The organism is Herbaspirillum sp. BH-1 (assembly GCF_002870055.1).
Taxonomy (GTDB): Bacteria; Pseudomonadota; Gammaproteobacteria; order Burkholderiales; family Burkholderiaceae_D; genus Herbaspirillum; species Herbaspirillum frisingense.
Genome location: NZ_PKOI01000021.1, coordinates 1 through 57,671, shown reverse-complemented (window position 1 = coordinate 57,671; position 57,671 = coordinate 1). Strand labels below are relative to the sequence as shown.

General features: G+C 64.8%; 46 protein-coding genes (1 of these 46 running past the window's edge). 29 read left to right on the top strand and 17 right to left on the bottom strand.

Annotated elements, in window-relative coordinates; all coding sequences use genetic code 11:
• The 3 genes in view from HBH1_RS21245 to HBH1_RS21235 are tightly spaced (at most 55 nt apart) and all read left to right on the top strand, a layout consistent with a single transcriptional unit that may run on beyond the window.
• Positions 1–945, top strand: the 3' portion of a protein-coding gene (locus HBH1_RS21245) for a biopolymer transporter ExbB (RefSeq protein WP_102664260.1). Its footprint begins 726 nt before the window's first position; only the last 945 of its 1,671 coding nucleotides appear in the window; its start codon lies off the left edge, out of view; it ends in the stop codon at positions 943–945.
• Positions 946–984: 39 nt separating this feature from the next.
• Positions 985–2,688, top strand: coding sequence for a peptidase domain-containing ABC transporter (locus HBH1_RS21240; protein WP_006465392.1), 1,704 nt, complete (start codon positions 985–987; stop codon positions 2,686–2,688).
• A 55-nt stretch (positions 2,689–2,743) separates the two neighbouring features.
• Positions 2,744–10,756 carry a calcium-binding protein gene (locus tag HBH1_RS21235; RefSeq protein ID WP_158243316.1) on the top strand — a complete coding sequence of 2,671 codons (8,013 nt, stop codon included), beginning with the start codon at positions 2,744–2,746 and terminating at the stop codon, positions 10,754–10,756.
• Between the two features lie 40 nt (positions 10,757–10,796).
• On the opposite strand, the gene HBH1_RS21230 is transcribed toward HBH1_RS21235, so the two are convergent.
• Complete coding sequence (locus HBH1_RS21230; protein ID WP_102664259.1) at positions 10,797–12,293, bottom strand: aminotransferase-like domain-containing protein; 1,497 nt, start codon at positions 12,291–12,293, stop codon at positions 10,797–10,799.
• A 199-nt stretch (positions 12,294–12,492) separates the two neighbouring features.
• Here HBH1_RS21230 and HBH1_RS21225 point away from each other — a divergent pair, with 199 nt between their 5' ends.
• The 6 genes from HBH1_RS21225 (at position 12,493) to HBH1_RS21200 (ending at position 17,492) form a co-directional block, all read left to right on the top strand.
• A complete protein-coding gene (locus HBH1_RS21225; RefSeq protein ID WP_102664258.1) occupies positions 12,493–13,587 on the top strand; it encodes a threonine dehydratase in 1,095 nt (364 codons plus the stop codon).
• Entirely contained in the window at positions 13,584–14,183 is a 600-nt protein-coding gene (locus tag HBH1_RS21220; RefSeq protein WP_006465300.1) for a LysE family translocator, read from the top strand. Before HBH1_RS21225 ends, HBH1_RS21220 begins: the two co-directional genes overlap by 4 nt.
• Positions 14,184–14,293: 110 nt before the next feature.
• A complete protein-coding gene (locus HBH1_RS21215; RefSeq protein WP_039876989.1) occupies positions 14,294–15,214 on the top strand; it encodes a DMT family transporter in 921 nt (306 codons plus the stop codon).
• A gap of 161 nt (positions 15,215–15,375) precedes the next feature.
• Positions 15,376–15,834: a RidA family protein gene (locus HBH1_RS21210; RefSeq protein WP_077238480.1), complete on the top strand. Its 459-nt coding sequence runs from the start codon at positions 15,376–15,378 to the stop codon at positions 15,832–15,834.
• A 112-nt stretch (positions 15,835–15,946) separates the two neighbouring features.
• On the top strand, positions 15,947–17,143 hold the full coding sequence (locus HBH1_RS21205) for an aminotransferase-like domain-containing protein (protein ID WP_077238481.1): 1,197 nt from the start codon (positions 15,947–15,949) through the stop codon (positions 17,141–17,143).
• Positions 17,144–17,162: 19 nt separating this feature from the next.
• Positions 17,163–17,492, top strand: a complete 330-nt coding sequence (locus tag HBH1_RS21200) for a DHCW motif cupin fold protein (RefSeq protein ID WP_102664257.1) — start codon at positions 17,163–17,165, stop codon at positions 17,490–17,492.
• Between the two features lie 73 nt (positions 17,493–17,565).
• Here HBH1_RS21200 and HBH1_RS21195 read toward each other — a convergent pair whose 3' ends face one another.
• Positions 17,566–18,678 (bottom strand): MBL fold metallo-hydrolase, encoded by a 1,113-nt coding sequence (locus HBH1_RS21195; RefSeq protein WP_233207668.1) that lies wholly within the window; start codon positions 18,676–18,678, stop codon positions 17,566–17,568.
• A 101-nt stretch (positions 18,679–18,779) separates the two neighbouring features.
• Entirely contained in the window at positions 18,780–19,163 is a 384-nt protein-coding gene (locus tag HBH1_RS21190) for a tautomerase family protein (RefSeq protein WP_102664256.1), read from the bottom strand.
• A 198-nt stretch (positions 19,164–19,361) separates the two neighbouring features.
• Here HBH1_RS21190 and HBH1_RS21185 point away from each other — a divergent pair, with 198 nt between their 5' ends.
• The gene (locus HBH1_RS21185; protein ID WP_102664255.1) at positions 19,362–20,207 is read left to right on the top strand and encodes a LysR family transcriptional regulator; all 846 of its coding nucleotides are present in this window, start codon (positions 19,362–19,364) and stop codon (positions 20,205–20,207) included.
• Between the two features lie 18 nt (positions 20,208–20,225).
• On the opposite strand, the gene HBH1_RS21180 is transcribed toward HBH1_RS21185, so the two are convergent.
• Complete coding sequence (locus HBH1_RS21180) at positions 20,226–20,678, bottom strand: carboxymuconolactone decarboxylase family protein (RefSeq protein WP_077238485.1); 453 nt, start codon at positions 20,676–20,678, stop codon at positions 20,226–20,228.
• Between the two features lie 99 nt (positions 20,679–20,777).
• The gene (locus HBH1_RS21175; protein ID WP_102664254.1) at positions 20,778–22,250 is read right to left on the bottom strand and encodes a MocR-like pyridoxine biosynthesis transcription factor PdxR; all 1,473 of its coding nucleotides are present in this window, start codon (positions 22,248–22,250) and stop codon (positions 20,778–20,780) included.
• A gap of 96 nt (positions 22,251–22,346) precedes the next feature.
• Between HBH1_RS21175 and HBH1_RS21170 the strand changes: the two genes are divergently transcribed.
• The 9 genes from HBH1_RS21170 (at position 22,347) to HBH1_RS25150 (ending at position 31,519) form a co-directional block, all read left to right on the top strand.
• Entirely contained in the window at positions 22,347–22,832 is a 486-nt protein-coding gene (locus HBH1_RS21170) for a GNAT family N-acetyltransferase (RefSeq protein ID WP_102664253.1), read from the top strand.
• Positions 22,829–23,446, top strand: a complete 618-nt coding sequence (locus HBH1_RS21165; protein WP_102664252.1) for an FMN-dependent NADH-azoreductase — start codon at positions 22,829–22,831, stop codon at positions 23,444–23,446. The genes HBH1_RS21170 and HBH1_RS21165 overlap by 4 nt, the downstream gene beginning before the upstream one ends.
• Before the next feature lie 157 nt (positions 23,447–23,603).
• Positions 23,604–24,062, top strand: coding sequence for an Hsp20 family protein (locus HBH1_RS21160; protein WP_006465288.1), 459 nt, complete (start codon positions 23,604–23,606; stop codon positions 24,060–24,062).
• A gap of 284 nt (positions 24,063–24,346) precedes the next feature.
• Positions 24,347–24,715 (top strand): Hpt domain-containing protein, encoded by a 369-nt coding sequence (locus tag HBH1_RS21155; RefSeq protein WP_102664251.1) that lies wholly within the window; start codon positions 24,347–24,349, stop codon positions 24,713–24,715.
• A 192-nt stretch (positions 24,716–24,907) separates the two neighbouring features.
• On the top strand, positions 24,908–26,332 hold the full coding sequence (locus tag HBH1_RS21150) for an efflux transporter outer membrane subunit (RefSeq protein WP_233207667.1): 1,425 nt from the start codon (positions 24,908–24,910) through the stop codon (positions 26,330–26,332).
• A 2-nt stretch (positions 26,333–26,334) separates the two neighbouring features.
• Positions 26,335–27,414 carry an HlyD family secretion protein gene (locus HBH1_RS21145; RefSeq protein ID WP_102664249.1) on the top strand — a complete coding sequence of 360 codons (1,080 nt, stop codon included), beginning with the start codon at positions 26,335–26,337 and terminating at the stop codon, positions 27,412–27,414.
• The gene (gene rbbA, locus HBH1_RS21140) at positions 27,378–30,161 is read left to right on the top strand and encodes a ribosome-associated ATPase/putative transporter RbbA (RefSeq protein ID WP_304441890.1); all 2,784 of its coding nucleotides are present in this window, start codon (positions 27,378–27,380) and stop codon (positions 30,159–30,161) included. Before HBH1_RS21145 ends, rbbA begins: the two co-directional genes overlap by 37 nt.
• Position 30,162: 1 nt before the next feature.
• Positions 30,163–31,290 (top strand): ABC transporter permease, encoded by a 1,128-nt coding sequence (locus tag HBH1_RS21135; RefSeq protein WP_102664247.1) that lies wholly within the window; start codon positions 30,163–30,165, stop codon positions 31,288–31,290.
• Positions 31,291–31,354: 64 nt separating this feature from the next.
• On the top strand, positions 31,355–31,519 hold the full coding sequence (locus HBH1_RS25150; RefSeq protein WP_158243315.1) for a hypothetical protein: 165 nt from the start codon (positions 31,355–31,357) through the stop codon (positions 31,517–31,519).
• 60 nt (positions 31,520–31,579) lie between these two features.
• On the opposite strand, the gene parC is transcribed toward HBH1_RS25150, so the two are convergent.
• The 7 genes from parC to HBH1_RS21100 form a co-directional block, all read right to left on the bottom strand.
• Positions 31,580–33,895: a DNA topoisomerase IV subunit A gene (gene parC / locus HBH1_RS21130; protein WP_102664246.1), complete on the bottom strand. Its 2,316-nt coding sequence runs from the start codon at positions 33,893–33,895 to the stop codon at positions 31,580–31,582.
• A gap of 34 nt (positions 33,896–33,929) precedes the next feature.
• Positions 33,930–34,835 carry a lytic transglycosylase domain-containing protein gene (locus HBH1_RS21125; protein WP_102664245.1) on the bottom strand — a complete coding sequence of 302 codons (906 nt, stop codon included), beginning with the start codon at positions 34,833–34,835 and terminating at the stop codon, positions 33,930–33,932.
• A gap of 1 nt (position 34,836) precedes the next feature.
• The gene (locus HBH1_RS21120; protein WP_102664244.1) at positions 34,837–36,825 is read right to left on the bottom strand and encodes a DNA topoisomerase IV subunit B; all 1,989 of its coding nucleotides are present in this window, start codon (positions 36,823–36,825) and stop codon (positions 34,837–34,839) included.
• Between the two features lie 270 nt (positions 36,826–37,095).
• Positions 37,096–38,448 (bottom strand): amidase, encoded by a 1,353-nt coding sequence (locus HBH1_RS21115; protein WP_102664243.1) that lies wholly within the window; start codon positions 38,446–38,448, stop codon positions 37,096–37,098.
• Between the two features lie 107 nt (positions 38,449–38,555).
• Positions 38,556–39,233: a DUF2848 domain-containing protein gene (locus tag HBH1_RS21110; RefSeq protein ID WP_102664242.1), complete on the bottom strand. Its 678-nt coding sequence runs from the start codon at positions 39,231–39,233 to the stop codon at positions 38,556–38,558.
• Positions 39,234–39,367: 134 nt separating this feature from the next.
• Positions 39,368–40,681, bottom strand: a complete 1,314-nt coding sequence (locus tag HBH1_RS21105; protein ID WP_039876979.1) for an MFS transporter — start codon at positions 40,679–40,681, stop codon at positions 39,368–39,370.
• A 567-nt stretch (positions 40,682–41,248) separates the two neighbouring features.
• Positions 41,249–42,184, bottom strand: coding sequence for a LysR family transcriptional regulator (locus tag HBH1_RS21100; RefSeq protein ID WP_102664241.1), 936 nt, complete (start codon positions 42,182–42,184; stop codon positions 41,249–41,251).
• Between the two features lie 368 nt (positions 42,185–42,552).
• Here HBH1_RS21100 and HBH1_RS21095 point away from each other — a divergent pair, with 368 nt between their 5' ends.
• The 10 genes from HBH1_RS21095 to HBH1_RS21050 all read left to right on the top strand — a co-directional run bounded on the left by HBH1_RS21095 (position 42,553) and on the right by HBH1_RS21050 (position 53,013).
• Entirely contained in the window at positions 42,553–43,518 is a 966-nt protein-coding gene (locus HBH1_RS21095) for a MurR/RpiR family transcriptional regulator (RefSeq protein ID WP_039875452.1), read from the top strand.
• A complete protein-coding gene (locus HBH1_RS21090) occupies positions 43,515–44,501 on the top strand; it encodes an isoaspartyl peptidase/L-asparaginase family protein (protein ID WP_102664240.1) in 987 nt (328 codons plus the stop codon). Before HBH1_RS21095 ends, HBH1_RS21090 begins: the two co-directional genes overlap by 4 nt.
• 25 nt (positions 44,502–44,526) lie before the next feature.
• Complete coding sequence (locus HBH1_RS21085; protein WP_039875450.1) at positions 44,527–46,380, top strand: dipeptide ABC transporter ATP-binding protein; 1,854 nt, start codon at positions 44,527–44,529, stop codon at positions 46,378–46,380.
• Positions 46,381–46,470: 90 nt separating this feature from the next.
• A complete protein-coding gene (gene gsiB, locus HBH1_RS21080; RefSeq protein ID WP_102664239.1) occupies positions 46,471–48,042 on the top strand; it encodes a glutathione ABC transporter substrate-binding protein GsiB in 1,572 nt (523 codons plus the stop codon).
• Positions 48,043–48,171: 129 nt separating this feature from the next.
• Positions 48,172–49,092: a glutathione ABC transporter permease GsiC gene (gene gsiC, locus HBH1_RS21075; RefSeq protein ID WP_006463594.1), complete on the top strand. Its 921-nt coding sequence runs from the start codon at positions 48,172–48,174 to the stop codon at positions 49,090–49,092.
• Between the two features lie 8 nt (positions 49,093–49,100).
• Complete coding sequence (gsiD, locus tag HBH1_RS21070; protein ID WP_166757879.1) at positions 49,101–50,045, top strand: glutathione ABC transporter permease GsiD; 945 nt, start codon at positions 49,101–49,103, stop codon at positions 50,043–50,045.
• 35 nt (positions 50,046–50,080) lie between these two features.
• Entirely contained in the window at positions 50,081–51,109 is a 1,029-nt protein-coding gene (locus HBH1_RS21065) for a DmpA family aminopeptidase (RefSeq protein ID WP_102664275.1), read from the top strand.
• A 24-nt stretch (positions 51,110–51,133) separates the two neighbouring features.
• A complete protein-coding gene (locus HBH1_RS21060; protein WP_102664238.1) occupies positions 51,134–51,979 on the top strand; it encodes a M55 family metallopeptidase in 846 nt (281 codons plus the stop codon).
• An 84-nt stretch (positions 51,980–52,063) separates the two neighbouring features.
• The gene (locus tag HBH1_RS21055) at positions 52,064–52,537 is read left to right on the top strand and encodes a type II RES/Xre toxin-antitoxin system antitoxin (protein ID WP_006463590.1); all 474 of its coding nucleotides are present in this window, start codon (positions 52,064–52,066) and stop codon (positions 52,535–52,537) included.
• A complete protein-coding gene (locus tag HBH1_RS21050) occupies positions 52,534–53,013 on the top strand; it encodes an RES family NAD+ phosphorylase (RefSeq protein ID WP_039875447.1) in 480 nt (159 codons plus the stop codon). The genes HBH1_RS21055 and HBH1_RS21050 overlap by 4 nt, the downstream gene beginning before the upstream one ends.
• Before the next feature lie 26 nt (positions 53,014–53,039).
• On the opposite strand, the gene HBH1_RS21045 is transcribed toward HBH1_RS21050, so the two are convergent.
• The 5 genes from HBH1_RS21045 to HBH1_RS21025 all read right to left on the bottom strand — a co-directional run.
• The gene (locus HBH1_RS21045; protein WP_006463588.1) at positions 53,040–53,933 is read right to left on the bottom strand and encodes a ketopantoate reductase family protein; all 894 of its coding nucleotides are present in this window, start codon (positions 53,931–53,933) and stop codon (positions 53,040–53,042) included.
• A gap of 84 nt (positions 53,934–54,017) precedes the next feature.
• Complete coding sequence (locus HBH1_RS21040) at positions 54,018–54,818, bottom strand: GntR family transcriptional regulator (protein ID WP_102664237.1); 801 nt, start codon at positions 54,816–54,818, stop codon at positions 54,018–54,020.
• Between the two features lie 13 nt (positions 54,819–54,831).
• Positions 54,832–56,451 carry a gamma-glutamyltransferase family protein gene (locus HBH1_RS21035; RefSeq protein ID WP_102664236.1) on the bottom strand — a complete coding sequence of 540 codons (1,620 nt, stop codon included), beginning with the start codon at positions 56,449–56,451 and terminating at the stop codon, positions 54,832–54,834.
• 33 nt (positions 56,452–56,484) lie between these two features.
• The gene (locus HBH1_RS21030; RefSeq protein WP_102664274.1) at positions 56,485–57,432 is read right to left on the bottom strand and encodes an ABC transporter ATP-binding protein; all 948 of its coding nucleotides are present in this window, start codon (positions 57,430–57,432) and stop codon (positions 56,485–56,487) included.
• Between the two features lie 16 nt (positions 57,433–57,448).
• Positions 57,449–57,671: oligopeptide/dipeptide ABC transporter ATP-binding protein (locus tag HBH1_RS21025; protein ID WP_369878638.1), on the bottom strand; the 223-nt coding region annotated here is incomplete at its 5' end.

Genomic DNA, 57,671 nt, shown 5'->3' with positions numbered 1-57,671 from the left:
GTGCACGACGCCACCGGTCCGGCGGCCACCCAACGCCAGGGCGTGTCCGAATCCTTCCTGGCCGAATTCCTGCAGGATCTGATGGTCCTGCAGCGCGAATCCATCATGGCCGCCCGCAACAGCTCGGAAGCCTCGCTGCAGGCCGGCATCAAGCTCGAAGGCCTGAACGACCGCCTGAACAACATCGTCCAGCTCTTCAACGACAGCATGGAAGAATCGCGCAGCCTGCGCCAGCTGGTGGCCTTCGGCCCGCGCATGCACGAAACCGCGCAGCAGACCCTGGAAGAGATCCGCACCGTCGGCCAGTTGATCAATACCAAGATCACCTCGGCCCGCGACCTCTCCGACAGCCTGTCCTCGCTGGAAGAACGCCTCTCGGTCAACGGCGACATCGCCAACCGCACCTTCGAAGTGCTGCCGCAGATCGTCACCACCATCCAGGCCGGCCAGCTGGCGCTGTCCACCGCGCTGAGCTCGCTGCAGACGCAGCAGGGCGAAATCTCCAACATGAACGAAAAGAACGCGCAGAACATCGCGCAACTGCCGGCACTGCTGAACCAGATTTCCGTGCGCCTGGCCGACGAGATGGGCGCCATCCAGTACCAGGGCGAACTGCAGGCCACCGTCGCAGCGCGCCTGAACGAACTGGGCAACACCATCGGCGAGAACTCCAGCAACATGGCCCGCGACGCGCTGTCGGCACGCCAGCTGCAGATCGACCTGGCCAAGCACATGGCGACCCAGAACGATCGCGTCAAGAACCTGGGCGCCATCCCGCAATCGCTGACCTCCATCACCGAAGCCCTGATGCGCCAGAACATCAACTGGCAGACCGTCATCGACGAAATGCGCAGCGGTCGCCAGACCATGGTCAAGGACCTGCGCCTGGAGTTGCGCGAAGCCATCCGCGAAATCACCACCGCCAACCGTGGCGGCCAGGCCTGATCGCGGCATAACCGGGCATAAGAGAGTCACCACCGCATCATGAACGCCAGCGAACAGGTCCACATCGATCAACCGCAGGTCCTGCAGGACCTGCGGCAGGACCCCAGCTACCTGTCGCTGTTGCGCGCCTATGGCAGTCGCTTCGTCGAGATCATCGTGGCCGGGGTGCTGGTGAACCTGCTGGGCCTGCTCATGCCGTTGTATTCGCGGCTGATCTACGACAAGGTACTGGGCAACCACATCCCCGAGACGCTCTGGGCGCTGACCCTGGGCATGCTGCTGTTCATGGCGCTGGAAATGGTATTGCGCGTCATCCGCGTGTACTACACCGAACAACTGGCCGGGCGCCTGGATACCGAGTTCGACGAGGTCTCGGCACGTCGCCTCCTGACCGCCAAGGTGCAGGCCCCGGTCGGAGTGGTGCTGGCACGTTACCGCGATCTTTCGGCCGCGCGTGACCTGCTGTCCTCCAACTACATGCTGTTGCTGGTGGACCTGCCTTTCCTGCTGCTCTACCTGGTGGTGCTGGGCCTGATCGGCGGCCACATGGTGTGGGTGCTGCTGGTGGGCGGGGCCGTGCTGGTGGCGCTGCAGCTCTTGCTGAAGGTGCCGGCCAACGACTATGCCAATGCCGCCATGAAGGCCGGTGCCGGCAAGGTCGACAAGCTCGCCAGCATCGTCTACGGCATGGAAACCCTGAAGACCACGCCGCTGCAGGACCGTCTGTTGCGCAGCTTCCTGATCGACGCCGCCGCCAATGCGGTGGCCCAGGCCAAGAGCCGTTACTGGATGAACACCAGCTACGCCATCTCCAGCGTTGGCTATACCTTCATCGCGGTGGCCACCCTGGTGGTGGGTGTCTATCTGGTGGAAGACAACCTCCTGACCGTGGGTGCCTTGATTGCGTGTTCACTCCTGATCAGCCGCGCCACCACGGTGCTGTCGTCGCTGGCGGCACTGCTAGGACGCATCGAGATGTTCCGCCGCGCCCGCGCCGAGTTCGACCAGCTGTTCGAGGCGCAACCCGAGACCGTCAGCGCCGACGTGCTGCGCCAGGAAATGCGCGGCCTGATCCAGGTCGGCAACCTGCTGCTGCACCTGGACAGGAAGGAAACCCCGACCCTCAAGCATGTCTCCCTGACCGTGCAGCCGGGCGAGAAGGTCGGCATCGTCGGCCGCTCCGGTTCCGGCAAGTCCACGCTCTTGCGTGCGCTGGCCGGGCTGCATCATCCCGACGAGGGCCATGTGCTCATCGATGGCGTAGCCGTGACGGCCTATGCCCCTGAGGTACGCATGCGCTGCATCGGCTTCAAGCCGCAGGAACCCTTCCTCTTCGATGGCACGGTGGCAGCCAATATCTTCGTCGGCGACCGCGTGCCGGGGCAGGTGTACGAGGCAGCGTTGGCGGTGTCCTCGCTGGACGACCTGATCGCCCGTGGCGAACTGCGGCTGGACCAGGTCATCAAGGCGCCCGGTAATCTTTCCGGTGGCCAGCGCCAGATGGTGGCCCTGGCCCGGGTGGTCGCCAGCACGCCGCGCATCCTGCTGCTGGACGAGCCCACCACCGGCGTGGACCAGCAGACCGAGGCCCGCATCATCGAGCGCCTGGTGGCCTATGCCGGCCCGCGCACGCTGGTGGTGGCCACCCATAGCCCCGCGCTGTTGCAGCACATGGACCGCATCGTCGTCATCGACGGCGGCCGCATCGTGGCCGACGGGCCGCGGGCCCAGATTTTGCAGTAACGTCGTGCAGCCCACGGCGAACCTGATTCGAACCGATCTTCGATAGCGAGGAAACATGGCAACCGCAAGCTCATCACAAGCGAACTCCGCGGACAAGGTCACCGGCCCGGTACGGGTGGTGATGCCCGACCAGGCCGGCAGCTTCCAGGTCAGCGCTACCCGCGCCGCCGTTCAGCACGTCCAGGTGGTGGACGTGGACATGGTGCTGCACATGGCCGACGGCACCAAGGTGGTGCTGGCCGGGGGCGCCATCGAGGCGATGGATGACAAGTCCAAGGTCAAGTTTGCCGATACCAGCGCCGATACCGGCAAGCTGCTCGATTCGGTGGGCAAGATCGCGCTCAAGCCCAATGACCAGTCGCGCATCCTCAATTCCGATCCCGTGGCGGTCCCGCCCAATGTGACGCCAGCCCAGCAGGTGACGGTAGACCGCAACGCGGCCAGCATCGGCAACGATGGCGGCAGCCAGTTTTCCCAGATCATCAGCGAGAATTCGGCCTCGCTCACCACCAGCAGCAACGGCACCAGCAAGGCCGGTGGTTCGGCCGGTGCAGTGGTGGGGGGCGACACCACCCACACCACGGTGGGTGCCACCGCTGCGGCGTCGCAGAACCTGACGGCCAATACGCCGCCGGTGTTCTCGCCGCCGGCCAGTCCCAGTTCCAACGATGCGCCGGTCAAGCCTTCCGAACCGCAGGTGCCGCCCGAGCGGCCCGGTTCGATTCCTTCGCCGCCGATCCAGGTCGACCCCTCGCAGCCGGCCATGGCCATCAAGCTGGTCAACCTGGCCACCATTACCCAGACCGGCGACGTCCTCTACGGCAGTGGCGGCATTGCGCAGTCGGCGACCGATGCTGGCCTGCCGCTGCAGTTCAGCACCCAGGTGATCAACGCCGGTAACGATGTGCGCACCATCTATGCCGCCGGCAACAATGCCGGCACCTTCATCAAGGTGTTCGACGTCACCATCACCGGCAATGGCAACGTGGTGTCGGTGATCGTCTCGGGCGTGCCGGCCAACATGTCCATCGTCAACGCCACCGACCTCGGTGGCGGTCGCTACGAGATGACGGTGGCGGCCGGCCAGACCGATTTCCCGATGCAGTTGCAGTACAACACGGTCGAGGCCAATGCTTCCTCGCCGGTGCACCAGGCCTTTGATCTCACCTTCACCACCACGGTCTCGACCTCGCGCGGCCCGCAGACCCTGGTCGATGTGCGCCACGTCGCGGTCAAGGACGCCACCACCTATGGTGATTTGAGCTACCTCGATCCGGCCACCGGCGACCCGGTGCTGGTGTTGCCGGCCCAGGGCGCGCCGCACGAGGTACATGCCGGCAACGGTGGCGTCACCATCTACGGCAGCAATGCCAATGACCTGCTCTATGGCGGCAGCGGCAACGACATCATCTACGGCGGCAGTGGCAATACCTTCTTCCAGGGCGGTGCCGGCGCTGACCAGCTGGTGGGCGGCGTCAACAGCACCGGTACCAACGTCAACACGGCCAGCTACGCCGGCTCCAGCGCCGGCGTGACGGTCAATCTGGTGACCGGCCTGGGCAGTGGCGGCGATGCCCAGGGCGACCAGCTTTCCAACATCCAGAACCTGCGCGGCAGTGCCTTCGACGATACCTTCGTCGCCAATGCCGTGGTCAACCGCCTGGATGGCGGCAGTGGCGGTTCCGATACGGTGTCCTACGTGTCCTCGAACGCGGCCGTGACGGTCAACCTGATCACCGGCACCGGCGCGGGCGGTTATGCGCAGGGCGACACCTATACCCATATCCAGAACGCCATCGGCAGCGACTACAACGATCTCTTCGTGGCCAGCAGCGATGCCAACCGCTTCGACGGCGGCCTGGGCTCGAACACCGTCTCCTACGCCAATTCCAATGCCGGCGTGAACGTCAACCTGCAAAGCGGCTTGGGGAGCGGCGGCGCAGCGGCGGGCGACAGCTACGTACGCATCCAGAACGTCATCGGCAGCGCCTATGACGATACCTTCGTGGGCAACGTGGACGTCAATACCTTCGATGGCGGCACCGGCGGCAATGACACGGTCAGCTATGCCGGCTCTACCACCGGCGTGTCGATCAACTTCGTCTCCGGTCGCGGCACCGGCGGTTATGCCGAGGGCGACAGCTACAACCACATCCAGAATGCCATCGGCTCGGCCTTCGACGACGTCTTCATCGTCGGCGTGGATACGCGCCGCATCGACGGCGGCAGCGGTGGTTCCGATACCCTGAACTTCGGGGCTTCCACCGGCGCGGTCAGCATCAACATGATCACCCAGACCGGCAGCGGCGGGTATGCGCAGAACATCAGCTTCGCCAACATCCAGAACATCGTCGGCAGCTCGTATTCCGACACCTTCATCGCCAGCGTCGGGGCCAACAATTTCAATGGTGGTCTGGGCGGCTCGGACACGGTGAGCTACGAGTTTTCCACCAGCGCCGTGACGGTCGACCTGACCCACACCGATGGCACCGGCACCTCCGGCGGCTACGCCCAGGGCGACGTGCTGGCGCACATCCAGAACCTGATCGGCAGCGCCTACGACGACATCTTCATCGCCAGTGCCGACGTCAACAATTTCGACGGCCGGGGCGGCTCCAACACGGTCAGCTACGTCTACTCGACCGGCGGCGTCACGGTGGACCTGACCAATACCATCGGCACCGGTACCGGCGGCTACTATGCGGCGGGTGACTCCTTCACCAATATCCAGAACCTGATCGGCAGCGTCTACGACGATACCTTTATCGCCAGTGCGGCGGCCAACAGCTTCGACGGTGGCGGCTCCAACCACAACCGCGTCAGCTATGCCGCCTCCAGCGCCGCCGTAACGGTGGACCTGAACTACACCGACGGCACCGGCACCTCCGGTGGCTATGCCCAGGGCGACAAGCTGGTCAACATCCAGGACCTCACGGGCGGTGCCGGCAATGACCTCTTCGTGGCCAACCTGGCAGCCAACAACTTCGACGGTGGCGCCGGCTCCAACACGGTCAGCTACGCGCGTTCCAACGGCGCCGTGACGGTCGACCTGGTGCAGGGCAGCGGCAGTGGCGGCTATGCCGACAACGACACCTACCTCAACATCCAGAACGTCATCGGCAGCGACTACAACGACCTGTTCATCGCCAACCTGGCGGCCAATGCCTTCGTCGGCGGTGCCGGCAACAATACGGTCAGCTATGCCAAGGCCAGCGATGGCAATGGCGTCACCGTCGACCTGTTCCATGGCACGGGCAGTACCGGCTTTGCCGCAGGTGACACCTACAGCGGCATCCAGAACGTCATCGGCAGCGCCTATGACGATACCTTCATCGCCGACAACAACGTCAACGTCTTCAATGGCGGGCTGGGTTCCAACACGGTCAGCTACGCCTTCTCGACCGGCGCGGTGACGGTCAACCTGGTCACCGGCGCCGGCAGCGGCGGCTTTGCCGCCGGCGACAGCTATACCGCCATCCAGAACGTGGTGGGTTCCGCCCAGGACGACGTGATCATCGCCAGCGCCGAGGCCAACAGCATCGACGGTGGCAGCAGCACGGCCACCTCCCACAATCGGGTCAGCTATGCCAGCTCGGACGCCGCCGTCACGGTGGACCTGAGCTATACCAACGGTACCGGTACCTCGGGCGGTTACGCGGCCGGCGACAAGCTCTCCAACATCCAGGACCTGACCGGCAGCATCTACGACGATACCTTCGTGGCCAGCCTGGCGGCCAACAACTTCGACGGCGGCGGTGGCTCACTGCACAACCGCGTCAGCTATGCGCATTCCACCAGCAGCGAAACCATCAACCTGTTTACCGGGGCCGGCAGTGGCACCTATGCCCAGAGCGATACCTATACCAACATCCAGGACGTCACCGGTGGCTCGGGCGACGACCTGATCATCGCCAGCGCCGCCGCCAACAACATCGACGGTGGCGCCAGCACGGCCACTTCGCACAACCGCGTCAGCTACCAGAATTCCACCGTGTCCGAAACGGTGGACCTGTTCAACGGCGTGGGCAGCGGTGGTACCGGCAGCCTGGCCAACGGCGACACCTATACCAACATTCAGGACGTCACCGGCGGCAGCGCCGACGACACCTTCATCGCCAGCGCCGCCGCCAACCGTTTCGATGGCGGAGGAGGCAGCCATAACCGCGTGAGCTATGCCAATTCCAGCGTGGACGAGACCGTCAACCTGGTCACCGGCCTGGGCAGCGGCGGCACCGGCAGCCTTGCCAATGGCGATACCTACACCAATATCCAGGACGTCACCGGTGGCAGCGGCAACGACACCTTCTACGGCAATGCTGCGGCCAACCGTTTCGATGGCGGCGGCGGCTTGCACAACCGGGTCAACTACAGCAGTTCCACGGTGTCGGAGACGGTCAACCTGTTCAACGGTACCGGCACGGGCGGTACCGGCAGCCTGGCCAACGGCGATACCTACACCAACATCCAGGACGTCACCGGTGGCACCGCCGACGATGTCTTCATCGCCAGTGCAGCCGCCAACTTCTTCGATGGCGGCACCGGCTCGCTGCATAACCGGGTGAGCTATACCAATTCCACCGTCGACGAGACCATCAACCTGGTCACCGGCCAGGGCACGGGCGGCACCGGCAGCCTGGCCAATGGCGATACCTACATCAACATCCAGGACATCACTGGCGGTGGCGGTAACGACACCTTCTACGGCAATACCGCCGCCAACCGCTTCGATGGCGGCGGTGGTAGCCACAACCGGGTCAACTACAGCACCTCGACGGTGTCCGAGACCATCGACCTGTTTGGAGGCACCGGGACCGGCGGTACCGGCAGCCTGTCCAATGGTGATACCTATACCAACATCCAGGACGCCACCGGCGGCACCGCCGACGATGTCTTCATCGCCAGCGCGGCGGCCAACTTCCTCGACGGCGGCACGGGTTCGCTGCACAACCGGGTCAGCTACACCAATTCCACCGTCGACGAAACGGTGAACCTGTTCAATGGCACGGGTAGCGGCGGCACCGGCAGCCTGGCCAATGGCGACACCTATGCCAACATCCAGGACGTCACCGGCGGCAGCGGTAACGACACCTTCGTCGCCAGCGCGGCGGCCAATCGTTTCGATGGTGGTGCCGGTACCCACAACCGGGTGAGCTACACCAACTCCACCGTCGATGAAACGGTCAACCTGATCAGCGGACTGGGGAGTGGCGGGACCGGCAGCCTGGCCAATGGCGACACCTACACCAACATCCAGGACGCCACCGGCGGCAGCGGCAACGACACCTTCTACGGCAACACCGCCGCCAACAGCTTCGATGGTGGTGGCGGCAGCCACAACCGGGTCAACTACAGCAGTTCCACGGTGTCGGAGACGGTCAACCTGTTCAACGGTACCGGCAGTGGTGGCACCGGCAGCCTGGCCAACGGCGATACCTACACCAACATCCAGGACGTCACCGGCGGCACCGCCGACGATGTCTTCATCGCCAGTGCGGCCGCCAACTTCTTCGATGGCGGCACCGGCTCGCTGCACAACCGCGTGAGCTATGCCAATTCCGCGGTCGACGAAACCATCAATCTGGTCAGCGGCCAGGGCAGCGGTGGCACCAACAGCCTGGCCAACGGCGACACCTACATCAACATCCAGGACATCACCGGCGGTGGCGGCAACGACACCTTCTACGGCAATACTGCCGCCAACAATTTCGATGGCGGTGGCGGTACACATAACCGGGTCAACTACAGTACCTCGACGGTGGCCGAAACCATCAACCTGTTCAACGGAACCGGCACGGGCGGCACGGGCAGCCTGGCCAATGGCGACACCTACACCAACATCCAGGATGCCACCGGCGGGTCCGCCGATGACGTGTTCGTGGCCAGCGCGGCCGCCAACTTCTTCGATGGCGGTACGGGTTCGCTGCACAATCGGGTGAGCTACGCCAACTCCACCGTCAACGAAACCATCAACCTGCTCAGCGGCAGCGGCTCGGGCGGCACCGGCAGCCTGGCCAATGGCGATACCTATGCCAACATCCAGGACGCCACCGGCGGCAGTGGCAACGACACCATCGTGGCCAACGCGGCGGCCAACTTCCTGGATGGCGGAGCCGGGTCGAACACGGTCAGCTATGCCGGTTCCACCAGCAGCAACAGCGCCACCGGCGTGACGGTCAACCTCACCAGTGGCGTCGGACTTGGCAACTACGCCCAGGGCGACACCTATGCCAACATCCAGAACGTCATCGGCAGCGACTGGGCCGATACCCTGACCGGCTTTTCCACGGTCGGCGTGATGTCGGTACTGACTGGTGGCAAGGGTGCCGACAGCATCACTGCCGACCTCGGCAATCGCGCCTATACCTATGCGTCCTATGCCGGGTCGTCCAGCGGCGTGACCATCGACCTGAAGAACGGGACCGGTACCGGCGGCGACGCCCAGGGCGATACCCTGTTCAACATCGACAACGTCATCGGCAGCAACAACGACGATACCTTCCTTGCCAGCGCTGCAGTCAATATCCTCAATGGCGGTACCGGCGGCTCGGACACCGTCAACTATTCGCTCTCCACCAGCAGCGACGGCATCAACGGCGTGTCGGTGGACCTGTCCACCCCCACTGGTACCGGCAGCGGCAATTATGCCGCCGGGGATCTCTACACCAGCATCGAGAACGTGGTGGGCTCCGCCTTCAAGGACGTGCTCAAGGGATTTTCCACGGCCGGTACGCGCTCGGTGCTGGAAGGCGGCGCGGGTGCCGACAGCATCACCGCCGTGATCGGCAACCGTGGCTCCACCTTTGCTTCCTACGCCGGTTCCACCCTCGGCGTGACCATCGATCTGCAGAACGGTAGCGGCATCGGCGGTGATGCCCAGGGTGACACCCTGTTCAACATCGACAATGTGATCGGCAGCGGTTTCAACGACCTGTTCAAGGCCAGTACCCAGGCCAACAACTTCGATGGCGGTGCGGGTATCGATACGGTGAGCTATGAATTCGATACCGGTGGCGTGACGGTGGACCTGACCAATACGCTGGCCGCCAGCGGCGTCTATGCGCTCGGCGACAAGTTCACCAATATCGAAAACCTGATCGGCGGTTCCGGCAACGACACCTTCTATGCCAGTGCCGCCACCAACGCCTTCGACGGTGGCGCCGGCAACAATACGGTCAACTATGCCCGCTCGGGCGGGGCGGGCGTGGCCGTGGACCTGTTCCACGGCACTGGTACCAACGGCTATGCCGCCAACGACACCTACGTCAACATCCAGAACGTCACCGGCAGCGCCGGCGACGATATCTTCTATGCCAGCGGTGTGGCCAATGTCTTCAATGGTGGCGCGGGCGGCAGCGATACCGTCAGCTACCTGTATTCCACCAGTGGGCCGATCAAGGCCGACTTGTCCGCCGGCGGCAGCTTGGGCGATGCCAACGGCGACAGCTATATCGGCATTTCCAACCTGGAAGGTAGTTTAACCGTCGCTAGCGAGCTCATCGGCAACGCCGGTGCCAATACCCTGACCGCGCGTGGCAACGCTACCACCAACGTGCTCAAGGGCGGTGGCGCCAGTTCCGGTACCGATATCTTCAACGTGGTCGAGGGCGGGCACAATTCGGTGACGGTGGGCAGCGGCAACAACCTGATCAATGTCAGCGCCGGCCTGGGCAGTACCGGTGGGGCGCAGAGCGACATGGTCAACAAGAACACCGGCACCTCCAACATCGATTCCATCAATGGCGTGGCCGGGGTGACGACGCTGCATTTTGCCGACCTGGGCAATACCCTCAACCTGAGCAACTTCTCCAGCAAGGTCACCGGTATCACCACCCTCGATGTCAGCGCCGGCAATGGCACCAACATCATCATCACGGCCCAGGACGTGATCAACATGGGCATGGTCAGCGGTGCCACCTCACACCTGTTGACAGTGAAGATGAGCGGCAGCGAAAGCTTGCAGATCATGGCCAATGGGTCGGACCATTACGTCTACTTCCCCGGCACCACCGACTATGCCTTCTACAACGCCACCAACCAGGAGATCGCCCGCATCCACCTGACCACCTGACCTACCGGTGGTCAGGGCGGCCAGGGCTGGGCGAGGGAGCTCAGCGCGCCATCGCCTTTTCCAGGAAGCGCCAGATGCCGGGGTCGGACATGCTGGCCACGTTGATGCGCATGCGCGTGGAGGGCAGCTGCGAAGGCGAGAACAGGCTACCCGGTGCCAGCAGGAAGCCCTGTTCCATCGCCTCCTCGGTCATGACATTGGTGTCGCGCCCGGTATCGACCCACAGGAACATCCCGCAGGGCGGCGGATCACCGATCTCCATGCCCATGCGTTCCAGCTGGCGCATCACCTTGTCGCGCGCGCCATTGAGCCGCGCCCGCAGCCGTTCGGCATGCTTGCGGTAATGCCCCTCCGAGAGCACCTTGTAGGCCACGCGTTCGCCGATCTCGCCGGTGGTGAGGGTCGAGAGCAGCTTGCGGTCGGCCAGGCTGCGTGCCAGTTCGGCCGAGGTGGCGATAAAGCCCACCCGCAGGTTGGCCGACAAGGTCTTGGAAAAACCGCCCAGGTAGATCACCCGCTGCAGCTGGTCCAGCGCGGCGATGCGGGTCGCCGGCTGTACCGCCGAACCGGGATGCATGTCGCAGTAGATGTCATCCTCGACGATGATGAAATCGTGTTCCTCGGCGATGCGCAGGACCTGGAAGGCCTTGGCCGCCGACAGCGAGGTCGAGGTCGGGTTGTGCAGCACCGAATTGATCACGTACAGCTTGGGCTTGTGGATCGCCGCCAGCTCGCGCAGGCGCGCGATGTCGGGGCCGTCGCCCAGCCGCGGGATGCCCACGATCTTGGCGCCCAGCGCAGCAAAGGAGCCGAACATCAGGAACCAGGCCGGATCATCGACGAAGATCACATCGCCCGGGCGCAGGAAATGCCGCGCCACCGTGTCCAGGCCCTGGGTCACGCCCGTGGTCATCACGATCTGGTCGGGGGCGGCGGCGATTTCCAGCTCCGCCAGCTTCAGCTGCAACTGCTGGCGCAGCGGCAGGAAACCCAGCGGCGTGCCATAGCCCAGCAGCAGGGAAGGGTTGTCGCGGCTGACGGCACGCAGGGCGTTGGCGATCAGTTCGCCATCCAGCCAGTCCGGTGGCAGCAGGCCGCCCCCGGGCATCTTGTGCGGCGGCATCTGGCGGAACATGTTGCGTACCAGCCAGACCACATCCAGCCCGCGCCCGGCCTCGGCCACGGCTTCGGCCTGGGCAGCGGTGTTGCCATAGCCGCCACCCAGGGGTGAGCGTTCCTTGACGTAGAAGCCGGAGCCCCGGCGCGATTCCAGATAGCCCTGGGCCACCAGGCGGTCATAGGCCTCCACCACAGTAAAGCGCGAAATCTCGTTGCCATCGGCAAACTGCCGGATCGAGGGCATGCGCACGCCGCTGCGCAAGAGCTTGTCATCGATGCGGGCGCGGATGCCGCGCACAATCTGGTCCACCAGCGATTCGCCACTCTCGCGCAACAGCAGCGGCCAGCCGGGGAGGGCGCTGTCGCTCTGAGGCATATCGGGTCTGACGCTGCGCAATTGCTTGACTGTATTGGTCATTTTGCCGTGACAATGTTTGGGATTATTTGGAAAAGTGTACAGGTACTGTATCGGTATTGTCGGCTAGGATGGCTTCCAATACAAGAGCAAGCGTATCGCCGGGACAAGCAAGCCAATCCGGGCCACTTCGGTCCACCGGATCCACCCTAGCTACCCTGGCCTTGTCGCCAGCAACCTGCATTCCGATAGGAGAACCGTCATGACCCAAGCCACTTCCGCCGCCCACCGTCTGTTGCCCAGCCTGATGGAGATCGAACAGGCCGCCGGTATCGTCTATGCCGGCATGGCACCCACCGCGCAACTGTGCTGGCCGCTGCTGAACCAGGCACTGGGTGCCGAAGTTTGGGTCAAGCACGAGAACCATGCCCCCACGGGCGCTTTCAAGGTGCGCGGTGGCATGGTCTATCTGCATCACCTGGCCCGGCAACAACCGCAACTGTCCGGCGTGATCTCGGCCACCCGGGGCAATCACGGCCAGTCGGTGGGGCTGTCGGCGTGCCGCTTCGGCATTCCTGCCACCATCGTCGTGCCCGAAGGCAACAGCCGCGAAAAGAATGCCGCCATGCGCGCCCTGGGCGTGGATCTGATCGAACATGGTCGCGAATTCCAGGACAGCCGCGAACACGCCCAGCAACTGGCGCAACAGCAGCAATTGCACATGATCCCGTCCTTCCACCGCGACCTGGTGGCCGGCGTCTCGACCTACTGGATGGAACTGTTCGCCGCCCAGCCCGAACTGGACCTGGTGCTGGTCCCTATCGGCCAGGGCTCCGGCATGTGCGGCGCGGTGGCAGCGCGCAATGCACTGGGCCTGAAGACCCGCATCATCGGTGTGGTGTCCGCCCACGCGCTGGCCTACAAGCTGTCCTTCGAGGCCGGCCGCAAGATCGAGGCGCCGGTCAGTACCTGTATCGCCGATGGCGTCGCCTGTCGCGTCCCCGATCAGGCCTCGCTGGAGGTGATGCTGTCCGAAGTGGACGAGGTCGTGGCCGTCACCGACGATGAAGTCATGGACGCCATGAAGCTGGCCTTCATTGCCACCCACAATGTGGCCGAAGGAGCGGGTGCCTGCGCCCTGGCAGCGGCCTTGCAGCTGCGCGCGCGGCTGCGCGGCAAGAAGATCGGCATCACGCTCTCCGGCGGCAACGTCGATCATGACGTCTTCGCCCGCGTGCTGGCCCGCGACAGTGCCGTGGCCGATGCCCTGCTGGCCCCGGCGCGGGTGGTGTCGCTGGTGCAGGGGCATGCGCAAGCCCGGCACGAAGGCCAACTGGCGCAGCGGAGGTCGGCATGATCGAGGCTTTGCTACCACTGATGTCGTTCGCCTTTGTTTCCTCGATCACGCCGGGGCCCAACAACATCATGCTGACCTCCTCGGGGATCTGGTTCGGCTTTCGTCGCTCGGTGCCGCACATGCTGGGTATCACCTTCGGCTTCGGCGTCCTGCTGGCGGTATGCGCCTTCGGTATAGGCGAACTGGTGGTGGCGCTGCCGCAGGTGGTGCTGCTGCTCAAGGCGGCTGGCTGCGCCTATCTGTTGTACCTGGCCTGGCAATTGCGCCGCATGGGCGTGGCCGGCACGGGGGAGCGGGCGCTGCAGCCGATGTCCTTCGGCGCGGCAGCGATGTTCCAGTTCGCCAATCCCAAGGCCTGGGTGATGGCCATCACCGGTGCCTCGGCCTTCATGCCGTTGCTGCATAAGCATGCCGGATGGCTGGCAATCCTGATCTACTGCCTGGTGTTCTGCGCCATCAACCTGCCTTGCGTATCGGTCTGGGCCGGTGCCGGAGCGGTATTGCGGCGCTATCTGGAACGCCCGCTGTGGCGCATCGGCTTTGCCGCGACCATGGTGGTGCTGACCCTGTATTCGGCGCTGGCGATCTGGCTGTAATGCGGCGCCAGGCCGGGGCTGCCAGGGTTGTCAGGGCCGTCGGGGACGGCAGGGCGCGGGTAAATCTTTTATATCAATAAGACAACAGCGTACGCAGACAGGGGCATTTCATGCAGACAGGCAGCAAATCCGTTCTGGGTAGTCCATCGACCGGGGTACCGGCACGTCACGAAAGTCGTGGCATGTGGCTGGGCCTGATCGGGGTGGCGATCTTCAGTCTCACGCTGCCCTTTACCCGCATCGCCGTGGCCGAACTCAATCCGGCCTTCGTCGCCTTCGGTCGGGCGGTGGTGGCCGGCGTATGCGCGCTGGTGTTGCTGGTCTGGATCAAGGCACCGCGCCCCACGGCCAGCCAACTGCGCGCCCTGGTGATCACGGCACTGGGCGTGGTGGTGGGTTTCCCGCTGTTTTCCTCGATCGCCATGCGCTATGTGCCGGCTGCGCACGGCGCCGTGGTGGTCGGCCTGCTGCCGCTGGCGACTGCGCTGTTCGGGGCGCTGCGTTTCGGCGAGCGGCCTTCGGCCGGCTTCTGGCTGGCGGCACTGGTGGGCTCGGGCATCGTGATCGGGTTTGCCTTGCACGAAGGCGGTGGCAGTTTCCACCTGGCCGACTTTGCCCTCTTTGCGGCCGTGATCGCGGCGGCCATGGGCTATGCCGAGGGTGGCCGGCTGGCACAGACCATGGGCGGCCAGAACGTGATCGCCTGGGCGCTGGTGGTGGCCTTGCCGGTGATGCTACCGGTGTCGCTGTGGCTGGGCTGGCAATATGGCGTCACCGCCTCGGCGCCGGCCTGGCTGGCGTTTGCCTACGTGTCGCTGTTCTCGATGTTCATCGGCTTTTTCTTCTGGTACAAGGGCCTGGCCCTGGGCGGCATTGCCCGTGTCGGTCAGGTGCAATTGTTGCAACCTTTCATGAGCCTGCTGGGGGCCGCGGTGATCGCCAATGAAGCCCTGGATGCGAGCAACATGCTCTTCGCGCTGGCGGTGATCGTGGTGGTGGCCATCGGCAGGCGCATGGCCGTGCGCCGCTGAAGGGTGTGGCAGGCGCGGCTGTGGCCGTGTTGCGAGCCGAAATAGTTCAGACTGTACCGGGCTAAAACCTCGGAATTTTGAGATAATCGTCGACTTATTTTTCTTAACGCGCAGCGCCTGCGGCCTCAGCCGCGCGGGCGCTGTCCAACAGGGAGTACCGCATGTCCGTCTATGAAAAGCTGAAAGCATTGAACATCGAACTGCCCGCCGTGGCCGCCCCGGCAGCAGCCTATGTGATGTATGCACAAACCGGCAATACCGTCTTCCTCTCCGGCCACCTGGCCAAGAAGGATGGCAAGGTATGGGTCGGCCAGCTGGGACGCGACATCGGTACCGACGACGCCAAGCTGGCCGCGCGCGGCGTGGCCATCGACCTGATCGCCACCCTGCAGGCGGCCTGTGGCGGCGACCTGACCCGCGTCAAGCGCATCGTCAAGCTGATGAGCCTGGTCAACTCCACCGGCGAATTCACCGAACACCACCTGGTGACCAACGGCGCTTCGGAACTGATCGGCGAAGTCTTCGGCGAGACCGGCAAGCATGCCCGTTCCGCCTTTGGCGTGGCGCAATTGCCCATGGGCGCTTGCGTCGAGATCGAGATGATCGCCGAGATCGCCTGATCGATCGAATCTGTCGAATTGCCGACCAGCACGGCCGCAGCATCCGCAGAGGCGCGCGGCCTGATTCATCCCGAATCACCCTGAACCACACAGACACAGAACACGGTACCGTATGAAACTCGAAAATCCAGCAGCACTGCAATGGCAGTTTTCCCAGCGCGCCGAAGCCATGAAGAGCTCGGCCATCCGCGAAATCCTGAAGGTGACCATGCGTCCCGACATCACCTCCTTCGCCGGCGGCCTGCCCTCGCCGCTGACCTTCCCGGTGGAGCACATGAAGGCTGCCTTCGACCGCGTGCTCACGCAACAGGGCAAGACCGCCCTGCAATACGGCCCCACCGACGGCTACCTGCCGCTGCGTGAATGGATCGCCGCTTCGCTGTCTTCCGACGGCGCCCAGATCACGCCTGACCAGGTGCTGATGGTGTCCGGTTCGCAGCAAGGCCTGGACCTGCTGGGCAAGGTGCTCATCGACGAAGGCAGCAAGGTACTGGTCGAGACCCCCAGCTACCTGGGCGCACTGCAAGCCTTCGCGCTGTATGGCGCCCGGTTCGAATCGGTCCCCAGTGACGAATTCGGCCTGCAGCCCGAGACCATCGAAGCCATCGCCGGTGGCGCGCGCATGCTGTATTCGCTGCCCAACTTCCAGAACCCGACCGGGCGCACCCTGCCCACCGAGCGTCGCATCAAGCTGGTGGAAACCTGTGCCCGCCTGGGTCTGCCGCTGATCGAGGATGATCCGTACGGCGCCCTGAGCTATCGCAACGCGCCGCTGCCCAAGATGCTGTCGATGAACCCGGCCGGCGTGATCTACATGGGTTCCTTCTCCAAGGTCTTGACTCCCGGCATCCGCCTGGGCTACGTGGTCGCGCCGCGTCCGCTGATCCTGAAGATGGAACAGGCCAAGCAGGCCACCGACCTGCACACTGCGCAACTGACGCAGATGGTGGTGTACGAGGCCATCAAGGACGGCTTCCTGGACCAGCACGTACCGACCATCCGCCAGCTCTACGGCGACCAGTGCCAGGCCATGCTGGACGCGCTGCAGCAGTACTTCCCGGCCAGCTGCTCCTGGAGCAAGCCGGAAGGCGGCATGTTCATCTGGGTCACGCTGCCCGAGCACCTCGACGCCGGCGCGCTGTTGAACGAAGCGGTGGAACAGGAGAAGGTCGCCTTCGTTCCGGGCGCGCCGTTCTATGCCAACGTGCCGCAGAAGAACACCCTGCGCCTGTCCTTCGTGACCGTGCCACCGGAACAGATCCGCGCCGGCGTGGAGCGCCTGGGCAAGCTGATCGCTTCCAAGCTGTAAGCAGGCAGGGCGGGCGCGCATGAAGATCTCCGACCTGCCCTTCGGCACCACCGACTGGAGCCAGATCGCGGCCACCGAGCATCCCGGCGTCACCGGCACGGCCTGGTGGCGCACCTGCCGCTTCGGCGACCTGCGGGTGCGCATGGTCGAGTACACCGCCGGCTACCTGGCCGATCACTGGTGTGTGAAGGGGCATATCCTGCTCTGTCTGGAGGGTGAACTGCACACCGAGCTGGAAGACGGACGCAGCTTCGTACTCAAGCCTCGCATGAGTTACCAGGTCGCCGATGATGCGGAACCGCATCGCTCGTCCACCTCGGTCGGGGCGAAGTTGTTCATCCTGGACTAGCCGTTCCCAGCGTATCGTTGTGCATCCAGATGCCCGCCCTCGAAACAGGGCGGGCATTTTTCATCTGAAGGGCTTAGCGCGCAAGCTTCAGCGTCTCGCCATGCTTGAGCGTAACGAACTGCTCCGGCGGCAGATCGGCCTGCTGCATGGCCCTGGCCAGCGCCTGCGGTGGTTCGTCCAGCGGCTCATCGGCCAGTTCGAAGGTCCCCCAGTGGATACCGATGGAGCGCGTGGCGTGCACGTCGCGGTGGATCTGCACCGCCTGTGCCGGGTCCACGTGCTGGCCCTGCATGAACCAGCGCGGCGCGTAGGCGCCGATGGGGATCAGCGCCAGGTCGACATGAGGGAAGCGTGCGCCGATGTCCTGGAAGTCCTTCGAATACCCGGTGTCACCGGCGAAATACACTGTGAACGGTGCTCCGTGGTCAGTCTGGGCTGGTGCGGCGGCCTGCAGCACCCAGCCACCCCATAGCGTCTCGGAACGGTCGAACAGGCTGCGCGCCGACCAGTGGGTGGCAGGTACGAAAGTGATGTCCAGCTTGTCCAGGGAGGTCTTGTCCCACCAGTCCATTTCCCGCACATTGTCGATGCCCAGCGCCATGAACCAGTCGCGCAATCCCAGCGGCACCAGGAACAGCGGCGGGCCACCGGCCTGCCGGTTCAGTTGTTCCACGCTGGCGCGGTCCAGATGGTCGTAGTGGTTGTGCGAGATCACCACCAGGTCGATATGCGGCAGCTCGGCGATCTGCACCGGCAGTGGCACCTTGCGACGCGGTCCGATGAAGGTAAAGGGCGAAGCGCGCTCCGAGAACATGGGGTCGGTCAGCACATTCTTGCCAGTTAGCTGCAGCAGTGCCGTGGCATGGCCGATCCAGGTCACGCTGGGCGTGTCCTGATTGGCCTTGAGCCAGGCCAGGTCTGGTTTGAGCACCGGGAAGCGGTAGTCGTTGGCGGGCGGCTTGGGCAGGCCCTGGGTCAGGCGTTCCCATTGCCACTTCAAGACGGAGGCACGCTCCGGCTGTGGGTAGTTGTTGCGAAAACCGGTCTCGGTGCGATTGGACTTGGCAGGGTCGTAGTACTTGCTCGACGAGGAGCAGGCCGTCAACCCCGCCGCCAGCAGCAGGGCGGCAGTACAGATGAAGAGGCGGCGCAGAAGCGGATGGCGGCAGGATGTCGCAGGTGGCATGTGAGAGGTGCGATGGCTGGGAGGAACGACATCCTAGCAGCAGCCGGCGCGGCGCGCAGGGGACGCGCATGTCTTGCGGCCCCATTGCAAAGTGCGCTGTCTCAGAGCACGTACTGCGCCAGCCCGCGTCCGAAGGACCAGTTGCCCTTGTCACCTTCAAGCAGGTGGATCAGCACATCGTCAGGACGGATGCCGGGATTGGCCTGCAAGCGCTCGACGATGCGGGCAAAGAGCGCATTCTTCTGCGCCTGGTTGCGGGTGTTGCTGACCGACAGCTGGATGACCACGAAGTCGTCCGAACGCTCCATCCCCATGTAGTGGCGGTCGAAGATCAGATCCTCGGGGTCGTGCTGGCTCACGATCATGAAGAGATCGTCCTTGGGGACGTTGAAACTCTCGTGCATGGCCTGGTAGACGTTGTCGACGATGGCATCACGGTAGGCGCGGGGCTTGCCGCGCAGCAGGGATAGGCGGACCAGGGGCATGGTGTTCTCCTTGATATCAGGGGTTGAAAGTGCTTGAAAAGCAGTGGGTCGCCTGGGCAGGCCTGCCCGTGTGCGACCCATGCAGTGCATGTTAAGGTCCCTCTATCATTTGAAAAACTGCTGAATGCTGATTTCAATGATTTAAAATTCGAATCATTGAGCAATCCGACCCGATATCAGATGCGAGGAGCCTACCCCATGGACCGCCCCCTGGAACTGGATGCCGTACAAGCCTTCGTGTTGGCAGCCGACCTGCAAAGCTTCACCCGCGCCGCCGAAGTGCTGGACAGCACGCAATCGGCGATCAGCCTCAAGCTCAAGAAGCTGGAGCAGCGCCTGGGGCGTCGCCTGCTGGAACGCACCCCGCGCCTGGTACGCCTGTCTGCGGAGGGCCAGCAATTCCTGCCGGCCGCCCGCGAATTGCTGGCCGCGCACGAACGCGCCCTGGACCGACTGGAGCAAGGGCTGGTGCGCTTTTCGGTGGGTATCAGCGATCACGTGGCCGGTGCCGCCCTGCCACGCGCCCTGGCGCAGTTGCATGCCCATGATGCCGGCGTGATGGTGGAGGTGAGGGTGGGCTCGTCGCACGACCTCATGCCGCTCTATGAACGCGGCGAACTGGACGCCGTCATCGTGCGTCGCGAGCCGCAGGACCAGGGCGGTGAATTGATCATGCAGGAAGCCATCGGCTGGTTTGCCCATCCCGACGCGCAATGCCGGGTCGGGCCTGCCTTGCGGGTGGCAACTTTTTCTTCGACCTGCCGCATCCGTGAACTGTCGCTGCGCCGACTCGACGAAGCCGGTATCGCCTGGGTCGAGGTCTTCGTCGGTGGCGGCATCCTGGCGGTCGGCGCGGCGGTCAGCGCGGGCCTGGCGGTGTCGGCGCTGCTCCATCGCAGCGCGCCGCCGGGGGCGGTGGAGGTGGGCCAACGGCTGGGCCTGCCCACCTTGCCGCTGGCCCAGGCGATGCTGCATTCCCGCCTCAGGGAGACCCGGGCGCAGGCGGCATTGCGCACGCTGGTGGCCGCACTGAAGTCAGCCTGAGCCCGGAGTCGCCCTCCATCAGGCGCGCGCCGCCTGTGGCCGCATGCGGCCCGGGATGGCCAGGCGGTTCATGGCATTCATCAGGGCGATGGCGACCGTCAGTTCGCTGTACTCCTCAGGCGTGAAATGCTGGATCACCGCCTGGTAATCCGCATCCGGCGCCGCCGTTTCACCGATGCGCGTCACCACTTCGGCCCAGGCCAGCGCGGCCTGCTCGCGGGGCGTGAAGAGGCTGCCGGCCTCGTGCCAGACCGGCACCAGCACCAGCTTGTCGATGGTCATGCCGCTCTTGAGCAGGTCGCGTGAATGCTTGTCGATGCAATAGGCACAGCCGTTGATCAGCGACACCCGCAGAAACACCAGTTCCACCAGGTCTGCCGGCAGGCTGCATTGCTTGAGGTGACGGTTCACGGCCAGCAGGCCGTCGTAGGCGGCGGTGGCGTTCTGGTAGAGATCGATACGGTTGGACATGGCGACAAGGCTCCTGTTGTGGATGGAAACGAGGCGCCATCATGCCCGCTCATGGCCCAGTCGATAAGTGCCAAGAATGGTGAATCGGACTAGGCCATGTCAGGACGGCTCCAGCAGCGCCAGGATACGCCGTCCCAGTTCACCGGCCTGGCGCCGGCTGTCGATATTGGTGAAGCTGAGCATGATCATCGGCGCCACCCCGGGGCGCGGCGCCAGCAGGCATTCCGACAAGGCGCGGCTGAACATGCCGTGCTGGCGCATCTTCTCGGCCAGTACGCGGTCCGAACGGCGGCCCTGCAGGCGCAGCAGCAGATGCATGCCGCCAGGCGGCGAATCGATGCGGACATGGGCCTTCAATACCGCCTCCAGGCCGGCGATGGTCAGGGTCCGGCGCTGTGCGTACAGGCGTCGCATGCGCTGGATGTGGCGGGCGAAATGCCCCTCGGCCATGAAATCGGCCACGATATGCTGCATCAGTGCCGGCGCGCCCCCGGAAAACAGCCGGGCACTGTCTTCGAAACGCTGCACCTGGGAACGCGGCACCACCAGATAGGCCAGCCGGATGGCCGGGAACAGTACCTTGCTGAAGGTGCCGGCATAGAGCACGCGGTCATCCCGGTCCAGGCTCTTGAGGGCGGGCAGGGGGCGGCTGACGTAGCGGTATTCGCCGTCGTAGTCGTCTTCCACGATCCAGCCCTGCTGCCGTGCCGCCCATTCCAGCAGCGCCAGCCGGCGCGGCAGTGACAGGGCCACGCAGGTGGGGCTCTGGTGGGCCGGCGTGACCACCGCCGCCCGTGCGCGTGCGGCATGCTGCAGCCCGTGCTCCACCTGCATGCCCTCGGCATCGACCGGTACCCCCACCAGCTGCATGCCGGCTTCGCGCAGCAGGGCGCCGGTGGGTGCATAGCCGGGGTCTTCCACCCAGACCTTGTCGCCGGGTTTGAGCAGGGTGCGCGTGATCAGGTTGAGACTGTCGCGATATCCGGAGGTGATGAAGACCTGTTCCGGCCGGCAGTCCAGCCCCCGCGACAGCTGCAGATAGCGCGCAACTTCCACGCGCAAGGCCATCAATCCGGCGGGAGAGGGGTAGAGCATGTCCACCGCTTGCGTGGCACGCGCCGCGCGCGCCGCCAGCCGCGCCCAGATCTTGCGCGGAAAGGCGTCCAGCGCCGGGATGCCCATCTGGAACGGACGCGGTCCCCGGGGCTCGGCGTGGCCGTCTTCCGGGAGGATGGGGTAGCGCGGCGCGGCAGCTACTGCCTGGGCAATGATGGGGCCGGGTTTGCCGGGCGCGTTCGGCGCTCTGGCCGGCAGCCCGGCCGCGATCACGGTGCCGGCCTGTCCGCGTGCTTCCACGTAGCCTTCAGCCGCCAGCAGCGAATAGGCCGTCTCCACGGTGCCGCGCGCCAGTCCCAGTTCTGCTGCCAGTGCCCGCGCCGAGGGAATGCGGTCGCCCGGGCGCAGCATCCCTGCCGCCACCGCGCTACGCAGGCGCCCGTAGATCTGGCGGTAATAGGGCTCGTCGGTGGCGCTGTCGAGGGTGATCAGGGGGGCGGAGGACGGGGTAATCATGGACCAGTCGAAATGTCATTTCTTGGATCTCCCGATTATGCCATCGGCTGGCTAGGATGAAGCTCCTTCTACTTTGATCGCATTGACCTTCCTCCCATGAACCAAGCTCTCAAGATTGCCCCAGCCGGCCACTGGCATATCGCCGACAGCGCCTTGCGTCACGCCGACACCGAGGCTGATCGGCTGGCCTGCTTTGCCGTGATGCACGAACTGCGCCCACACCTGCGCGACGCCGACGAGTTCATGCAGCGCACCGGTCGCGCCCGCGAGCAGGGCTATCGCATCCTGGCGGCCTGGGAGCAGGGCGCGGTGGTTGCCCTGGCCGGTTACCGTTTCCAGGAGAATCTGGTCTACGGCCCCTTCCTCTACGTCGATGATCTGGTGGCCGCCAGCACGCAACGCGGCAAGCGGTGGGGCGAGCGCCTGCTCGCCGCGCTCGAAGGTGTGGCCGCCGAGGCCGGCTGTGCGCGACTGGTGCTCGATACCGGCATGGCCAACGCGCTGGCGCAGCGCTTCTACTTCCGCCAGGGCATGCTGACCGGCGCACTACGCTTCGGCAAGGCCATCGGAGCTGCGGCATGAAGATCCTGCACCTGCTTGCCTCGCCGCGCCAGGAGGCATCCAACACCTGGTGGCTCTCGCAACAGATCGTCAGCCGCCTGCGCAGCTTGCACCCGCAGGCGCAGATCGTGCTGCGCGACCTGCATGCCAGTGCCATTGGCCACGTCGATGCCGCCTATGCCGATGCGCTGGGCTCGCCCGGCTTCGTAGAGGATGCCGGCGCCGCGCAGGGGACGCTGGCCTTGTCGGACCTGCTGATTGCCGAGCTGGAGGCCGCCGATCAGGTCGTCATCGGCACCCCCATGCACAACTACACCGTCCCCTCCGTATTGAAGGCCTGGATCGACCATGTGGTGCGGGTGCGCCGCACCTTCGGCATCACCCCCGACGGCAAGGTCGGCCTGCTGCACGACCGCCCGGTACACCTGGCCGTGGTCTCCGGCGGCCGCTTTACCGGCGCGTCCGCACGCCAGCCGGATTTCCTCACGCCCTACCTGAAGGTGGCGCTGGCCACCATCGGCCTGCATGACCTGCGCCTGACGGTGATGGAGGGCCTGGCAGCCGGCGCTCAGGTGGTGCGCAGCGAGCGCGAGCGGGTCGCGATGGAGCTGGATCGGCAGTTTTCAAGAGCCTGAGGCTGCTTTCCGGGAAGAAAATCGGGCGACAGGGGCGCCCGTATTTTTTCGAAAAAAATCTCTTGAAAACCCAAAATGCCATCCCTAGATCGGTACCAGCAGATGCTCGACGTTGAGGTCTGCCACGAAAACATCGCTTAACTGAAAGGATATTTTTATGCGTACTTTTGATCTCTCCCCCCTGTACCGTACCGCCATCGGCTTCGATCGCCTGGCCCAGATGTTCGACAACGCCCAGCGTACCGATCAGCCTAGCTACCCGCCGTACAACATCGAACTGGTGGCAGAAGACAAGTACCGGATCACGATGGCCGTCGCCGGCTTTGCCCGCAGCGAAATCGACATCGAGACCGAAAACGAAACCCTGAAGATTACCGGCCGCAAGCAGAAGGAAGACAAGCAGGTCAACTTCCTGCACCGTGGCATCGCCGCCCGCGATTTCGAACAGCGCTTCCAGCTGGCCAACCACATCAAGGTGGTCGGCGCCAATCTGGAAAACGGCCTGCTCAACATCGAGCTGGTCCGCGAAATCCCTGAAGCCCTGAAGCCGCGCAAGATCGAGATCGGCGCCGCTGATGGCAGCGACAACGTCCAACGTCTGGAACGCGCTGCCTGATCGGCTCCCCCCTGGATGCCGGGCGCATCCGGAGGCCTGATCGAGCATGCCGCCCGCTAATTGCGGGCGGCTTTTTTGCGTCTATACCTAACACTTCTGATTGACTGTCGTAGCCGGCTTGGTTACGTTACAGGCGCGGCGAAAGAGTTTGCGTGAGTTTGCGCGAGTTTGCCGCACCCGCTCACGATCCGCGCCGTACCCATCGGCCCGGAACTGCTGCTCAAAAGAAATTGGCAATGGAGCAATATATTGCGTATATTGCGTCGGCCTCAGGGGAGAAACGCGTGAACGACCACCGATACCAGCACATCAATCCCGAGCCACTGCTCGAGGCCATGGGGGGCGATGCGGCCGCCTGCCGTCACATGTTCGGCACTTTTGCGCAGAGCGCACCGGCCACCTTCACCCGGCTGGAGCAGGCCATCCACGCCGACGATGCAGGCCAGGTCAAGCGCGAGGCGCACAGCCTCAAGAGCATGACGGCCCTGGTGGGCGCGGGCGTGCTGACCGACATGCTCAAGAGCATCGAGACTCAGTCCCGCGCTGAACCACCGGTCAGCGCCCAGCCGCGTCTGGCAGAGCTGCAGGCGCTCTTCGCCGACGTCGCCGCCGAGGTGCGCCATTACGTCGACCAGGTTGGCGTAGCGCAGTAGGGCAGGGAGGCGCCATCGGCTTCCAGCGTTTCCCCCTATTTCACCTATTACCGACTCATCAGTCAGTAACCTGACGTACATCAATCGGGTTTTTGGCAAGCAACTTCATAATGTGGACACAAAAGACGAAGACTTTCGTCACCACATTTTCCGCTTCCGCCGATGCCCACGATGTGCGAGCCCCTTCCCAGAATGCGCCTGGCCGCATTGCCGCTGTTGCTGGCCTTTTTGCTGGCGGCCTGCCAGTCCATGGCGCCGGACTACCAGCGGCCCGCCGCGCCGGTGGCCGCGCACTACCCGCAGCAGTCTGACAGCACGTTGCCTGCCACGGCGCCGCTGGACTGGAAGACCACCGTCAGCGATCCGCAACTGCAAGCCCTCATCAGCCTGGCCCTGGCCAACAATCGCGACCTGCGGGTGGCCGCCTTGCGGGTGGAAGAGGCCATGGCGCTCTATGGCATCCAGCGTACGGACCTCTTTCCCTCCATCGGCGCGCAGGTCGGCCTGGACCGTTCGCGTACCCCGGCCGATCTCAACCTGACCGGACGACCGCTGGTCGGTAGCGCCTATCAGGCAGGGCTGGGCCTGAGCAGCTGGGAGATCGACCTGTGGGGCCGTCTGCGCAGTCTGGATGATGCGGCCCTGCATACTGCCCAGGCCAGCGAGGCCACGCGTCGCGCTGCTACCCTGAGCCTGGTCACGCAAGTGGCCGATGCGTATCTGGAACTGGGTGAGCTCGACGAGCGCCTGGCCATCGCCAGCGATACCATCGCCAGCCGTCAGGAGAGCTATCGCATCTATGCACGGCGGGTGGAGGTGGGGGCCAGTTCGCGCCTGAACCTGACACAGATCGAAACCCTGCTGACCCAGGCCCAGGCCTTGGGCGCACAACTGGAACAACTGCGCGCCCAGCGCCTGAATGCCTTGATGCTGTTGGTGGGCAGTCCACTGGAATTGGCACCGGGACAGGCGCGCAGCGTGCTGGACACGGTCTTCCCCGCGTTGCAGCCGGGCCTGCCTTCGCTGTTGTTGACGCGTCGGCCTGACGTGCTTGCTGCCGAATACCGCCTGCAGGCAGCCAACGCCAACATCGGTGCCGCGCGGGCGGCCTTTTTCCCGTCTATTTCGCTGACCGGTCAGGTCGGCAGTGCCAGTGCCGAATTGAGCGGCCTGTTTCGCGATGGCAGCCAGGCCTGGAGCTTCTCGCCCAGCATCACGCTGCCGATCTTCACGGCCGGTCGTCTGCGCAACAATCTGGCACTGTCCGAAATCCGTCGCGATATCTCGGTGGCCAATTATGAAAAGACCGTCCAGGCCGCCTTCCGCGAGGTGGCCGATGCCCTGGCCGCCCGCCAGTGGTTGACGCGGCAACTGGCCATCGCCCAGACAGCTGTGACCGTGCAGGCCGAGCGGGCGCGCCTGTCCACACTGCGCTATGACAACGGCGCCGCGCCTTTCCTGGATGTGCTCGATGCCCAGCGCGACCTGCTCAGCGCGCGCCAGCAACTGGTGCAGACCCGGCGCGCCTTGCTGTCGTCCTCCGTGGCGCTGTATGCGGCCTTGGGCGGTGATGCCAGCCAAGCCGGCGCTGCCATCCCTCTTCGTCCCGGACCCTGATCATGACGCTTTCTCCCGCCAAGAAAAACCTGCTGACCGCCGGCCTGCTGGTCGTCCTCCTTGCTGGTGGTGCCACCTATGCCTGGCAGCGCCTGCATCACAGCGGCCCGGGGGAGGGCTTCGCCAGCGGCAATGGCCGCATCGAAGCCACCGAGGTGGATGTGGCCACCAAGCTGGGGGGCAGGGTGGATGCCATCCTGGTCAACGAAGGGGATTTCGTCACGGCCGGCCAGCCGTTGGCCCAGATGCAGATCCTGTCGCTGCAGGCGCAACGCGATGAAGCCCAGGCGCGCCAGCAGCAATCGCTGTCGGCCGTGGCCAGTGCCGAGGCCCAGGTGGCGGTACGCGAGAGCGACTACCAGGCCGCGCTGGCACAGAGTGCACAACGCGAGAGTGAACTGGACGCGGCGCAGCGCCGCCTGGCGCGCTCCGAGGTGCTGGTCAAGGAAGGGGCCTCGTCGCTGCAGGAAGTCGATGACGACCGCGCCCGGGTGCGCGGCATGCAAGCCGCCGTGACCGCTGCCCAGGCACAGGTGACGGCAGCCCGGGCCGCTGTGGTGGCGGCACGCACCCAGGTCAGCGGTGCCAGATCGACGGTGACCGCGGCCGCCGCCACGGTACAGCGCATCAAGGTCGATATCGACGACAGCACGCTCGTCGCACCCCGTGCCGGGCGGGTGCAGTACCGCATCGCCCAGCCGGGCGAGGTGCTTGGGGGCGGCGGCAAGCTGCTCAACCTGGTGGACCTGAGCGACGTCTACATGACCTTCTTCGTCCCCGAGGCCGTCGCCGGCAAGCTGGCCCTGGGGGCCGAGGCCCGCATCGTGCTGGACGCCGCGCCGCAGTATGTGATCCCGGCCAGGATTTCCTTCGTCGCCAGCACCGCCCAGTTCACCCCCAAGACGGTGGAGACGGCCAGCGAGCGGCAGAAGCTGATGTTCCGCGTCAAGGCGCAGATCGATCCGGCGCTGTTGCAGCAACACCTGACGCTGGTCAAGACCGGCCTGCCGGGCGTGGCCTGGGTACGCACCGACCAGAGCCAGGCATGGCCGCCGCAGCTGGTGACCAGGGTTCCGCAATGACCGCCACCCCGGACCAGTCGTGGGTGGCACGCCTGGACGGGGTGTCGCTGCGCTATGGCAAGACGCTGGCACTGGACGCGATATCGCTGCAGGTTCCGGCCGGCCGCATGGTCGGCCTGATCGGCCCGGACGGCGTCGGCAAATCCAGCCTGCTCTCGCTGGTGGCCGGCGCCCGCGCCTTGCAGCAGGGCGAGGTGAGCGTGCTGGGCGGCGACATGCGCAAGGTCGCGCATCGTACCCAGGTCTGCCCGCGCATCGCCTACATGCCGCAAGGACTGGGCAAGAATCTCTATCCCACCCTGTCGGTGGAAGAAAACCTGCAATTCTTCGGCCGCCTGTTCGGCCAGGACGGTGCCGAGCGCCGTCGTCGCATCGATGAACTCACCCGTGGTACGGGGCTGGCGCCCTTCCTGGCGCGCCCGGCCGGCAAGCTCTCCGGCGGCATGAAGCAGAAGCTGGGACTGTGCTGTTCGCTGATCCACGATCCCGACCTGCTGATCCTGGATGAACCCACCACCGGCGTGGACCCGTTGTCACGGGCGCAGTTCTGGGACCTGATCGCACATATCCGCCAGGAGCGTGCGGGCATGAGCGTCATCGTCGCCACCGCCTACATGGAAGAAGCGGACCGCTTCGACTGGCTGGTGGCGATGGACGACGGCAAGCTGCTGGCGACCGGCACTCCGGCCGAGCTGCACGCCCGTACCGGCACGGCAGCGCTGGAAGAGGCCTTCATCAGCCTGCTGCCCGAAGAGAAGCGGCGCCAGCACCAGACCGTGCAGGTTACCCCGCTGGATGAAAGCGTCGAGGCCGGTATCGCCATCGAGGCCAAGGGCCTGACCATGCGCTTCGGTGATTTCGTGGCGGTGGATCATGTGGATTTCCGTATCCGGCGGGGCGAGATATTCGGCTTTCTCGGCTCCAACGGCTGCGGCAAGTCGACCACCATGAAGATGCTGACCGGGCTGCTGCAGGCCAGCGAGGGCCAGGCCTGGTTGTTCGGCCAGGAGGTCGATCCGCGCGACATGGCCACGCGGGCCAGGGTGGGCTATATGTCGCAGGCCTTTTCGCTGTATGGGGAATTGAGCGTACGCCAGAATCTGGTGCTGCATGCCCGCCTGTACCGTGTGCCGGAACCACAGATCGACGCCCGCACCGAAGAGATGGCGACCCGCTTCGGACTGGTGGACGTGATGGACAGCCTGCCCGAGAGCCTGCCGCTGGGCATTCGCCAGCGCCTGTCGCTGGCCGTGGCGATGGTCCACAAGCCGGAGCTGCTGATCCTGGATGAGCCGACTTCCGGCGTGGACCCGATCGCCCGCGACCTGTTCTGGCAACTGATGATCGACCTGGCACGCAAGGATAGGGTCACCATCTTCATCTCCACCCATTTCATGAACGAGGCCCAGCGCTGCGACCGCATCTCGCTCATGCATGCCGGCCGCGTGCTGGTGAGCGCCACGCCGGATGCGCTCATCCGTGAACGAGGCGCGGCTACGCTGGAACAGGCCTTCATCGCCTATCTGGAAGAGGCGGCGGGCAAGGGGAACGCGCCGGTTGCCGATGACCGGCCAGCGCTGCCCGCGCCGAAGGAAGAGTCAACATCGCGCCCCGGCCGGTGGCGCACCAGCCTGGGCCGCGCCCTGAGCTACAGCCAGCGCGAAAGCCTGGAGCTCCGACGCGACCCGGTGCGCGCCACGCTGGCCTTGCTGGGGACGGCCATCCTGATGTTCATCATCGGCTATGGCATCAACCTCGATGTGGAAAACCTCACCTATGCCGTGCTGGACCGCGACCAGACCGGCCTGAGCCAGAACTATGCGCTGAACCTGTCGGGCTCGCGCTACTTCATCGAGAAGCCCGCCATCACCGATTACCAGGACCTGGACCGGCGCATGCGCAGCGGGGAGATTTCGCTGGCCATCGAGATTCCCTCCGGGTTTGCCCGCGACATCGGGCGCGGCAAGCCGGTCGAGGTCGGGGCCTGGGTGGATGGCGCCATGCCCACGCGCGCCGAGACCGTGCGCGGCTATGTGCAGGGCATGCATCAACTGTGGCTGGCCGACATGGCCCTGCACCGGTTGGGCCAGACCCTGGCCACGCCGGCCACCATCGAGACACGCTATCGCTACAACCCGGATGTGAAAAGCCTGCCGGCCATGGTGCCGGCCATCATCCCGCTGCTGCTGATGATGATTCCGGCCATGCTCACGGCGCTGTCGGTAGTGCGCGAGAAGGAGCTGGGCTCCATCCTCAACCTCTATGTCACGCCGGTCACCCGCACCGAATTCCTGCTGGGCAAGCAGTTGCCCTATCTGCTGCTGGGCATGCTCAACTTCGTCATGCTCACGCTGCTGGCGGTGACGGTATTCGGGGTGCCGGTCAAGGGCAGCCTGTTCACGCTGACCCTGGCGGCGCTGGTGTTCATCATCTGCTCCACCGGTTTCGGTCTGCTGGCATCGACCTTCACCAACAGCCAGATCGCGGCGCTGTTCGTGACCATGATCGGCACCATCATTCCCTGCGTGCAGTTTGCCGGCCTGTTGAACCCGGTGTCCTCGCTGGAGGGCATGGGCGCCCTGATCGGCCAGGTCTATCCGGCCACGCATTTCCTCACCATCAGTCGCGGCGTGTTCAGCAAGGCGCTCGCCGTCGGCGACCTGGGCTCATCCTTCTGGCCCCTGGTACTTGCCGTGCCCGTGATCCTGGGGTTATCGGTGCTGTTACTGAAGAAACAGGAGCGGTGAGATGCGCAACTCCTGGGCCAACATCTACCGCCTCGGCGTCAAGGAGCTGTGGAGCCTGCTGCGTGATCCGGCCATGCTGGTGCTCATCGCCTACACCTTTACGCTGTCCATCTATGTGGCCGCTACCGCCATGCCGGAAAGCCTGCACCACGCCGCCATCGCCATCGTCGATAACGACGGCTCGCCACTCTCGGCACGCATCGCGGCGACCTTCTATCCGCCGCATTTCAAGGTGGCGCGGCTGGTCACGGCGCAAGAGGCCGACGCCGGCCTGGATGATGGCGACTACACCTTCGTCTTGGACATTCCCGCCGACTTCCAGCGTGACGTTCTGGCCGGACGGGCGCCTGCGGTGCAACTGAATGTGGATGCCACACGCATGAGCCAGGCCTTCACCGGCAACAGCTACATCCAGCAGATGATCACCACCGAGGTGACGCAGTTCGTGCGACGCACCGAGGCCGGTACCACCGCACCGGTGAACCTGGCCATGCGCATGCGCTTCAATCCCAATCTGGAGCAGTCCTGGTTCGGATCGCTCATGGAGATCATCAACAACGTGACCATGCTTTCCATCATCCTCACCGGCGCCGCACTGATCCGCGAGCGCGAGCACGGCACCATCGAACACCTGCTGGTGATGCCGGTAACGCCTGCCGAGATCATGCTGGCCAAGGTCTGGTCCATGGGGCTGGTGGTGGCGCTGGCGGCACTGGCGTCCTTGCTGCTGATCGTGCGCGGCGCGCTGCAGGTGCCGATCGAAGGTTCGGTGGCGCTGTTCATGCTGGCCACTGTCATGCATCTTTTCGCCACCACCTCCATGGGCATCTTCATGGCCACGCTGGCGCGTTCGATGCCGCAGTTCGGCATGCTGACCGTGCTGGTGCTGTTGCCGCTGCAACTGCTCTCGGGCGGTTCCACGCCGCGCGAAAGCATGCCGCTGCTGGTGCAGGACATCATGCTGGCCGCGCCCACCACGCACTTCGTGGCGGCCGGGCAGGCCATTCTGTATCGGGGTGCCGGGCTGGAGGTGATATGGCCGCAACTGCTGGCCATCTTCGCCATCGGTGCCTTGTTGTTCACGGCCGCGCTGGGCCGCTTCAGGAAGACCATCAGCCAGATGGCGTGATGGATATTTTCGTTCGCCCGTGCAGCGCCCGTGCGAACACCGACCTCACCGGGGAGTAACCACCATGGACCTGACCAGCCCTTCCGCATTGATACCCGCCATCAGCATCGCGCTGCTCCTGTTCGGCTATGGCATGCGGGCCCGACGCTGGGCGCCCTATTGCATGCTGGCCGGGGCGTTCGGCTTGCTGGGGGTGTTGTTGTATCGGGTGTCGGTGGCGATTGCCTAGCAAATCGCCCCCTGCACAACATGCGCAGAGGGCGATATCTCAACAACGCCAGACCGTGCCTCAGCTCTGCGCCCGCAGCCCCGTCACCTTGATCCGTGACTCCAGCGCCTTGCCCTTGCGCGCCCGCTTGCCGATGTGTACGCCTAGCGACGCGGCCGAGAGGGCGATTTCCTTGGCTTTGCCGACATTGCCGGTGCCTTCGACCACCACGCCCTTCTGGCTGATGGCTTGTGCGCCGATCAGCTTTTCGTTTTTCTCCAGCTCCATCAGGTTCACGCCACGGCCGCCGGAAGACAGGGTCTTCATCTCGTCCAGGCCAAACACCAGCAGACGACCATTGCCCGAGACGCAGGCCACGGCGCTGGCGTCGGCGGCGACTGCGCGCGGTGCCAGGGGCAGGGCGCCTTCGTCCAGCGTGAAGAAGCTCTTGCCGCCCTTGACCCGGCCGAACATGTCGGAGGCCTTGGCGATGAAGCCAGCCGCCGCATCCGAGGCCAGCAGCAGCGTGGTGTCGGCCGGGCCAGCGAAGTAGTGCAGGATGCTGCTGCCGCTGGCCAGTTCGATCAGCGTGGTCACCGGCACGCCATCACCGCGTGCATTGGGCAGGGCGCTCACGGCGATGGTGTAGACCCGGCCGTTGGAGCCGAAGGCCAGCAGGTTGTCCACGGTGCGGCATTCGAAAGCGCCATACAGGCTGTCGCCGGCCTTGAAGGTGAATTGCGTGGCGTCGTGGCCATGGCCGGTGCGGGCGCGCACCCAGCCCTTCTGCGAGATGATGACGGTGACCGGTTCATCGATCACCTTCTGTTCGAAGGTGGCGCGCTCGGCTTCCTCGATGATGGTGCGACGGGCGTCGCCATAGGTCTTGGCGTCGCCTTCGATTTCCTTGATGACCAGCTTCTTCATCGAGGCCGGGTTGTCTAGCAGGTCCTGCAGCGTGGTCTTTTCGCCGCGCAGCTCGGCCAGTTCCTGCTGGATCTTGATGGCTTCCAGACGGGCCAACTGGCGCAGACGGATTTCCAGGATGTCTTCGGCCTGGCGATCCGACAGCCTGAAGGCCTCGATCAGGGCCGGCTTGGGTTCATCGGACTCGCGGATGATCCTGATGACCTTGTCGATGTTCAGGAGCACCGCTTCCCGGCCTTCCAGGATGTGGATGCGGTCGTTGACCTTCTGCATGCGGAATTGCGTGCGGCGGGTCACGGTCTCGAAGCGGAAGCTAATCCACTCGCCGAGGATGTCGGTCAGGTTCTTCTGGCGCGGACGGCCATCGCCGCCGATCATCACCAGGTTCAGCGAGGCACTGGTTTCCAGCGAGGTCTGGGCCAGTAACGTGTTCATGAACTCGGTCTGGTCCTGGTTCTTGGACTTGGGTTCGAACACCAGGCGTACCGGGGCCTCGCGGCCGGACTCGTCGCGCACGGCGTCGAGCAGGCCGAGGATGGTGGCCTTCTGGGCTTGCTGCTCGGGCGTGAGCGACTTCTTGCCCAGCTTGAGCTTGGGGTTGGTCAGTTCTTCGATCTCTTCCAGTACGCGCTGCGAGGATACGCCCGGCGGCAGTTCGGTGATCACCGCCTGCCACTGGCCGCGCGCCAGGTCTTCGATCTTCCAGCGGGCGCGCACCTTGAGGCTGCCGCGGCCGCTCTGGTACATCTCGGCGATGGTCGTGGCCGGGGTGATGATCTGGCCGCCACCGGGGAAGTCCGGGCCGGGGACCAGTTCCATCAGTTCAGCATGGCTGATCTTCGGGTTGCGGATCATTGCCACCGCCGCCTTGGCCACCTCGGTGAGGTTGTGCGACGGGATTTCGGTGGCCATGCCGACCGCAATGCCGGAGGCGCCATTCAACAGCAGGAAGGGCAGGCGCGCCGGCAGCAGGCGCGGCTCTTCGGTGGAACCGTCGTAGTTGGGCTGGAATTCCACGGTGCCCATGTCGATTTCATCGAGCAGCAGCTTGCTGATGGGCGTCAGGCGGGCTTCGGTGTAGCGCATGGCCGCCGCGCCATCGCCATCGCGCGAACCGAAGTTGCCGTGGCCATCGATGAGCGGGTAGCGCAGCGAGAAATCCTGGGCCATGCGCACCAGCGCGTCGTACACCGACTGGTCGCCGTGCGGGTGCAGCTTGCCCAGCACATCGCCGACCACGGCGGCCGATTTGCGCGGCTTGGCGGCGCTGTTGAGCGAGAGTTCGTTCATCGCGTAGAGGATGCGGCGCTGTACCGGCTTCTGGCCATCGGCCACATCGGGCAGGGCGCGGCCCTTGACCACCGAGATCGCGTAATCGAGATAGGCGCGTTCGGCGAAGGTGGACAGCGTCAGCGATTCGCCATCAGGGGCGGCCGGGACTGGGTCAAACAGGGTCGGTTGATCGGTCATGGAACAGTTCTTGTTGTCGTCGTGGTGGACAGGGTTAATCGTTGGCGGTGACGGGCTCGCGTGGCGGCAGCGTCACCTTGAGACGGGCCTGGCCTGAGCTGGCGCCGGGGGCGGAGGCGGGGTTGCGCTCGCCGGCAGCCAAGCGCATTGCGCCGGGCGGGCGATACAGCTCATAGAAGCGCGACACCAGCCGTACATAGCCCTGGGTCTCGGGATAGGGGGGAATCTTGTTGCCGTATTTCTGCACCGTGCCTTCGCCGGCGTTGTAGGAAGCGATCGCCAGTTCCACATGCTGCGGGAACATGGCCATCAGGTCGCGCAGGTAGCGTGCGGCCAGGCGGATATTGATCTTTGGATCGACCAGCTTCTGGTGCAGGCTCTTGCGGCGGTCGCCCTGCAGGCCATAGCGCTCGGCGGTATCGGGCATGATCTGCATCAGGCCGATGGCGCCCTTGCTGGAGACGGCACCGGCATTGAAGCCGGATTCGGCCGTCATGACCGCCTTGAGCAGGGCCGCATCCAGGCCGAACTCTCCGGCCGCTTCGCTGAGCAGGCTGTCGTACTTGCGTGCATCGCGATGCGCGAGCATGGTGCGCACGAAGGGCGGGTCGGTCGGGGTGACGGCTTCCTTGCTGCCGGGATGGTTCAGCAGCGAGGCGCTGCTGGCCATGAGCTTGTCGGGGTCGTCCAGGGTCTGGGCATAGAAGTGGACCGCGCCGTCGGCATCGGTGTACCGGTAGACGATGGTGCGGGGTTTGCGGCTGCTGCCGTCCTTGTTGCCCTCGGCCGCCTCCACCCGCATGTGCTGCACGCCATCGGCATCGGTGTAGCGCACCATCTGTTGCGCCCGTGCCGTACCTGCGCCCGCGCACAGCAGCACCGTCGCGCCCAGCAGGGCGGCGCGAGCGATGAGCGGCAGGCGGGGCGGGCGGCGGGTCATGTCAGATATCGGCTTCGGCTTCGTTGCCGTGCTCTTCGATCCAGGCGCGGCGGGAGGCGGCTTCGCCCTTGCCCATGAGCATGTTGAAACGCTCTTCCGAGGTCTGCACGCCCGGTTCGCCGAAGCCGATCGGCAACAGGCGGCGGGTGTCCGGGTTCATGGTGGTTTCCCACAGCTGTTCGGCATTCATCTCGCCCAGGCCTTTGAAGCGGGAAATGCTCCAGGCGCCTTCCTTCAAGCCATCCTTGCGCAGCTTGTCTTCAATGGCTTCGAGTTCGCCATCGTCCAGGGCATACAGCTTCTGCACCGGCTTCTTGCCGCGCGCGGGGGCATCCACGCGGTACAGGGGCGGGCGCGCCACGCAGATGTTGCCGTTCTCGATCAGCTTGGGGAAGTGACGGAAGAACAGCGTCAGCAGCAGCACCTGGATGTGCGAGCCGTCCACGTCCGCATCCGAGAGGATGCAGATCTTGCCGTAGCGCAGGCCGGACAGGTCCGGGCTGTCGTTGATGCCATGCGGATCGACGCCGATGGCCACGGCGATGTCGTGGATCTCATTGTTGGCGAAGAGGCGGTCGCGCTCGGTCTCCCAGGCGTTCAGGACCTTGCCGCGCAGCGGCAGGATGGCCTGGAATTCCTTGTCGCGGCCCATCTTGGCCGAGCCGCCGGCGGAGTCGCCCTCGACCAGGAAGATTTCATTGCGCGACACATCCGAGGATTCGCAATCGGTCAGCTTGCCGGGCAGCACGGCCACGCCGGAAGACTTCTTCTTCTCGACCTTCTGCGCCGAGCGCAGGCGGCTCTGGGCCTGCTTGATGACCAGCTCGGCCAGCTTCTTGCCATACTCGACGTGCTGGTTCAGCCACAGCTCCAGCGCCGGGCGCGAATAGCCGGCCACCAGGCGCACGGCGTCGCGGGAGTTGAGACGTTCCTTGATCTGGCCCTGGAATTGCGGGTCCAGCACCTTGGCCGAGAGCACGAAGGAGACCCGTGCAAACACGTCCTCGGCCAGCAGCTTGACGCCCTTGGGCAGCAGCGAATGCATCTCGGCGAAGCTCTTCACGGCCGAGAACAGGCCTTCGCGCAGGCCCGATTCATGGGTGCCGCCGTTGGAGGTGGGGATCAGGTTGACGTAGGACTCGCGCACCACGGCGCCTTCCTCGGTCCAGGCCACCACCCAGGAGGCCCCTTCGCCCTCGGCGAAGCCTTCGGCATCCTTGCCGGCGAACTGCTCGCCCTCGAACAGCGGGATCAGGGTCTCGCCGCTGCCGCTCTGGGCCAGTTGTTCCATCAGGTAGCCGCGCAGGCCCTGGTCGTACTGCCAGCTCTGGCTGTCGCCGGTCCTGGCGTTGGTGAAGGTCACCTTCACGCCCGGCAGCAGCACTGCCTTGGACCGCAACAGGCGTTGCAGCTCGCCCAGCGGGATGGTGGGCGAATCGAAATACCTGGCGTCAGGCCAGACCGTGACGCGGGTGCCGGATTTCTTGTCTTCGCGGGTGGCGGGGCGCGACTGGAGCTTTTCGATGACGTCGCCGCCGGAGAAGGCCAGGGTATGCACGCCGCCTTCGCGCCAGACCGTGATTTCCAGACGCGTGGCCAGGGCATTGGTGACCGACACGCCCACGCCATGCAGACCGCCGGAGAAGGCATAGGCGCCGCCGGAGCCCTTGTCGAACTTGCCGCCCGCGTGCAGGCGGGTGAACACGATCTCGACGGTGGGCACCTTTTCTTCCGGGTGCAGGCCGACCGGGATGCCGCGGCCGTCATCTTCCACGCTGACGCTGCCGTCGGCGTTCAGGGTGACGATGATGCTCTTGCCGTAGCCGCCCAGCGCTTCGTCGGAGGCGTTGTCGATCACTTCCTGGAGGATGTGCAGCGGGTTCTCGGTGCGGGTGTACATGCCCGGACGCTGCTTGACCGGCTCCAGTCCCTTGAGGACACGGATCGATGATTCACTGTAATCGGACGGGGATGTTTTTTTGGTTGCCATGCAGATGAGTGGTCGTGGCTGATGCCGGAGGGTTGTTCTATCTCTGTTTGCCCAGCGCTGAAGCCCCGTAGGAGGGGCCGTCTTGCGCTGCAAAAGCGCATTCTAATGAAAATTCCAGGGATTCGGCGTCCGGGCCGTGGAAATGTTCCCTTCCGCGTGGGACTTGTCCATAAATGCGCTTAAATGCTGTTAAATATGCATTTAAATGCGGCAATGAAAAAGGCCTGTGCATGCACAGGCCTGGTTGATGTGTTGCAAGCACGCCGGATTTCAGCTGGCCAGCAAGCCCTCCACGGCCAGCGCAATGGACAGCAGGCGTCGGTCCTGGCCACCGGGCGCCGCCAGCGACAGGCCCACCGGCGCGCTACCTTCCGCATGGCAGGGCAGGGAGACCGCGCAGCCGTCGAGGAAGTTGATCAGCGTGGGGTTGCGCAGCATCTTGCCGTTGGCGCCGTAATAGGCGTCGTCGCTGGCCAGCAGCTCGGCAATGCGCGGTGCGATGATGGGCACGGTGGGCATCACCAGCGCATCGTAGCCGGCCAGTTGTGCCTCGACCTGGGCGATCCAGGGCGAGCGGGCGTGCAGCACATCCAGCAGATCGGCCGCGCTCATGTCCTTGCCGCGCAGGATGCGCGAGACCACACGCTGGTCGTAGCCGGCAGCGTTCTCGGCAATCAGGGCGCGGTGCCAGGCATAGGCCTCGGCGGCGGTGAAGCCTCCCTTGCTGTTGATGGCGGCCAGGCTGTTGAAGGCGGGGATGTCTTCCTCCACCACCACCGCGCCGGCTTGCGTGAGCCTGGACAGGGCGGCACGGTAGGCCTTGGCGACGCTCTCGTCCATGCCGTCGAGCACGACATTGGTGGGTGCCAGCAGACGCAGGCCGCGCAGTGGATGGGCCGGCAGCGGGCGATAGGTTTCACCGGCCAGCACGGCGTCCATGATGGCGCAGCACTCCACCGAGGCCGCCAGCGGGCCGATCGAATCCAGGTAGGCCGACAGCGGCAGCACGCCTTCCATGGAGACCCGTGCGGCGGTCGGCTTGAAACCGGTCAGGCCGTTCAGTGCCGAGGGGATGCGCACCGAACCGCCGGTGTCCGAGCCCACGGCGGCGAACGCCATGCCATCGGTCACCGAGATGGCCGCGCCGGAGGACGAGCCGCCGGGAATGCGGCCTCCTTCGACGCCACGTTCCCACTGGTTTTGCGGGGTGCCGTAGTGCGGATTGATGCCCAGGCCGGAATAGGCGAACTCGGTCATGTTGGTCTTGCCGATGATGATGGCACCCGCCTTGATCAGGTTCTGCACCACCTCGGCATGGGCGGTGGCGACCGGCTTGCCGCGCAGCACCACGGAACCGGCCAGGGTGGTTTCACCGGCCACGTCGAACAGGTCCTTGACCGAGACCGGCACGCCTTCCAGCGGCGAGCGGCGCAGTCCGGCGGCGCGCAGGGTGTCGGAGGCACGGGCGGCGGCACGCGCCTGGTCGGCATAGACGCTGGTGAAGACGCGTGCGCCTTCGCCAGCCGGGTCGGCGATACGGGCCAGGGCCTGTTCGGTCAGTTGCAGGGAGGTGATGCGGCCGGCATCGAGGTCGGCGGCCAGTTGGGAAAGTGTGCTCGGCATGGTGAAGTAATGAGGTGGTCGGCAGGGGCGTTGCAGCGATAAAGGCGACAAGAGTAACAGGCCCTAGCCGCATCAGACAAAAATGGCCAGCAGAGCTGGCCACGGGATCAGGCGACTTCGGCCAGCGACTGCGCGACATAGTGATGGCGCAGCGCACGCTGACGGCGTGGATCGTAGAGCTCCATCGTGAAGGAGGCCGCCGGGCGGATGCCGCCGATGGCGCCCACCGTGCCGCAGGTCATGCCGCAGCCCTCGGGCAGGGTCGCGCTGCCGTCGGTGAAGCGGGCGATCAGGTCGGACGGGGTGCGCAGCGAGGCCAGCGGGCCTTCCTGGTACAGCACGGTGGCGCCGTCTTCTTCGATCCAGGAGCGGATCACCAGCTCGTCCCAGTAGTCGGCCACGTCCGCCAGTTTCCAGGCGGCAGCGCCCACCGGCTTGACGCAGGCCTGCTTGGAAAAGGCCACGCTATGGGCTTCCAGCTTGCGGTCGGTATGGTCGGAGGCGATGGAGACATACAGTTCGCCAGCGGCATTGAAGACGAAGGTCTCGACTTCGCCGGAGGAGGCCTCGCCCAGTACCTGCACCTGTTCAGCCTGCGACAGTTGGTTGGCCGAGACGCGGTAGAACAGTGGCACTGCGCTGGGACGGGAGATGCCCAGGGCTTCCAGTTCTTCGATGTGATGTTCGATGGCCGCCATGTCGCGGCCGGCCCAGCCGGCGATGACCAGGCTGTCGATGTCGGCCTGGAGGGCGGATTGGTCAGGGAGGGTAAAGGTCAGCTTCATGATGTCTATCCTGCAGGTGATTCAAGGGTGATTCGAGGGTGATTCAAGGGTGATTCGAGGGTGATTCAAGGGTGATCCGAGGGTGATTCAAGGGTGATGCGCACTGCGCTTGGGGGAGTTGCTTCAGTGGGGTGTCAGTGCTTCCTGACGAACACCACCACAAGGAAACTGGCCAGAAATTCCAGTGCCGCCACGAAGTACAGGCCCGAGGACAGCGATCCGGTGCTGGTCTTCAATGCGCCGATCATGTAGGGCGCCACGAAGCCGGCCAGGTTGCCGATGGAGTTGATCAGCGCGATGCCGCCGGCGGCTGCCGTGCCGGCCAGGAAGGCGCCGGGAATCGACCAGAACACCGGGAAGGCCGCCAGGATGCCGACCGCCGCCAGCGTCAGGGAGCACAGCGCCAGGGTGGCGTTGCCCAGGCTCATGCCGGTGGCGATCAGGCCGATACAGGCGATCAGGGTGGCGATGGCGCTGTGCATGCGGCGTTCGCCGGTCTTGTCGGAGTGGAAGCCGTTCCAGATCATGGCCAGGGTGCCGGCCACGAAGGGGATGGCCGAGATCAGGCCGATCTGCAGATTACCCTTGACGCCGATTTCCTTGATGATGGACGGTGCCCAGAAGGCGATGGTGGCGTTGCCGCTGACCACGCAGAAATACACGGCAGCGCAGATCCAGACGCGGTAGTTGCTGCAGGCGTCCTTGAAGGAGAAGTGCTTGCCCGGTGCGCTGTTTTCGGCAGCCAGTACCTGGGTGACGGCATTCTTCTCGGCCTCGCTCAACCACTTGGCGTTGGCGGGTTTTTCCGGCAGCCAGGCCAGTACGGCGAAGCCGGCCAGCAAGGAAGGGATGCCCTCGATGATGAACAGCCACTGCCAGTTCGCCAGGTGACCGACGCCTTCCATGCTGCTCATGATGAGGCCGGCAATCGGACCGCCGACCGCACCGGCGATGGCGAACGAGGTCATGAACAGGCCATTGACGCGGGCGCGGCGCTGCGCCGGGAACCAGTAGGTCAGGTACAGCACCACGCCGGGGAAGAAGCCGGCCTCGAAGATGCCCAGCAAAAAGCGCAGGATGTAGAAGCTGGTGGGCGTGGTGACGTAGGCCATCGCCATCGAGGCCAGGCCCCAGAGGATGGTGATGCGGGCCAGGGTCTTGCGGGCGCCGATCTTTTCCAGCAACAGGTTGCTGGGGACTTCGAAGAGGAAGTAGCCGATGAAGAAGATGCCTGCCCCCAGGCCGTAGACGGCTTCCGAGAACTGCAGGTCCTGCAGCATCTGTAGTTTGGCGAAGCCGACGTTGACGCGGTCGATCCAGGCCAGCACGAACAGGAAGACCAGGAACGGGATCAGGCGCCAGGCGATCTTGCGATAGGTGACATCCATGCTGGATGGCGCGCCTGCCGATGCCGCCGCTGTGGCGGCGGCGGATGGGGAATAAGACATGAAAACCTCCTCAAGTGGTGCCGGCGTCCGCGTGGCGGCGCCGTGCTGTGTTCGGCATGGGATGGACTGGGTGCATGGATGGCAAGCAGGACCGGCCATGCTGTTGTTATCGCCCGAAGGCACCGGTCTTAGGGCCTGTTCACACTAAATCTGCGAGATGCGTTGCGCCCAGAAGGCGTGGTGGCAAGGCGCCCGGCAAGGCTGGTGGTGGCGCCACCAGCCTTGCCGGGCAACGCCGCCAGCGCGCCTTCTGGGCGCAACCCTCCGGGAGAGGCCGTCAAGCGTCGCCTGCCGTTGTTGCAGCAACTTGCCGTAGCACCACTACGGCGCGTCGCTGCGCCTAGGCAGTCAACGCTTGACGACCTCTCGCACTCACAGATTTAGTGTGAACAGGCCCTAAATCAGTATGGGGATGCGGGGAGGGCGCTGTCCAACAAGAAAATCTGAACGGGCTTGATTGAAAAATCTTATGAGCAAAAGCGGGGCGGCGGCTGCTTCAGGTTGGTGCTGCGCCGCATGCGGCGGTTGTGGGTGCGCAGCCAGCAGCGGCGCGGCATTGCGCCCGGCTCAGTTGAGCGGCGCCGGCAGGCGGGCGATCTCGTGGCCCCAATTGAGTGCGAAGTCGGACGCGGTTTCCTGGGCGATGCGGGCCACGGTTTCGGTCAAGGGATTCTCATGGTCCGAGCGGAAGCAGGCGATCAGCGCCAGGGCCGGGAACTCGGTATCGACCCGCAGCAGGTGCAGGCTTTCCTCGTTGAGTTCGCGCTGGATGATGGCCGGTGGCACGGCGGTGATGCCGAAGCCATCGGTGGCCAGCCGGATCATGGTCGCCACCGAGGCGATGCAATTGATGTGCAGCGTGCGCTCGCTGCGTTCGCTGCCCGAGAACAGGCGCTCGATCACCGCATGCGGCCCCGAGTTGCGGGCGAAGCTGATGATCGGGAAGGCCGCCAGGTCGGCCAGCGACAGGGTCTCGCTGCCGATGTCGAGCTTGGGACTGCCGACCCAGCGCATGGGGAATTCGCACAGTGCGATATTGCTGACCTGCGGGCCGATCACCGGTTCGGCCTGCAGCACCAGATCCAGGTTGCTCTTGCTGAACTGCTCGTGCAGGTGGATGGTGGTATCGCTGACGATCTCGATCTGCAGGCGCGGGAAGGTCTTGTGCAGCCGCCCCAGGAAATCCGGGAACCAGCTGTGGACGATGGATTCGATCACGCCGATGCGGATCACGCCGGCATAGACCTCGCGGTCGGACATGTCGTCCTTCATCTCGCGCATGAGCTTGACCATGCGCTCCGCATACACCAGCGCCTTGCTGCCGTCGGCGGTGAGTGCCACCTCGCGCGCGCTGCGGTCGAACAGGCGCACGCCGAAGTCCTGTTCGAGCGAGGCGATGCGGCTGGAGACGGCAGCCTGGGTGGTGTGCAGGCGCTCGGCGGTGAGCCGGAAATTGCGCAGCCGGGCCAGCCAGACGAAGGTTTCGAGGAAGCGGATATTCATGACGAGCAGGACGTGGAGAAGAGGCGTATTTTATCGCCAGGACGTGTCAACTCCCGTTGTCATTTTTGGTGCGCTGCGCAATAAAGTCGGTCCCGTTCGGCGCACATCTGGTGCATTTCATGGCGCAACTCGCGTGCTTCTGGTGCGTTATATCGATATTCGGAATTTGAAAGTATTTTTTCTTTACTCCGGATTGAAATGAAAATATATTTACATTTTTCGCGCCAGGGCGGGTCGTCATATCAAGTCCCGCGACAGGATAAAAATGGGTGAGGCCCGCGTTTTCGTAAACGATATAAATCCAATCAATGATATGGAGCGTTTGCAGGCACGGGGCGATTTCTTCAGCACAGACGGGGCAGCGGACGGTGACACAACAACCGAAGAACATCAGCTTGCAGGGAGCCGGCGCGGTCGCGCAGGCCGTGGGCAAGCTGTATCCGCAGTTGTCCAAGTCGCACCGCAAGACCGCCGACTATGTGCTCGGCAACCCCTTTCGCGCGGCTACCATGACCATCGACGAACTGTCGGAGGCCGCCGGCATTTCGGTAGCCACCGCCAACCGTTTTGCCCACGCGCTGGGTTTTGATGGTTATGCCTCCTTCCGCGCGGCCCTGGTGGCGGACTTTGCCACCACGCTGGCGCCGGTGGAAAAGCTGCGCGACGAAGTGCAACGCGCCGCCACCAGCGCCGAGATCATGGCCGCTGCTTTCGATAGCGACATCCATAACATCGAGGCCACCCGCCGCATGCTCACGCCCGAGCATTGTGAACAGGCAGTGGACATGATTCTTGCCGCCGAACGCATCTTCATCACCGGCTTCGGCGCCTCGGCCTACCTGGCCGGCCTGATGGCACATGCGCTGGAGCCCTATGTGCGCACCGTGTCCTCGGTGGCGCTGGCTGGTGGTCCTTCGCAGGCGGGCCGGCAATTCTTCAAGCTCGATAGTCGCGACCTGGTGATCCCGATGGTGTTTCCGCGCTATGCCGCCGATACCGTCTGGCTGACCCAGCGCGCAGTGGAAAAGGGCGCCCGTATCCTGGCCATCACCGATACTCCCGGCTCGCCGCTGGTGCCGCTGGCCGATGTCACGATCTATGCCCAGACCGATCGCAAGCTGTCTCCCACGTCCGATGCGGCCGCGCTGATCTTGATCCAGGCCCTGTGCGATGCGGTGGCGCATCGCGCCCGGCGCTCGGTGCAGGCTGCTTCGCAGATGACCGAATTCGTACTGCCCTGGCTGTATCTGCCGCAACAGCACCAGCGTCCGGCCATGACGCCGGTCGCCAAGCCGGCCCGGGCCGCTCTCAATAAAGGAAAGACCAAAGCATGACCACTCCGGTAATTGCCATCCATGGTGGCGCAGGCACCATCACGCGCGCCTCGCTGAGCGCCGAGGACGAAGCCCGATATCACCAGGCGCTGGCTGACATCGTGGCCGCCGGCCAGGCTGTATTGAATGCCGGTGGCTCGGCGCTGGAAGCGGTGACCGAAGCAGTGCGCCTGCTGGAAGACTGTCCGCTGTTCAATGCCGGCCATGGTGCTGTCTACACCAGCGAAGGCCGGCATGAGCTGGATGCCTGCGTGATGAATGGCGCCGACCTGGCCTCCGGCGCGGTGGCCTGTGTCACCAATCTGCGCAACCCGGTGCTGGCTGCCCGCGCCGTGATGGAAAAGAGCGAGCACGTGCTGCTGGTCGGTCCCGCTGCAGAAGCCTTTGCCGCTCGCAACGGTGTGGCCACGGTCACGCCTGACTATTTCCATACCGATGCCCGCCACGAGCAATGGTTGCGGGTGCGCGGTCAGTCGCGGGCCATGCTGGACCATGACGCCTCCTCCTTCGCCTTTGCCGAAAAGACCGCCGCCCCCGTCGAGCCCATCGACCCCGACCACAAGTTCGGCACCGTCGGCGCGGTGGCGCTGGACCAGTTCGGCAACCTGGCTGCGGCCACCTCGACCGGTGGCATCACCAACAAGCAGCCGGGCCGGGTGGGTGATTCACCCATCATCGGTGCCGGCTGCTATGCCAACAATGCCACCGTCGCGGTTTCCGCCACCGGCACCGGCGAGGCCTTCATGCGCACCGTGGCCTGTTACGACATCGGCGCGCGCATGGCCTATGCCGGTCAGTCGCTGGAAGAAGCCAGCCGCGCCGTGGTGTTCGATACCCTGCCCAAGGTCGGCGGACGCGGTGGCGTGATCGCCATCGATGCCCAGGGCAATCTCGCCCTGCCGTTCAATACCGAGGGCATGTACCGCGCCTATGGCTGCGGCGAGCTGGCGCCGGTCACCGAAATCTACGCAGCACCGGCCTGAGTCGGCCGAGCAGGAGAGAATCAAGATGCAACAGTCACAACGCGTGCTCGATGTCAGCCACCTCAACGTCCGCTTCGCCACCTCCGAGCGGACGGTGGACGCGGTGCGCGACCTGTCCTTCCATGTGGACCAGGGCGAGACCCTGGCCATCGTCGGCGAATCGGGTTCGGGCAAGTCGGTGTCCTCGCTGGCGATCATGCGCCTGATCGAACACGGCGGCGGCAAGATCGTCGGCGGAAGCATGCAGTTCCTGCGCCGCAGCGGCCAGACGCTTGATCTGGCCCAGGCCGACAATGCCACCATGCGCGGCATCCGGGGCGCCGAGATCGCCATGATCTTCCAGGAACCGATGACCTCGCTGAACCCGGTCTTCACCGTCGGTGAACAGATCGCCGAATCGATCCGCCTGCACCAGGGCATGAGCCGCGCCGCCGCCCAGGCCGAGGCGCTGCGCATGCTGGAGATGGTGCGGATCCCCGAGGCCCGGCGCGTGCTGGGCCGCCATCCGCACCAGTTGTCGGGCGGCATGCGGCAACGCGTGATGATCGCCATGGCCTTGTCCTGCAAGCCTTCGCTGTTGATCGCCGACGAACCGACCACGGCCCTGGACGTGACCATCCAGGCGCAGATCCTGCAGCTGATCCGCTCCCTGCAGGAAGAGATGCACATGGGCGTGATCTTCATCACCCACGACATGGGCGTGGTGGCCGAAGTGGCCGACCGCGTGGTGGTCATGTGCCGTGGCGAGAAGGTGGAAGAAAACGCCGTTGAGCCGCTCTTCGCCGCACCCAGCCATCCCTATACCCGTTCCCTGCTGGCCGCCGTGCCGCGCCTGGGCTCCATGCGCGGTACCGATATGCCGCTGCGTTTCGGTATTGCGCCGCAGGCCGAGGTGCGCCCCGACCTGATCGCCAGCGAGCTGCAGACCCAGCAGGAGATCGCCGCCCAGCGCCAGCCCATCCTCAAGGTGCGCGACCTGACCACCCGCTTCGATGTGAAGAGCGGCATCTTCGGTCGCGTCAAGCAGCGTGTGCATGCGGTGGAAAAGGTCAGCTTCGACCTGTTTGCCGGCGAGACCCTGGCCATCGTCGGTGAATCCGGCTGTGGCAAGTCCACCACCGGCCGCTCCCTGTTGCGCCTGGTCGATATCGCCGGTGGCCGTGTCGAATTCGGCGGCCGCGACCTGGCGCAATTGCCGCGCACCGAGCTGCGCCAGTTGCGGCGCGATATCCAGTTCATCTTCCAGGACCCGTTCGCCTCCCTCGATCCGCGCATGACGGTCGGTTACTCCATCATGGAGCCGATGCTGGTGCACGGCATGAAGGAGGGGGCCCAGGAACGCGTGGATGCACTGCTGACCCGCGTGGGCCTCACCCCCGAACATGGCCAGCGCTACCCGCATGAATTTTCCGGCGGTCAGCGCCAGCGCATCTGTATCGCCCGCGCCCTGGCCCTGAACCCCAAGATCGTCATCGCCGACGAATCGGTGTCGGCGCTGGACGTGTCGATCCAGGCCCAGATCGTCAACCTGATGCTGGACCTGCAGGCCGAGCTGGGGATTTCCTTCATCTTCATCTCGCACGACATGGCCGTGGTAGAGCGCATCAGCCACCGGGTGGCGGTGATGTACCTGGGCCAGATCGTGGAGATCGGCCCGCGTCGCGCGATCTTCGAGAATCCGCAGCATCCCTATACGCGCAAGCTGATGGCGGCCGTGCCGGTGGCCGATCCGACCTTGCGCCAGCCGGGCAAGAAGTTGCTGACCGATGAAATTCCCAGCCCGATCCGGCTGGTGGGCGATGAGCCCAAAGTGGAGCCCCTGAAGGAAGTGGCTCCCGGGCACTTTGTGGCCCAGCACCGTATTGCCGGCGCTTTCTGAGCGCGGGCGGGTTTCCATGTTGTAAATGCTTCAGTGCAGTAATCCCCACTACGTCGTACCAACCTCGCTTTACTGATCAGGAGAGACTACATGACTACCACTGCAACCCGGAAGGGCATGACCATTGCCAAATGGCTGGCCGTCGGCGCCCTGGGCACCTCGCTGCAATTTGCAGCGGCACATGCGTTCGCGGCCAAGACCGTGACGCTGGCGGTGTATTCCACCTTCACCACGCTGGACCCCTATGACGCCAACGACACCCTGTCGCTGTCCATGGCCAAGTCCTTCTACCAGGGCCTGTTCGGTTTCGACAAGGACATGAAGCTCATTCCGGTGCTGGCCGAAGGCTACCTGGTGAGCAAGGACGGTCTGGAATACACCATCCGCCTGAAGCAGGGCGTGAAGTTCCAGGACGGTACCGTGTTCAAGGCCGATGCCGTGAAGGCCGTGTTCGACCGTGTCACCAACCCGGACAACAAGTTGAAGCGCTACAACCTCTTCAACCGCATCGCCAAGACCGAAATCCTGAACGACTACACCGTCAAGGTCGTGCTCAAGGAGCCGTTCTCGGCCTTCATCAACGTGCTGGCCCACCCGTCGGCAGTGATGATTTCGCCGGCTGCGCTGAAGCAGTACGGCAACAAGGACATCGCCTTCCACCCGGTCGGCACCGGCCCCTTCAAGTTCGTCGAATGGAAGCAGACCGACTACGTCAAGGTCGAGAAATTCGACGGCTACTGGAAGCCGGGCTACCCCAAGGTCGACGAGATCATCTGGAAGCCGGTGGTCGACAACAACGCCCGCTCGGCCATGATGCAGACCGGCGAGGCGCAATTCACCTATCCGCTGCCCTACGAGCAGGCCGATCTGTTGAAGAGCAAGTCCAACCTGGATGTGGTGGCCGCACCATCCATCATCCAGCGTTACATGTCGATGAATACCAAGCAGAAGCCTTTCGACAACCCGAAGGTGCGCGAAGCCATCAACTACGCCATCAACAAGCAGGCGCTGGTGAAGGTGGCCTTCAACGGCTATGCCACGCCGATGGAAGGCGTGGTGCCGCAGGGCGTGGACTACGCCTTCAAGACCGGCCCCTGGCCCTATGACGTGAAGAAGGCCAAGGCCCTGCTGGCCGAAGCCGGTTATCCGAACGGTTTCGAGACCGAACTGTGGTCGGCCTACACCCACAGCACGGCACTGAAGATCATCCAGTTCCTGCAGCAGCAACTGGCGCAGGTCGGCATCAAGGCCAAGATCCAGGCCCTGGAGTCCGGTCAGCGCGTGGAACGCGTGGAAAGCTGGCAAGACCCTGCCACCGCGCCGGTACGTCTGCTCTACATCGGCTGGTCCTCCTCGACCGGTGAAGCCGACTGGGCGCTGCGTCCGCTGCTGGCGTCGGAAGCCTTCCCGCCGCGTCTGTACAACACCGCCTACTACAAGAACGACAAGGTCGATGCCGACATCGCCAAGGCCCTGACCCTGACCGAGCGAAAGGACAAGGAAGCCCTGTACAAGGATGCCCAGCAGGAAATCTGGAAGGATGCTCCGTGGGCCTTCCTGGTGACCGAAAAGCTGCTGTACGCGCGCAACAAGAACCTCAAGGGCGTCTACGTGATGCCTGACCAGGCGATTGAATTCGAGAACATCGAACTGACGAAGTAAGCAGGCAGCACCAAGCGGCGGCGCAGCAGGAGCGCGCCGCCGCTTGCATTCTTCGGTGGACGCCTGGTCCATCGCGCAACAAGAAGGGTCCGATCCATCGGCGACGAGCGGCCTTATTCAGAGAGCATCATGTTTTCCTTTGTCATCAAACGCCTGTTAGGCCTGATTCCCACGCTGCTGCTGGTGGCGGTCCTGGTATTCCTGTTCGTGCACCTGTTGCCGGGCGACCCGGCACGCCTGGCGGCCGGCCCCGACGCCGACGACAAGACGGTCGCGCTGGTGCGTGCCGACCTCGGCCTGGACAAGCCCCTGCCGGAGCAGTTCGTGAACTTCTTCGTCAACGCCGCCAAGGGTGACTTCGGTCGTTCCATCCGCAGCAAGCGCCCGGTCTCCGAAGAGATCGCCGCGCGCTTCTGGCCCACGCTGTGGTTGACGGTGGTGGCCATGATCTGGGCCGTGATCTTCGGTCTGATCATCGGCATTTCCTCGGCGGTATGGCGTAACAAGTGGCCGGATCGTCTGGGCATGACGCTGGCGGTGTCCGGCATTTCCTTCCCGGCCTTCTCGCTGGGCATCCTGTTGATGCAGGTGTTTTCGGTCAATCTGGGATGGTTGCCCACGGTGGGCGACGACACCTGGCGCCACTACATCCTGCCCTCGATCACGCTGGGCGCGGCGGTGGCGGCGGTGATGGCGCGCTTCACCCGTTCCTCCTTCATCGAGATCCTGCAGGAAGACTTCGTCCGTACCGCCCGCGCCAAGGGCCTGACCGAGACGGTGGTAGTCATCAAGCACTGCCTGCGCAATGCCCTCATTCCGGTGGTCACCATGATGGGCCTGCAGTTCGGCTTCCTGCTGGGCGGCTCGATCCTGGTCGAGGTGGTCTTCAACTGGCCGGGCATGGGGCGCCTGCTGGTGGACGCGGTCGAAATGCGTGACTACCCCATCATCCAGGCCGAGATCCTGCTGTTCTCGCTGGAATTCATTTTCATCAACCTGGTGGTGGACGTGCTGTATGCCGTGATCAACCCCAGCATCCGTTTCAAGTGAGGGGAATCATGTCGCTCTCCAATTCGCCTCTGGCAACCACCTCCGAAACCGGCGCGCCCTTGCCGCCGCCCGATCCCGCCGCGGTCGCGGCCTCTGGCCAGAAGATCCGCACCCCGTGGCGCGAATTCTGGCGCAAGTTCAAGAAACAGCGGCTGGCCGTCTATGCCGGCGTGTTCATCCTGCTGCTGATCCTGGTCGCCATCCTGGCCCCCTGGATCGTGCCGTTCGATGCCGAGAACTTCTTCGACTACGACGCCCTGAACTCGCCGCCGACCTGGACTCACTGGTTCGGTGTGGACTCGCTGGGCCGTGACATCTTCAGTCGCATCCTGATGGGCGCACGCATCTCGCTGGCCTCGGGCTTCTTCTCGGTGGCCATCGGCGCCGTGATCGGCACCGTCTTCGGCCTGCTGGCCGGCTACTACGAGGGCTGGTGGGACCGCATCACCATGCGCATCTGCGACGTACTGTTCGCCTTCCCCGGCATCCTGCTGGCCATCGGCATCGTCGCCATCCTGGGTGGCGGCATGATCAACGTCATCATCTCGGTGTCGGTGTTCAGCATCCCGGCCTTTGCCCGCCTGGTGCGGGGCAATACCCTGCAATTGAAGAACCTGACCTATATCGAGGCTACCCGCAGCATCGGTGCGTCCGATACCACCATCATGTGGAAGCACATCTTCCCCGGCACCATCTCGGCCATCGTGGTGTATTTCACCATGCGCATCGGCACCTCCATCATTACTGCCGCGGGGCTGTCCTTCCTCGGCCTGGGTGCGCAATCGCCCACGCCGGAGTGGGGCCTGATGTTGAACGAAGCCCGCGCCGACATGGTGACCTCGCCGCACGTGGCGCTGGTGCCCAGCATCGCCATCTTCCTCACCGTACTGGCTTTCAACCTGCTGGGCGATGGCCTGCGTGACGCGCTCGATCCCAAGATCGATCAGCGTTGATGGCGATGGGCCTGCCGCTTGTGACGAAGTCGCCTATGTCGACGCTACCGCACATTGGCCGGCTTGCCGCCGGCCCGCGTAACAGCATCACCGACGTGGCCGGCGTGACCGTCGGCCATTGCACCCTCGATGACGGCCCGGTACAGACCGGGGTGACCGTGATTGCGCCGCATGGCGGCAACCTGTTCACCCACCGCCTGCCGGCGGCCGCGGCGGTCATCAACGGCTTCGGCAAGAGTGCCGGACTGGTGCAACTGGAAGAGCTGGGCCTGCTGGAGACGCCGATTGCGCTGTCCAACACCTTCGCCGTCGGCACGCTGCTCAACGCCCAGATCGCCCACACCCTGCGCGCCAACCCGCAATGCGGGCGCAGCCTGCCCACCGTCAATCCGCTGGTGCTGGAATGCAATGACGGCTATCTCAACGATCTGCAGGCGATGGCGGTGCAGCCGGCGCATTTCGATGCGGCCCTGCAGGCAGTTTCATCTGAGGTGGCCCAAGGTTCGGTGGGCGCCGGGCGCGGCATGTCCAGCTTCGGCCTGAAGGGCGGGATCGGGACGGCTTCCCGAGTAGCCATTGTCGGCGCCGCCGGGCAGGGCTACACCGTGGGGGCGCTGGTGCTGTCCAACTTCGGTCGCCTGCCCGAGCTGATCCTGGCCGGCGATCCGCTGGGCGCGCGCCTGGCCGCTGCAGAGCCGCCGGATGCCGCCCCCGAGAAGGGCTCCATCATCATCCTCCTGGCCACCGATGCGCCGCTGGATGCGCGTCAGTTGAAGCGCCTGGCCGTACGGGCCGGCGCCGGGCTGGCACGGACCGGATCGGCCTATGGGCACGGCAGCGGCGATATCGCCCTGGCGTTTTCGACCGCGCAGCAGATCGAGGCCGAGGCCGAGTGCGCGCAGATGGCCTTGTTGGCCGATCATCTGCTGGACCCGCTGTTCCATGCTGCCGCCGACAGCGTGGAGCAGGCCATCGTCCATGCGCTCTTTGCCGCTGAGACCGTGTACGGCCGCGACGGCCATGTGCGCGTCAGCCTGCGCGAGCGGCTGGCGGCATCGAACTGAACCACTTACCGTAGCGAGATTTTCATGACTGGCAAACGCGCCAACATTCTGGTTTCCGTCGATATCGAAGGCGTGGCCGGGGTTTTTCACGTCGAGCAGACCCGTGCCGGCAACGGCGAATATGAACGCGCCCGGCGCTGGATGACGGAAGAAGCCAACGCCGTCATCCGCGGTGCCCTGGCGGCCGGTGCCACCGCCATCAAGGTCAACGACTCGCATGGCGGCTTCCGCAATCTGCTGCCGGACCTGCTGCATCCGCAGGCCCGCATGGTGCTGGGCAAGCCCCGCGTGCTGGGCATGATGGGTGGCGTGGACCAGGAGATCGATGCCGTGATGCTGGTGGGTTACCACTCGCGCGCCCAGGGGCGCGGCATCCTCGCGCACACCACCAACAGCTTTGCCTTTGCCCGGGTCTGGCTGGGTGGGCAGGAGATGGGCGAGGCCGGTCTCTATGGCGCACTGGCGGCCGAGCACGGCGTGCCGGTGATCTTCGGCAGCGGGGACGATGCCTTCATCGAGGAAAACCAGCCGCTGTATCCCCACGCGGTCTTTGCCGAGACCAAGAAAGCCTATGGCGCCAACAGTGGCGATTCGCTGACCCCGCAACAATCTTGTGTGTTGCTGGAAGAGCGCGCCCGGCAGGCAGTGGCCAGCCTGCTGGCGCAACCGGCGTCGATGCCGGTACTGCCCCTTCGCGGACCATTGCGGTGTCGCCTGCAGGCGCAGACGGTGGCGCTGGCTGACCTGTTCAGCCAGTTGCCCATCCTGGAGCGCAGCGACAATGTCACCGTGGAGTTCGATGCGCCGACGGCGGAATACGCGGTGCGCGTGCTCAACAGCTTGTCGGCGATGTCGGCCATGCTGCGCTAGGCTCTCTCATTTGGTAGTTTGTTGACTCTCATTTGGGAAGGCTCTAAGATGAGAGAGTGAAACTGACCAAATGAGAGGTTGACCATGGCAACACGATCCGCCGCCGTCCGTGCATCCGCTTCCGCGAAAGTGACGCATGGCCTGGGTGCCAGGCCGCATGATTTCGAACGTTTCGCCAGCATGGACCCGATCAGCCAGGGTCGGACCATCCGCGATGGCATGGAGGCCATCATCGCCGAGCGCGTTGCCAAGGAACTGTTGCAGGTTCCCCTGCAGACGCTGTTGGCCGGGCTGGGCCTGCCCAGTTCGACCATTCTGCGCAAGATTTCACGCAAGGAACGCCTCTCGGGGCCGGAATCGGACCGCATCGCACGCGTGCTCTACGTCCGCGAACAGGCAGCCGATGTCTTCGAGGATGAAGCACTGGCGGCGCAGTGGATGTGTCGTCCCAATGCCACCCTGGGCGGCATGACGCCGCTGGAGGTACTCGATACGCAGCCGGGCTATGACCGGGTCCGCGATATCCTGAGCCGTATCGCCTTCGGGGTGGCGGCTTGAGTGTCACCCGTGTTTACCGGCTCGCCAAGGAAAAACCGGGGCATTATGCGGCCGATGATCTTTCCGGCAATGGCGCTGCCTTGAGTGGCGGTCGCTGGAATCCGCGTGGCCTGCGGGTGCTCTATACCTGCTGTAGCGCCTCCACGGCGCTGCTGGAATCCCTGGTCCACATGGCCGGGCTGATGCCACGGGCCAACTTCTACCTGGTCGTGCTGGAGTTGCCGCAGGCCGAGGTGCGCAAGGCCTATGTTCCGGAGCTGCCACCGGACTGGTCCGACATCACCCGCGATCCGGCCAGCACGGCGGCTATCGGGAAGCACTGGATCGAGCAGGGGAAACAGCTTGTCATGAAGGTGCCATCGGTGGTCAGTCCCACCGATTTCAACCTTCTGCTCAATCCCCTGCATCCGCAGATGGCCGGTGTCAGGGTCGTGGAAAAGCAGCTCTTCCAGTTCGACGCCCGGCTATTCGGCTAAGGTGTCTGCCCTGGTTTCCCTCGTAGTCACTTCACCTTGCTCTCGATCAGCTTGACCAGCGCATGCACGGTCAGGTTGACCGGTGTGGACAGCCCATGGGCCTGGCCGCGCCGGACGATGAAGCCGTTCAGATGGTCGATTTCGCTGGGCTTGCCGCGTGCCAGGTCCTGCGCGGTCGAGGAGAACTGGGAGGGCATGGTCTCGATGATCTTGCGTACGGCGGTGTCGACGTCGCCGGCCAGGGTCACCCCTTCGGCAGCGGCCACGGCCTTGCATTCGGCCACCAGGTGGGCCATCACCTCCGGCACGCCCACGCCTTCCACCAGCTTGCCGTAGGGCAGTTGCGCGATGGCGGAGAGGGCGTTGTAGGCGCAGTTGATGATCAGCTTCAGCCACAGGGCGCCACGCACATTGTCGGATATCTCGGTAGGCACGCCGGCGGCGATCAGGGCATCGGCGGCAGCCCGGCTGCGGGCAGCCGGTTCGATCACCAGTTCGCCGCGTCCGTGGTGCTTGACGTGGCCGGGGCCGGCCATTTCGGTGGCGACGTAGACCACCGCCGCCGACACCGGTTGCGGGATCACGGTGCGCAGACGCTCGGCATTGTCAGTACCGTTCTGCAATGTCAGCACCAGCGTATCGGCGCCCAGGTAGGGGCGCAGTTGCGCACCGGCAGTTTCGGTATCAGGAGACTTGACGCAGAACAGCACCAGCTCGGCGCCGGCGACAATGGCGGGATCGGTGCTGGCCTTGACGGGGATGGTCTCATCGAAGGTCTTGGCTTCCAGCCGCAGGCCACGGGTATTGAAGGCCTCCACGTGCTGGGGGCGGCCCACCAGGACCACCTCATGTCCGGCGCGTGCCAGCATCCCGGCAAAATAACAGCCCACTGCACCCGCGCCCATCACTGCAACTTTCATGCGTGTCTCCCCGCTCGGTAGATTGATGATGAAGCGGAAAGCCTAACACAGCACCGCGGTCTTTTCAGGCGGGGTCAGCAGCGGTCAGAACGAGCGCCGCACCCGCACCGACACATAGGCCGGGGGCTTGGTGGTGGCGGTCGCCCGGGCGCTGTGCAGGCGGTGCAGGGTGATCTGGTTGACCTCGGCATGGCTGCCGTCGATGTGCTCTCCCATGATCTGCTGTGCCGCGTCGGCATCGCCGGCTGCGATGCAGTCCAGGATGGCGGCATGTTCCTCGTAGGTCGAGTGCAGGCAATCGCCATAGAGGAAATCCAGGCGGCGCACGATGCGGATGCGGTCGGTCAGGCGGTCGAAGGTATCGGCCATCTCCTGGTTGCCGGCCGCGCGCACCAGGGTCTGGTGGAACACTTCATCGAGCTGTGCGGCCTTGGGGCCATCCAGCTCGCGGGCCTGCTCCGGCACGCACCAGGAGGCGCGCAGGCCGGCCAGCACGCTCTGGTCGCCGGCCTGGGCGCACAGGCGGCGCACGGCGTGGGTCTCGATGAGCTTGCGCATTTCGTAGAGGTCGGAAAAGCGCTTGAAATCGATCGGCACGATCTCCCAGCCACCGCGCACGTAGCCCTGCATCAGGCCATCGTTCTGCAGGCGCTGCAGGGCTTGCCGCACCGGCGTGCGCGAGACCTTGAAGTAGGCGGCGATTTCGGTCTCGGTGATCTGGTCGCCGGGTAGCAGCCGCATGTCGAAGATATCCTGCCGCAGCTGGGCGTAGACATACTCGGGCAGGGAGCCGCTGCGCACCAGCGCATCGTCGCCGTCGGGCTCGGCCACGTCGATGGCCTCGGCCGACGGCGGCAGGGGGGAGGGGGCAGCCACGCTCTTCACGATGGTCGCATCCTCACCAGGCCGCTACGCAGCCATCGGTGCGGGGTTCGGTACCGCCGCACAGGACGCCTTCGTCATTGCGCCAGATGATCTGGCCACGGCCGAAGCCCAACTGGTTGCCCGACCACGAGACCTCGTGACCAAGCCCGCCCAGGCCACGGAACAGGTGTTCGGCGGTGCTGTGCTCGATGGAGACCTTGTTGCCCTTTTCCCATTCCCAGCGTAGCGCATCCAGCGATGCCTGCGGGTTGAGGCCGAAATCGACCGTGTTCATCACCATCTGCACATGGCCCTGGGGTTGCATGAAGCCGCCCATCACGCCGAAGGGACCGACTGCCTGGCCGTTGCGCGTCATGAAGCCGGGGATGATGGTGTGATACGGGCGCTTGCCTGGTGCCAGCATGTTGGGATGGCCGGCTTCCAGGGTGAAGTTGTTGCCACGGTTGTGCAGGGCGATGCCGGTACCCGGTACCACCAGGCCGGAGCCAAAGCCCATGTAGTTGCTCTGGATGAAGGACACCATGTTGCCCTCGGCATCGGCGGTACACAGATAGACCGTGCCGCCGCGTGAGGGGTCGCCGGCCACCGGCAGGGTGGCGCGTTCGCCGATCAGCTTGCGGCGTTCGTCGGCATAGGCGTCGGAGAGCAACTGCTCGACTGTCACCTTCATGTGGGCCGGGTCGGCGATGTGCGCCAGGCCATCGGCGTAGGCCAGCTTGATGGCTTCGATCTGGCGGTGATAGGTGGCCAGGGTATCGCGCTCGGAAAAGTCGTAGGCCTTCAGCAGATTCAGCGCCATCAGCGCCACCATGCCGTGGCCATTGGGCGGGATTTCCCAGACGTCGTAGCCGCGATAGTTCACGCCGATGGGGTCCACCCATTCCGGCTGGAAGGCGGCCAGGTCGGAGGCTTGCAGGTAGCCGCCGGCTTGCTGGATGAAGGCGGCGATCCGGCCAGCCAGTTCACCGCGATAGAAACCTTCGGCGCCATCCTCGGCGATGGATTGCAGGGTCGCGGCGTGGCCGGCCGAGCGCCACAGCTGGCCGGCTTGCGGTGCTCGGCCGTCGATGCAGAAGGTATCGAACCAGGACTGGAAATGGGCGTCCTTGAATTCACGCTTGAAGTTCTGTTGCGCCACCTGCCAGGCGTGCGCCACCATTGGCGAGACCGGGAAACCTTCCTGCGCCAGGGTGATGGCACCGGCCATCGAATCGGTGAGGGCCAGCTTGCCGAAGCGCTTGGCCATGGCGGCCCAGGCGCTGGGCGTGCCAGGCACCGTCACCGGCAGGGCGCCGTATTTGGGGACCTCCTTCAGGCCGGCGCCGGTGAGCTTGTCGGCCGAGATCGATTGCGGCGCCGGGCCGCTGGCATTGAGACCATGCAGCTTGCCACCATGCCAGACCAGGGCGAAGGCATCGCCGCCGATGCCGTTGGCGGTCGGCTCCACCACCGTCAGCGCGGCGGCCGCGGCGATGGCGGCGTCGATGGCATTGCCGCCGCGCTGCAGGACTTCCAGCCCGGCTTGCGCGGCCAGCGGCTGCGAGGTGGCGACCATGCCGCGCCGGGCATAGACCGCACTGCGGCGCGAGAAGTAGGGATAGTGATTGCTGCTGAAGTCGGGGAAGGCGGGCATGTCGGTCTCTCGTTCTTGGGTCAGGTGTGTATTTTAGCGATACAGGTGGCAGGCCACGGTATGGGTGGGGCTGAGCTTGATCGGGGTCGGCGCTTCGCGCTGGCAGACTTCCATGCAGGACGGGCAGCGTGGATGGAAGTGGCAGCCGGCGGGCGGCGCGGCAGGGTTGGGGATGCTTCCCTGCAGCACGATGCGCTGGCGCTGCTCGCGTGGGTGTTCACGCGGGATGGCCGAGAGCAGGGCTTGTGTATAGGGGTGGCTGGGCCGGGCATAGATGTCTTCGCGCGCGCCCAGCTCCACCATGCGGCCCAGGTACATCACGCCGATGGTGTCGCTCACATGGCGGATCACGGCCAGGTCGTGCGAGACGAAGAGATAGGTCAGCCCCAGTTCCTGCTGCAGTTCGCGCAGCAGGTTGAGGATCTGCGCCTGGATCGAGACATCCAGCGCCGAGACGGCTTCGTCGGCCACCACCAGCCTGGGGCGGGTGATGATGGCGCGGGCGATGCCCACGCGCTGGCGCTGGCCGCCGGAGAATTCGTGCGGATGGCGCGCCGCATAGGCCGGGTTCAGACCCACCATGTCCAGTGCTTCGGCCACCTTGCGCTTGCGGGTGGCGCGGTCGTGCAGGCCATGCACGATGAGCGGTTCTTCCAGCACTTCGCCGATGCTCATGCGCGGGTTCAACGAGGCATAGGGGTCCTGGAACACCATCTGCATGTGGCGGCGCATGGCGCGTAGCGGGCCGGCCGGCAGCAGGGTGATTTCCTGGCCCATGAAGCGCACGCTGCCTTCGGTGGGTTCGATCAGGCGCAGTACGCTGCGTCCGGTGGTGGACTTGCCGCAGCCGGATTCGCCGACCAGGCCCAGGGTCTGGCCTTCGGCGATGCTGAAGGAGACGTCGTCAACGGCCTTGACGGTGGTGCTGCCGGCAGCAAAATGTTTTTTCAGTCCGTGGACTTCGAGCAGGGGAGGGTTCATCGTCATTAGCCTTGCTTCAATGCGGATACCAGCAGCGCACATGATGGCCGTCGCCCAGGTCTTCCAGCGGCGGCATTTCCTGGCGGCAGATGTCCTGCGCGCGGGCGCAGCGGGCGGTGAAGCGGCAGCCGCTCTTGACGGTGCCGGGCAGCGGCACGCTGCCGGGAATGGCGTTCAGGGGCGCGCCGGGCGTGGCGTCCAGTGCCGGGCGGGCGCGCATGAGGGCGTGGGTGTAGGGG

Coding starts and splice junctions, on each gene's coding strand:
- HBH1_RS21230 (WP_102664259.1), bottom strand. CDS start 12,293: ATGACCAATACAGTCAAGCAATTGCGCAGCGTCAGACCCGATATGCCT.
- HBH1_RS21045 (WP_006463588.1), bottom strand. CDS start 53,933: ATGAAAGTTGCAGTGATGGGCGCGGGTGCAGTGGGCTGTTATTTTGCC.
- gsiD (WP_166757879.1), top strand. CDS start 49,101: ATGTCGCTCTCCAATTCGCCTCTGGCAACCACCTCCGAAACCGGCGCG.
- HBH1_RS21165 (WP_102664252.1), top strand. CDS start 22,829: ATGAAGATCCTGCACCTGCTTGCCTCGCCGCGCCAGGAGGCATCCAAC.
- gsiB (WP_102664239.1), top strand. CDS start 46,471: ATGACTACCACTGCAACCCGGAAGGGCATGACCATTGCCAAATGGCTG.
- HBH1_RS21085 (WP_039875450.1), top strand. CDS start 44,527: ATGCAACAGTCACAACGCGTGCTCGATGTCAGCCACCTCAACGTCCGC.
- HBH1_RS21175 (WP_102664254.1), bottom strand. CDS start 22,250: ATGATTACCCCGTCCTCCGCCCCCCTGATCACCCTCGACAGCGCCACC.
- HBH1_RS21035 (WP_102664236.1), bottom strand. CDS start 56,451: ATGCCCGCCTTCCCCGACTTCAGCAGCAATCACTATCCCTACTTCTCG.
- HBH1_RS21055 (WP_006463590.1), top strand. CDS start 52,064: ATGGCAACACGATCCGCCGCCGTCCGTGCATCCGCTTCCGCGAAAGTG.
- HBH1_RS21105 (WP_039876979.1), bottom strand. CDS start 40,681: ATGTCTTATTCCCCATCCGCCGCCGCCACAGCGGCGGCATCGGCAGGC.
- HBH1_RS21065 (WP_102664275.1), top strand. CDS start 50,081: ATGTCGACGCTACCGCACATTGGCCGGCTTGCCGCCGGCCCGCGTAAC.
- HBH1_RS25150 (WP_158243315.1), top strand. CDS start 31,355: ATGGACCTGACCAGCCCTTCCGCATTGATACCCGCCATCAGCATCGCG.
- HBH1_RS21145 (WP_102664249.1), top strand. CDS start 26,335: ATGACGCTTTCTCCCGCCAAGAAAAACCTGCTGACCGCCGGCCTGCTG.
- HBH1_RS21200 (WP_102664257.1), top strand. CDS start 17,163: ATGAAGATCTCCGACCTGCCCTTCGGCACCACCGACTGGAGCCAGATC.
- HBH1_RS21210 (WP_077238480.1), top strand. CDS start 15,376: ATGTCCGTCTATGAAAAGCTGAAAGCATTGAACATCGAACTGCCCGCC.
- HBH1_RS21150 (WP_233207667.1), top strand. CDS start 24,908: ATGCGCCTGGCCGCATTGCCGCTGTTGCTGGCCTTTTTGCTGGCGGCC.
- HBH1_RS21100 (WP_102664241.1), bottom strand. CDS start 42,184: ATGAATATCCGCTTCCTCGAAACCTTCGTCTGGCTGGCCCGGCTGCGC.
- parC (WP_102664246.1), bottom strand. CDS start 33,895: ATGACCGATCAACCGACCCTGTTTGACCCAGTCCCGGCCGCCCCTGAT.
- HBH1_RS21120 (WP_102664244.1), bottom strand. CDS start 36,825: ATGGCAACCAAAAAAACATCCCCGTCCGATTACAGTGAATCATCGATC.
- HBH1_RS21190 (WP_102664256.1), bottom strand. CDS start 19,163: ATGCCCCTGGTCCGCCTATCCCTGCTGCGCGGCAAGCCCCGCGCCTAC.
- HBH1_RS21220 (WP_006465300.1), top strand. CDS start 13,584: ATGATCGAGGCTTTGCTACCACTGATGTCGTTCGCCTTTGTTTCCTCG.
- HBH1_RS21235 (WP_158243316.1), top strand. CDS start 2,744: ATGGCAACCGCAAGCTCATCACAAGCGAACTCCGCGGACAAGGTCACC.
- HBH1_RS21060 (WP_102664238.1), top strand. CDS start 51,134: ATGACTGGCAAACGCGCCAACATTCTGGTTTCCGTCGATATCGAAGGC.
- HBH1_RS21110 (WP_102664242.1), bottom strand. CDS start 39,233: ATGAAGCTGACCTTTACCCTCCCTGACCAATCCGCCCTCCAGGCCGAC.
- HBH1_RS21125 (WP_102664245.1), bottom strand. CDS start 34,835: ATGACCCGCCGCCCGCCCCGCCTGCCGCTCATCGCTCGCGCCGCCCTG.
- HBH1_RS21160 (WP_006465288.1), top strand. CDS start 23,604: ATGCGTACTTTTGATCTCTCCCCCCTGTACCGTACCGCCATCGGCTTC.
- HBH1_RS21135 (WP_102664247.1), top strand. CDS start 30,163: ATGCGCAACTCCTGGGCCAACATCTACCGCCTCGGCGTCAAGGAGCTG.
- HBH1_RS21240 (WP_006465392.1), top strand. CDS start 985: ATGAACGCCAGCGAACAGGTCCACATCGATCAACCGCAGGTCCTGCAG.
- HBH1_RS21090 (WP_102664240.1), top strand. CDS start 43,515: ATGACCACTCCGGTAATTGCCATCCATGGTGGCGCAGGCACCATCACG.
- HBH1_RS21115 (WP_102664243.1), bottom strand. CDS start 38,448: ATGCCGAGCACACTTTCCCAACTGGCCGCCGACCTCGATGCCGGCCGC.
- HBH1_RS21195 (WP_233207668.1), bottom strand. CDS start 18,678: ATGCCACCTGCGACATCCTGCCGCCATCCGCTTCTGCGCCGCCTCTTC.
- HBH1_RS21180 (WP_077238485.1), bottom strand. CDS start 20,678: ATGTCCAACCGTATCGATCTCTACCAGAACGCCACCGCCGCCTACGAC.
- gsiC (WP_006463594.1), top strand. CDS start 48,172: ATGTTTTCCTTTGTCATCAAACGCCTGTTAGGCCTGATTCCCACGCTG.
- HBH1_RS21030 (WP_102664274.1), bottom strand. CDS start 57,432: ATGAACCCTCCCCTGCTCGAAGTCCACGGACTGAAAAAACATTTTGCT.
- rbbA (WP_304441890.1), top strand. CDS start 27,378: ATGGCCGCCGCAGCTGGTGACCAGGGTTCCGCAATGACCGCCACCCCG.
- HBH1_RS21215 (WP_039876989.1), top strand. CDS start 14,294: ATGCAGACAGGCAGCAAATCCGTTCTGGGTAGTCCATCGACCGGGGTA.
- HBH1_RS21185 (WP_102664255.1), top strand. CDS start 19,362: ATGGACCGCCCCCTGGAACTGGATGCCGTACAAGCCTTCGTGTTGGCA.
- HBH1_RS21170 (WP_102664253.1), top strand. CDS start 22,347: ATGAACCAAGCTCTCAAGATTGCCCCAGCCGGCCACTGGCATATCGCC.
- HBH1_RS21205 (WP_077238481.1), top strand. CDS start 15,947: ATGAAACTCGAAAATCCAGCAGCACTGCAATGGCAGTTTTCCCAGCGC.
- HBH1_RS21225 (WP_102664258.1), top strand. CDS start 12,493: ATGACCCAAGCCACTTCCGCCGCCCACCGTCTGTTGCCCAGCCTGATG.